General features: G+C 46.4%; 45 protein-coding genes. 30 read left to right on the plus strand and 15 right to left on the minus strand.

From position 1 onward, the window contains the following. Nucleotides 1-42: 42 nt before the first annotated feature. The 6 genes from IC229_RS30510 (at nucleotide 43) to IC229_RS30535 (ending at nucleotide 8594) form a co-directional block, all read left to right on the plus strand. Complete coding sequence (locus IC229_RS30510) at nucleotides 43-447, plus strand: DUF4221 family protein (protein ID WP_190892036.1); 405 nt, start codon at nucleotides 43-45, stop codon at nucleotides 445-447. Between the two features lie 158 nt (nucleotides 448-605). Beyond that, nucleotides 606-803 carry a hypothetical protein gene (locus IC229_RS30515; protein ID WP_190892038.1) on the plus strand — a complete coding sequence of 66 codons (198 nt, stop codon included), beginning with the start codon at nucleotides 606-608 and terminating at the stop codon, nucleotides 801-803. Nucleotides 804-924: 121 nt separating this feature from the next. Next, the gene (locus IC229_RS30520) at nucleotides 925-2082 is read left to right on the plus strand and encodes a hypothetical protein (protein ID WP_190892040.1); all 1158 of its coding nucleotides are present in this window, start codon (nucleotides 925-927) and stop codon (nucleotides 2080-2082) included. Between the two features lie 573 nt (nucleotides 2083-2655). Beyond that, nucleotides 2656-4197 (plus strand): DUF6734 family protein, encoded by a 1542-nt coding sequence (locus tag IC229_RS30525; protein ID WP_190892042.1) that lies wholly within the window; start codon nucleotides 2656-2658, stop codon nucleotides 4195-4197. A 110-nt stretch (nucleotides 4198-4307) separates the two neighbouring features. Further along, complete coding sequence (locus tag IC229_RS30530) at nucleotides 4308-5312, plus strand: efflux RND transporter periplasmic adaptor subunit (RefSeq protein ID WP_190892044.1); 1005 nt, start codon at nucleotides 4308-4310, stop codon at nucleotides 5310-5312. A gap of 84 nt (nucleotides 5313-5396) precedes the next feature. Then, entirely contained in the window at nucleotides 5397-8594 is a 3198-nt protein-coding gene (locus IC229_RS30535; RefSeq protein ID WP_190892045.1) for an efflux RND transporter permease subunit, read from the plus strand. A 42-nt stretch (nucleotides 8595-8636) separates the two neighbouring features. Here IC229_RS30535 and IC229_RS30540 read toward each other — a convergent pair whose 3' ends face one another. The 5 genes from IC229_RS30540 to IC229_RS30560 form a co-directional block, all read right to left on the minus strand. Further along, nucleotides 8637-9239 carry a NifU family protein gene (locus IC229_RS30540; protein ID WP_190892047.1) on the minus strand — a complete coding sequence of 201 codons (603 nt, stop codon included), beginning with the start codon at nucleotides 9237-9239 and terminating at the stop codon, nucleotides 8637-8639. A 130-nt stretch (nucleotides 9240-9369) separates the two neighbouring features. After that, entirely contained in the window at nucleotides 9370-9729 is a 360-nt protein-coding gene (gene rpmA / locus IC229_RS30545) for a 50S ribosomal protein L27 (RefSeq protein WP_190892049.1), read from the minus strand. An 80-nt stretch (nucleotides 9730-9809) separates the two neighbouring features. Continuing rightward, complete coding sequence (gene rplU / locus IC229_RS30550) at nucleotides 9810-10127, minus strand: 50S ribosomal protein L21 (RefSeq protein WP_190892051.1); 318 nt, start codon at nucleotides 10125-10127, stop codon at nucleotides 9810-9812. 136 nt (nucleotides 10128-10263) lie between these two features. Next, nucleotides 10264-11025 (minus strand): HpcH/HpaI aldolase family protein, encoded by a 762-nt coding sequence (locus IC229_RS30555; RefSeq protein ID WP_190892052.1) that lies wholly within the window; start codon nucleotides 11023-11025, stop codon nucleotides 10264-10266. A gap of 117 nt (nucleotides 11026-11142) precedes the next feature. Further along, nucleotides 11143-12045 (minus strand): histone deacetylase family protein, encoded by a 903-nt coding sequence (locus IC229_RS30560; protein WP_190892054.1) that lies wholly within the window; start codon nucleotides 12043-12045, stop codon nucleotides 11143-11145. A gap of 134 nt (nucleotides 12046-12179) precedes the next feature. On the opposite strand from IC229_RS30560, the gene IC229_RS30565 reads away from it, so the two are divergent. The 5 genes from IC229_RS30565 to IC229_RS30585 all read left to right on the plus strand — a co-directional run bounded on the left by IC229_RS30565 (nucleotide 12180) and on the right by IC229_RS30585 (nucleotide 16479). Next, nucleotides 12180-12929, plus strand: coding sequence for an SDR family oxidoreductase (locus IC229_RS30565; protein ID WP_190892055.1), 750 nt, complete (start codon nucleotides 12180-12182; stop codon nucleotides 12927-12929). 128 nt (nucleotides 12930-13057) lie between these two features. Beyond that, nucleotides 13058-13498, plus strand: a complete 441-nt coding sequence (locus tag IC229_RS30570) for a hypothetical protein (RefSeq protein ID WP_190892057.1) — start codon at nucleotides 13058-13060, stop codon at nucleotides 13496-13498. Between the two features lie 192 nt (nucleotides 13499-13690). Next, nucleotides 13691-14005, plus strand: a complete 315-nt coding sequence (locus tag IC229_RS30575; RefSeq protein WP_190892059.1) for a hypothetical protein — start codon at nucleotides 13691-13693, stop codon at nucleotides 14003-14005. Nucleotides 14006-14201: 196 nt separating this feature from the next. Continuing rightward, nucleotides 14202-15464: an L-fucose:H+ symporter permease gene (gene fucP / locus IC229_RS30580; protein ID WP_190892061.1), complete on the plus strand. Its 1263-nt coding sequence runs from the start codon at nucleotides 14202-14204 to the stop codon at nucleotides 15462-15464. A 94-nt stretch (nucleotides 15465-15558) separates the two neighbouring features. After that, the gene (locus tag IC229_RS30585; protein ID WP_190892063.1) at nucleotides 15559-16479 is read left to right on the plus strand and encodes an ROK family protein; all 921 of its coding nucleotides are present in this window, start codon (nucleotides 15559-15561) and stop codon (nucleotides 16477-16479) included. 135 nt (nucleotides 16480-16614) lie between these two features. Here the strand turns inward: IC229_RS30585 and IC229_RS30590 are convergent, their stop codons facing one another. Both IC229_RS30590 and IC229_RS30595 read right to left on the minus strand, forming a co-directional pair. Continuing rightward, nucleotides 16615-17628, minus strand: coding sequence for a zinc-binding alcohol dehydrogenase family protein (locus IC229_RS30590; RefSeq protein ID WP_190892065.1), 1014 nt, complete (start codon nucleotides 17626-17628; stop codon nucleotides 16615-16617). Nucleotides 17629-17691: 63 nt separating this feature from the next. Then, complete coding sequence (locus tag IC229_RS30595; protein WP_190892067.1) at nucleotides 17692-18870, minus strand: cysteine desulfurase family protein; 1179 nt, start codon at nucleotides 18868-18870, stop codon at nucleotides 17692-17694. Between IC229_RS30595 and IC229_RS30600 the strand changes: the two genes are divergently transcribed. Next, entirely contained in the window at nucleotides 18864-19844 is a 981-nt protein-coding gene (locus tag IC229_RS30600; protein WP_317171668.1) for a mechanosensitive ion channel family protein, read from the plus strand. The two genes, IC229_RS30595 and IC229_RS30600, sit on opposite strands and share 7 nt — an antisense overlap. A gap of 74 nt (nucleotides 19845-19918) precedes the next feature. On the opposite strand, the gene IC229_RS30605 is transcribed toward IC229_RS30600, so the two are convergent. Further along, nucleotides 19919-20656: a TlpA family protein disulfide reductase gene (locus IC229_RS30605; RefSeq protein WP_190892069.1), complete on the minus strand. Its 738-nt coding sequence runs from the start codon at nucleotides 20654-20656 to the stop codon at nucleotides 19919-19921. A gap of 194 nt (nucleotides 20657-20850) precedes the next feature. On the opposite strand from IC229_RS30605, the gene IC229_RS30610 reads away from it, so the two are divergent. Next, nucleotides 20851-21213 (plus strand): DUF1304 domain-containing protein, encoded by a 363-nt coding sequence (locus IC229_RS30610; RefSeq protein ID WP_190892071.1) that lies wholly within the window; start codon nucleotides 20851-20853, stop codon nucleotides 21211-21213. Between the two features lie 55 nt (nucleotides 21214-21268). On the opposite strand, the gene sugE is transcribed toward IC229_RS30610, so the two are convergent. The 4 genes from sugE to IC229_RS30630 all read right to left on the minus strand — a co-directional run bounded on the left by sugE (nucleotide 21269) and on the right by IC229_RS30630 (nucleotide 25187). Beyond that, nucleotides 21269-21586 carry a quaternary ammonium compound efflux SMR transporter SugE gene (gene sugE, locus IC229_RS30615; protein WP_190892073.1) on the minus strand — a complete coding sequence of 106 codons (318 nt, stop codon included), beginning with the start codon at nucleotides 21584-21586 and terminating at the stop codon, nucleotides 21269-21271. 344 nt (nucleotides 21587-21930) lie between these two features. Beyond that, complete coding sequence (locus tag IC229_RS30620; RefSeq protein ID WP_190892075.1) at nucleotides 21931-23259, minus strand: ammonium transporter; 1329 nt, start codon at nucleotides 23257-23259, stop codon at nucleotides 21931-21933. Nucleotides 23260-23324: 65 nt separating this feature from the next. After that, nucleotides 23325-24479, minus strand: coding sequence for a porin (locus IC229_RS30625; protein WP_190892077.1), 1155 nt, complete (start codon nucleotides 24477-24479; stop codon nucleotides 23325-23327). Nucleotides 24480-24836: 357 nt separating this feature from the next. Continuing rightward, nucleotides 24837-25187: a 4Fe-4S dicluster domain-containing protein gene (locus IC229_RS30630; protein WP_190892079.1), complete on the minus strand. Its 351-nt coding sequence runs from the start codon at nucleotides 25185-25187 to the stop codon at nucleotides 24837-24839. A 133-nt stretch (nucleotides 25188-25320) separates the two neighbouring features. Between IC229_RS30630 and IC229_RS30635 the strand changes: the two genes are divergently transcribed. Continuing rightward, complete coding sequence (locus IC229_RS30635) at nucleotides 25321-26355, plus strand: acyl-CoA reductase (RefSeq protein WP_190892081.1); 1035 nt, start codon at nucleotides 25321-25323, stop codon at nucleotides 26353-26355. Between the two features lie 31 nt (nucleotides 26356-26386). On the opposite strand, the gene IC229_RS30640 is transcribed toward IC229_RS30635, so the two are convergent. Further along, on the minus strand, nucleotides 26387-27133 hold the full coding sequence (locus tag IC229_RS30640; RefSeq protein WP_190892083.1) for a hypothetical protein: 747 nt from the start codon (nucleotides 27131-27133) through the stop codon (nucleotides 26387-26389). 238 nt (nucleotides 27134-27371) lie between these two features. Here IC229_RS30640 and IC229_RS30645 point away from each other — a divergent pair, with 238 nt between their 5' ends. Next, entirely contained in the window at nucleotides 27372-27932 is a 561-nt protein-coding gene (locus IC229_RS30645) for an RNA polymerase sigma factor (RefSeq protein WP_190892085.1), read from the plus strand. 94 nt (nucleotides 27933-28026) lie between these two features. Here IC229_RS30645 and IC229_RS30650 read toward each other — a convergent pair whose 3' ends face one another. Continuing rightward, nucleotides 28027-29742, minus strand: a complete 1716-nt coding sequence (locus tag IC229_RS30650) for a hypothetical protein (protein WP_190892087.1) — start codon at nucleotides 29740-29742, stop codon at nucleotides 28027-28029. Between the two features lie 286 nt (nucleotides 29743-30028). Between IC229_RS30650 and IC229_RS30655 the strand changes: the two genes are divergently transcribed. From IC229_RS30655 to IC229_RS30700, 10 genes are all read left to right on the plus strand, one after another. Then, a complete protein-coding gene (locus tag IC229_RS30655; protein WP_190892089.1) occupies nucleotides 30029-31594 on the plus strand; it encodes a hybrid sensor histidine kinase/response regulator in 1566 nt (521 codons plus the stop codon). A gap of 89 nt (nucleotides 31595-31683) precedes the next feature. Beyond that, nucleotides 31684-35295 carry a response regulator gene (locus tag IC229_RS30660; RefSeq protein ID WP_190892091.1) on the plus strand — a complete coding sequence of 1204 codons (3612 nt, stop codon included), beginning with the start codon at nucleotides 31684-31686 and terminating at the stop codon, nucleotides 35293-35295. Between the two features lie 179 nt (nucleotides 35296-35474). Further along, nucleotides 35475-35840 (plus strand): response regulator, encoded by a 366-nt coding sequence (locus tag IC229_RS30665; protein ID WP_190892093.1) that lies wholly within the window; start codon nucleotides 35475-35477, stop codon nucleotides 35838-35840. Between the two features lie 8 nt (nucleotides 35841-35848). Then, nucleotides 35849-36658 carry a CheR family methyltransferase gene (locus IC229_RS30670; protein ID WP_190892095.1) on the plus strand — a complete coding sequence of 270 codons (810 nt, stop codon included), beginning with the start codon at nucleotides 35849-35851 and terminating at the stop codon, nucleotides 36656-36658. Continuing rightward, the gene (locus tag IC229_RS30675; protein WP_190892096.1) at nucleotides 36640-37218 is read left to right on the plus strand and encodes a chemotaxis protein CheB; all 579 of its coding nucleotides are present in this window, start codon (nucleotides 36640-36642) and stop codon (nucleotides 37216-37218) included. The genes IC229_RS30670 and IC229_RS30675 overlap by 19 nt, the downstream gene beginning before the upstream one ends. A 155-nt stretch (nucleotides 37219-37373) precedes the next feature. Then, nucleotides 37374-37844, plus strand: coding sequence for a RidA family protein (locus IC229_RS30680; protein WP_190892098.1), 471 nt, complete (start codon nucleotides 37374-37376; stop codon nucleotides 37842-37844). A 3-nt stretch (nucleotides 37845-37847) separates the two neighbouring features. Beyond that, nucleotides 37848-38963, plus strand: a complete 1116-nt coding sequence (locus tag IC229_RS30685; protein WP_190892100.1) for a D-TA family PLP-dependent enzyme — start codon at nucleotides 37848-37850, stop codon at nucleotides 38961-38963. 12 nt (nucleotides 38964-38975) lie between these two features. Next, nucleotides 38976-40634 carry a sulfatase family protein gene (locus IC229_RS30690; protein ID WP_190892102.1) on the plus strand — a complete coding sequence of 553 codons (1659 nt, stop codon included), beginning with the start codon at nucleotides 38976-38978 and terminating at the stop codon, nucleotides 40632-40634. Between the two features lie 532 nt (nucleotides 40635-41166). Further along, entirely contained in the window at nucleotides 41167-41982 is an 816-nt protein-coding gene (locus IC229_RS30695) for a phytanoyl-CoA dioxygenase family protein (protein WP_190892104.1), read from the plus strand. 89 nt (nucleotides 41983-42071) lie between these two features. Continuing rightward, nucleotides 42072-42845 carry an SDR family NAD(P)-dependent oxidoreductase gene (locus tag IC229_RS30700; protein ID WP_190892106.1) on the plus strand — a complete coding sequence of 258 codons (774 nt, stop codon included), beginning with the start codon at nucleotides 42072-42074 and terminating at the stop codon, nucleotides 42843-42845. A gap of 142 nt (nucleotides 42846-42987) precedes the next feature. On the opposite strand, the gene IC229_RS30705 is transcribed toward IC229_RS30700, so the two are convergent. Next, complete coding sequence (locus tag IC229_RS30705; protein WP_190892108.1) at nucleotides 42988-43392, minus strand: VOC family protein; 405 nt, start codon at nucleotides 43390-43392, stop codon at nucleotides 42988-42990. Between the two features lie 249 nt (nucleotides 43393-43641). On the opposite strand from IC229_RS30705, the gene IC229_RS30710 reads away from it, so the two are divergent. The 5 genes from IC229_RS30710 to IC229_RS30725 all read left to right on the plus strand — a co-directional run bounded on the left by IC229_RS30710 (nucleotide 43642) and on the right by IC229_RS30725 (nucleotide 50996). After that, complete coding sequence (locus tag IC229_RS30710; RefSeq protein WP_190892110.1) at nucleotides 43642-45111, plus strand: DEAD/DEAH box helicase; 1470 nt, start codon at nucleotides 43642-43644, stop codon at nucleotides 45109-45111. Between the two features lie 153 nt (nucleotides 45112-45264). Beyond that, nucleotides 45265-47391, plus strand: coding sequence for an outer membrane protein assembly factor BamB family protein (locus tag IC229_RS30715; RefSeq protein WP_190892112.1), 2127 nt, complete (start codon nucleotides 45265-45267; stop codon nucleotides 47389-47391). Nucleotides 47392-48366: 975 nt separating this feature from the next. Further along, a complete protein-coding gene (locus IC229_RS35490; RefSeq protein ID WP_223834284.1) occupies nucleotides 48367-48882 on the plus strand; it encodes a hypothetical protein in 516 nt (171 codons plus the stop codon). Between the two features lie 2 nt (nucleotides 48883-48884). Further along, entirely contained in the window at nucleotides 48885-49655 is a 771-nt protein-coding gene (locus IC229_RS35495; RefSeq protein WP_394355991.1) for a RagB/SusD family nutrient uptake outer membrane protein, read from the plus strand. A gap of 93 nt (nucleotides 49656-49748) precedes the next feature. Continuing rightward, nucleotides 49749-50996 (plus strand): alkaline phosphatase family protein, encoded by a 1248-nt coding sequence (locus IC229_RS30725; RefSeq protein ID WP_190892114.1) that lies wholly within the window; start codon nucleotides 49749-49751, stop codon nucleotides 50994-50996. The last annotated feature ends 70 nt before the right edge of the window (nucleotides 50997-51066 follow it).

Below are 51066 nucleotides of genomic sequence, written 5' to 3' on the forward strand. Positions count from 1 at the left end.
GGGATCGAAGGCTGATTCAAGTTTTCTTCCATAAAAAAGAAGTTGCCTTCTTTACAAATTAACTCACGGATCAATAAAATCTATTCAATGCCTTCTGCTATCAAATATTCCGATGCTGAAGATAGCTATGTATATTATGTTAACAATCTTTATTATGGTGCATTACATTACGACAGTTATCGAAAATATTACTATAGATTAGTAAAAAGACCCGCAAAAGTAGAATACACTAAAAATGACCTCAAAACTGGGGTAGCTGTCGAGCAGCAATGGTCGGTGATAATTGCTGATGAGAATTTCAATAAGATTGGAGAGACTGATTTGCCCAAGGATGTATGGGGAGGATTAGTATTAGTCTCCAAAGAAGGCTTAGTATTGCAAAAATCTATTGACAATGAAGATTTTATGACCTTCTCCATTTTTGAACTTATGCGCAATAATGAATAATACAGAAATTTGCTTAATAGTATTAGATCCGTTTAGCTACTTCTAATAAAATATTCGGGTAAATAGAAAATGGGTTACATTACCCATTGCATTATATCTAAATGCTGTTGAATTTTGTGGCGTTCAATGAATTATTTAACGCTTAACTGAAAGTAAAAATGACAGAGGTAAACCGCAAAAAAATAGCAAAATTCTCTTTATTAACCGCTTCATTAGCAATGGGGATGACATTTAGTCAATCATTTTTTAATGAAGCCCAAGCAAGTGGTGGAGCCAATGATAAATATGGAGCGGTGGGTAGTACTGGAGCTGTTATTTGTTATTGCCAAAAGTCCGGTTCTAACTGTAAATGTTAATCAACAGTTATTAATTAAACAGGGGCCATCCGTTCGTGAGATTTCTTGCGAACGGATGAAATCATACCTAGAGGTATAGTAATGATTATTTCCAATATCTCTTTTTAAAGATCATAAAAAAATGAAAACATACAGTTTATTTCCCCTTGTAGTTATAGTACTATTCATATCATGTAGTTCGAACGATGATAAAAGGCCGAATTTTAATGAAAAATTCAAAATAATAATTTTTGATACTGTAGCAGTTCCCATAAAAGGCAAACTAATTACTGCAGTAGATCACAATAATAAGAACGGGGATATTTTACTTTGTGATCTAGCCAATATTGACACAATTTATCTCGCTAACAAAAAAGGATATGTAAAAAAAAAGGTTTCATTATTAGGCCAAGATGCAAATAGATTAGGTTCGGCTATATTTAATATTGGTTTTCTGGGTTCTGATACTATAGTAGTGAACAGCGAAAGAGGTTTTTTCTATTATAATTTAAGTTGGGAATTACAAAGATCTATTTTGGACAAAACCACACTTTTAAGTTATGGAGCAGGTATTATACCTAGAATACGTCAATTTAAGGAGAAAGGAAAAGTGTTTTTAATTCAGCATTTAAAACCTTCTTTTGAAGGTCCCATTAACTCAGAACATGGATATAATAATTATAAATCTATTACAATATATGACATCAACAATAAGTCGCATAAATTTATCGCCGGCTATGAAAAAGAAAGTATATTCCAGAAAGAAAAAATGTATTTTGGAAGTCCACTAAATTTCTTTGACATTGATAAAAATAGCAGGCTGCAAGTAATACACAATCCAGATTTGAATTTATACGAATATGATATAGAAAAACCTAACAATCCTTACTTGGTAACAAAGTTATATCCAGCTTTTTTTCAACTGAATATAAAATACGGATTAAATGAAAATATAGAATCAAAGTATGACGATCAAATAATCAATAGTCAATTCGTTGATCTAAACTGTTTTGATAGATTTACTTTCTTAACGTATAGGACAGGTATACCTGTAGATATTTATAAAGAAGTAAAATCAAGTTCAGAGTTACCAGAGTTATTTAAAGCGCACATGAAGTATTATGTACTATTATTAAAAGACGGGAAACAAGTATGCGCAGACATACTATTGCCTAAAGGGGTCAGCGGTATAGCTTTTATAAAGTCATCAGATGATATATTACTTAATACTAACCCCATGATTACCGAAACAGAATCAAGTAGCATTTTCTACAGAGCTAAACTAGTCAGAATAAAATGATAAAACTACTTAATGTATTGCTTTTGTGCACTTTATTTATTATCTGTTGTTCTGATGACAGAGGGGCAATTGAAAATGAAGTCCATAAAATAACACAAGAGTATTATAAATAGTCTAGTAATTGTTACTAGCGTGACAGATTGCATAAGCTGCACAATAGATCGTATTACTAATTACATAAAACTAGCAAAGGAAAGCAAGATAATATTGATAACTTATTCACCAACAGAACAGAGCAGTCACAATTATAATTTAGCATTAGTAATAAAAGAATTCAAGATTAATGATAATAAAATCCTTAAGCAGATTGGTCAATATACAAAAACAAAAAGCGGCCCTTACTTTTTAAAATTTCATGACGGTAAATTAGCAACTATTCAAACTAATTTATGACTTTCTAGGCAATAATTTAGCAAATATTAATTACAGAAATTTATAGTAATATTCTCGCCAACCCCTTTTAATAGCTGAATTATTCCCATGTAATATTGGCGTAAATATGCCTGAAAATATTTTCTAAGGCCCGAACACTTTAAAATACCCGTACAAAACATTAGTATGGTCAACTCTTATATGAAAAGTATTCAAAGTACATGGTTTAATGAATTTTCAGAGCACATAGATTATCACTGTGGCTGGTTATCTCCTGGCTTTAATCTTTTTAGTTGGTCATTAAGTAGTTTACAGCTCTCAAAATTGTTCAATAAAACTGAGTTAGTGACTGATGATATAGGTGCTGAACTAGCTAGTAGATTACAATTACCTTATAGCTCCATAAAGACCAATTTAGAAGCTGTAAAGCATGAAAGCTATTTATGGGTATCTAATAAACTGTATACCTACTCTATTCAGAACGAGCCTTTTATTCATTTAGACACAGATGCCTATTTATTCAATCAAGTTGATAGGCGTTTGCTAACGGCTTCATTGACCGCTCAAAATTTTGAATATGACCACGATAATTATATTCAGGCTTATCAGGATATATTGACTCACTTTAAATATGTTCCAGACTGGATTTGCAAAGATGCGTACGGTCGACTAACGGCTATTAATGCTGGTTTTATAGGCGGAAATGATGCTTCCTTTTTTCAGGAGTTCACAACTGTCGTCGCTGACTTCCTTGAGAGAAATCAGGCTGAATTAGGTAAATGCCAATATGACTACCTAAATGTGTTTGTCGAGCAATTGCTCTTCAAAAAATATGCAGATTTCAAAAATATTCCAATTGAATATATTTCGCCTATCGAATTCGGCCCTCCCTGTGATTACAAAATGGCTGAATTTACACAATTACCAGTTCATTGTAATTATGTACACATCACTAATTACAAGCGCAATCCAACGGTTTGCGAACAAATGGCGCAACGGCTTTGGCTGGAATCTCCTAAACTGTATGAAAGGGTATTAACGGTCTGTAGGCAGTTAGAAGCTTCTCACCATGCCATTTCTCAACCGGCTGCTCTACAACCAGTGCCCTCCCCTTTTTATCGAACCGAGCACTTACTGAATTCGCTTCAAGCTTTTTCTCTTTTTAATAAATCAGCCGAAGAATTGGAGATTTTTATTGATGCTCTTCCCGAGGGCCAACTTAAGGTTGTCGTTACGGATGTATTTCAATATGAGTGCCGTCGACAAGATTTTAGCAGAACTTTACCCGAGCCAGCCATATTCAAAAGCCATTGGCAGCACTATTCTCAACAAACGAATACCTTTTTAGGCTTACCCCTTGAGGTATTTAGCCGGAAATCCATTCGACAAAGCGCCTACTGTTTCCGGATTGAGTCAGAATGGAACTGGGCGGAGGCTAACGAATTTGCCGGACAAACTGCCGACCGGAATTTAATCGATAATCTGCAAACTGAGCCAGCCTATTACGAAACGCTGTTATATGTTTATCCACACGCGGGGATCATTCGTGAACATTTGTTAGATGCAATTAATATACTGATTCTGGATGCACTGGAAACTACCCGTAGTATTGACTCAGTCGTAGATGGTATTTGTGACCAAGTGACAGATCATCAGTCTCAGGTGGACCACCAACAGTTAAGAGATACGATTATTAACCGCATCCGTCATTTTCTGTATCATGGTGTTCTAGAGGTAGTATGAGTAAAGTCGTTGCAGCCGTTCTGATTCAAGTACTCATAGTAGCAAGCAGTTTATGGCTCACTGGCTGTCACTCAGTTAGTTCATCTAGTGATCAACCAGACAGCACAGCTTTGACTACAGCTGTTACAACACAATACCCCATCGTTAGCTGCCAACCTGCCCGAAGAATCTCTTTTGCCTTAACAACCACTACCAATGGGCTGATACATGCTTCCGCGCAAAGTAAGCTCAGTTTTCGAGTGGGTGGCACCATCCGTCAAATTCTGGTAAGCAATGGCTCAAACGTATCGGCGGGCCAAGTGCTGGCCCAGCTAGACGACCGCGACCAGCGCCTGGCTCTTCGCGTGGCGCAGGACCAACTGGCCGAAAGCCAGGTTCAACTTCGGGCTCTAATTGCTGAATATGGTGGAACTGAACTGGATACACTAAGTTTGAAGGCAAACTCACGTGCCTACGTACTAACAAAAAGTGGCTACTATAAAGCGCTAACCGCGCTAATGATGGCCCGTCAGCAACTGGAATATACTACGTTACGTGCGTCTTATGCGGGTAAAATTGCAAATCTGAGCGCCAGGACCCATAATTTCATTACGTCCTACGAACCATTTTGCACCTTACTCAGTCAGGCAGCAGTTCTGGTTGAGTTTTCGCTGCTGGAAAGCGAACTGGCTTCCATAAGAATTGGGCAGCCGGTACGTATTACGCCTATTGCTCTACCCGACCACCACTACGTTGGTCAGGTTTCGGAAATAAATCCATTTGTAAATACGCAGGGGCTAGTATTGATTAAGGCACGTATTACCCATACGGATGCTCACCTTTTCGAGGGGATGAACGCCCGCATCACCATCGAACGACGATTGCCGAATCAGATAGTGATTTCCAAAACGGCCGTAGTTGAGCGTTCCGGGCGAAAGGTAGTCTTTACCGTTGAAACAGATAACCTATCGACAAAGCCGGATCAGGCAGCGAAGGCCAAATGGAACTACGTAACAATAGCCTATGAAAACGATACCGACGTAGCCATTAGCGAAGGGCTAAAAGCCGGTGACCGTGTCATTGTATCAGGCAATCTTAACCTTGCCCACGACGCCCCCGTGCAGATTCAGCAATAACGGCTTTACTACGTGTCTCCTTCTATAGCCACACGAGCAAAATCCTGAAAATCATTCTAATCCAGTAAATCCCGGTTCAGACCATTGACCCACTACCTCATTCACCGCCCCATTGCCGTTTGCATCGTCACCCTGGCGTTAGCGGTACTAGGTGTGCTGGCTTTTAATCAGTTACCTGTTTCGTTGCTGCCCGATATTCCCATACCGGAAATTACAGTGCAGGTGAACCATCCAACGGCATCGGCAAGGGAGTTGCAGCGAACCATAGAACAGCCGCTACGTAATCAGCTTTTGCAGGTGGCTCACCTGAACGATATTGAATCGGTTACACAAAACGGCTTAGCTATCCTCACGTTACGTTTCGATTATGGCACAAATATCCGGTTGGCTTATCTCGAAACCAATGAGAAAATCGATGCAATACTGGGTCAGTTACCGCGCGACCTCGAACGCCCTAAAGTCATCAAAGCTGGCGCTGGCGATATTCCGGTTTTTAACCTGAACGTTGTACCCGGCCCAACGTACCGCGAAGATTTTTTAGCCCTGAGCGAATTCTGCGAGAACGTATTGAAACGACGTATCGAACAACTTCCCGACGTAGCACTGGTTGATGTGACTGGTTTAGCACAGCCCGAAGCAGTCGTACAGGTTGATCCAGCTAAATTAGCCAGCTTAGGACTTACCGAACAGAATCTGGTCGACGTGCTAAAGCAGGCCAATCTCCAGCCGGGTAATTTCAATATACGGGAAGGCCCTTATCAGTATAGCATTCGTTTTTCGTCGGTCTTACAAACTCCGCAGGACGTTGAAAAACTTTACTTCAGCATCGGCGGCTCAGCCGGTTCGCCAGCCGGAACAGCCCAAAGCGATCCGCGTGTTACGTATTTTGCCGACAACGTACTGACCGCACAGGAAACGCACGTACAAGCCCCGCGCCGACTGATTGCTTTACGTGAAGTAGCAACTGTTACCCTGCGCGAACGGCCCCTCACAGGTAGCTATGGATTTATTGGCAACAATTTAACAACACGACAATCCAGCGTTCAGCTACCGGCGCCAGGACGTAGCATCTGTCTGGCCATTATTAAACAGAGAAACGCTCAACTACTGCACCTACGTACTGAATTGGCTAAATTACAGAAACAGTTTAAAGCCGATTACCCACAAATCGAATGTACAATCAGTCAAGATCAGACCGAATTGCTGGATTTATCCATAAGCAATCTCGTCAGTAATTTACTGACTGGTGCCCTGCTTACGTTTGTCATGATTTTCTTTTTCATGCGCGACCGTCGTCTGCCGCTATTGATCGGCCTGGTGATTCCTATTTCGATTGCCGTTACGTTTCTGGGTTTTTACCTACTGGGTTTATCCATCAATATTGTTTCACTGGCCGGGCTGGTGTTAGGAATGGGCGAAATTGTCGATAGCGCCATTATTATTCTGGAAAACATTGAGGAAAAACGTGAAGCAGGACTAAGTGTAGAGGTAAGCTGCGTATCCGGCGCTGAAGAAGTAATTCGCCCTTTATTTACGTCTGTTCTAACCAATTCGGCGGTCTTTCTACCACTCTTGTTGCTAAGCGGTCTGGCGGGGGCATTATTTTTCGATCAGGCCGTTTCGGTATCGCTGGCGCTGGGCGTATCATTAGCTTGCTCTTATACACTGGTTCCCGTGCTCTATTACGTACTCTACCGGAATGAAGGAAGTATGAAGGCCATTCAGCCACCGACTCGATTTATGGTCTGGTTAGGCAGAATGTATCATCTTGTATTTTCAGCTGCCTTTCGCTTTAAGTGGGCTTTGATCATTAGCTTATTTATGTTACTGGGAGGAGCTTACCTGATAACGCTACGTATTGAAAAGCAGGGCATGCCCGATGTGACCCGAACCGAACTGGAAATAGTTCTCGACTGGAACGAACCACTTACCGTTGCCGAAAACAAACACAGAACCGAACAATTGATACGTCAGCTACAGCCAGCTCCTATATACACCAGCCTGTTTATTGGCCAACAACAATTTCTTCTTAACAGGCAACTTCAGCAGGCGGAAAATGAGAGTTTAGTAAGTTTGCGAACAACTTCATCGTCAGATTATTCGATGTTATCAACTACGTTAACCGAGCGCCTAAAGAAGCAATTTCCCAAAGCTATTTTCACGATAAGACCCGCCCGTAACGTGTTTGAACAACTCTTCAACACAACCGAACCAGCGTTACGTCTCAAGCTTTATAATGCAGAGAGCCAGCAACCAATCAATTGGGACGTAGTAGACAGAATTACCCGCAACCTGGCACAGTTCGCTCCAAACGAGGTAAGCAACAGTGTTGGACAGCAAAATCAATTGGTTGTTCGGCTACAGATTGATAAACTATTACTGTACGATGTGGATGAAACAACAGTTATTCAGCGCCTGAAGACCATATTCAATAATAATCAGGTTACGACCTTACAAACAGCGCAGCGCTTTATTCCGCTCGTTCTTTCAGCAACAAGCTCACAGGAAACTTCAGCAGGCTGGCGGCAGGCTTTCGTCTACAATCGGCAGAAACAACCTATTCCAATACGTAATCTGATTGACGTTCGGCCACAAACCGATTACAAAGCGTTCTATGCTGATAAAGAAGGCACGTATATCCCAGTTGATTTTGCGGTCAGGAGTTCTGATATCCCCATCCTAGAGCAGCAGGTTTCGCATCAACTTCAAGCCGAAAAAGGGATAGTTGCAGGCTTGTCGGGGCGTTATTTTCGAGATCAAACATACCTCGGTGAATTACTTATAATTGCCGCGATTGCAGTTCTGTTGCTATTCTGTATACTGACTGCCCAATTTGAATCTCTACAACAACCACTTATTGTCTTGTTAATTATTTTTCTGGGACTTTCGGGTGCAGTTTGGGGGCTTTACCTGGCGGGCGAAAGTCTGAATGTATTATCCGCCATCGGCATGGTAGTTCTCGTTGGCTTGCTGGATAATGATTCTATTTTGAAGATTGATACCATGAACCGAAGCCGGGAAACAATGTCGCTCATAGACGCCATTCGTTCGGCTGGTCAACGTCGACTTAAATCACAAATGATGACCTTTCTAACAACAGTATTGGGGCTCTTACCTGTACTGTTCAGTGGTGGATTAGGTTCTGAATTACAACAACCACTGGCGATATCGATTATAGGAGGAATGTGCATTGGCATCCTGGTATCTTGGACGGTCATTCCGATACTCTATTGGTGGTTAGCAAGTCGCAAACGAAGTCGCCAGTCATTAGGTTTACAATGACCGCGACTATCGGCTGACGACTAACAACTATCGACTTATTTACTATACCCCTTCTGCTTCTACGGTTTTCACTTCGGGGACCAGTCGAGTCAGTAGGTTTTCAATACCGGCTTTCAGTGTCAGCGTCGACGAGGGGCAGCCACTGCATGAGCCCTGAAGAAGCACTTTCACAATACCACTAGGTTCATCGAACGAATAAAAACTAATTGCTCCCCCGTCAGATTCCACAGCAGGTTTAATATACTGATCCAATACTGCTTTGATTTTCTGCACAGTTTCAGAGTCCATATCCAGTTTCGTGGTGTTGGCCTCCATCGTCCGCTGCGCAAAAACAGGTTTTTGCGCACCAAAGTAATCTTTGAGGAAAAGTTTTACTTCAAATAATACGTCGTCCCATTCGGTTTCGTCGTCTTTGGTTACTGTTACAAAGTTGCCCGAGATAAACACCCGGCGAACAAAATCAAAGCCGAACAGAGCAACGGCTAAAGGAGACGCTTTCCCGTCGAGCAGTGCATCACCCGGCGTAGCGTAGTCGAACGAAAGTCCGGCTGGTACAAGCTCAAAACTGACCACGAACTTCATCGAGTTCGGGTTGGGACTTCCTTCTGTGAAGATGGATACGGGTCGGCTTACTGTCGGATTCATATCGAAATGTATGCAGTCAAGATTCGCTTTCAGTTACTGGGTAACACGCCAATCATTTTTTTAGTTTTTGTCATAAAAAAACCCGCCAGACTGTATCTAGCGGGTTCATTCATTTCAGTAAACGTAGCGATTAAGCTTCTGCAGCTTCTTCTTTAGCTGCTGCTTTCTTCGGAGCTGCTTTTTCTTTAGCTACTGGAGCAGCTTCAGCAACAGGAGCTACTTCTACAGCCGAAGGGCCAACAGGAATGATATCTACGTAAGACCGGCTGTCACGACCTGGGCGGAACTTAACCATACCGTCAACCAGGGCAAACAGGGTATAATCTTTACCCAACCCAACATTTTTGCCAGGATGGTGTTTGGTGCCGCGCTGGCGGACAATAATGTTACCGGCAATCGCCGATTGGCCGCCGAACAGTTTGACACCTAAGCGTTTGCTTATCGAGTCACGGCCGTTTTTGGAACTACCTACACCTTTCTTGTGTGCCATTTTCTTTTAAAGTCGTTAGTAGTTAGTCGCCAGTCGTCAGTTTGTTGATTCACTATCGACTATCGACTATTGACTGATCACTAAATAGTTATGTCTTCAATCAGGACTTTCGTCAAATACTGACGATGTCCATTTTTCTTTTTGTATCCTTTACGGCGTTTCTTTTTAAAGACGAGTACTTTTTCGCCTTTCAGATGTTCGACGATTTTGGCCGATACCGTTGCGCCTGCAACAGTCGGAGCACCGATGCTAATGCTCCCTTCGTTGTCAACAAGGAGAATTTTCACCTTGTCGGAGGCAAGTGCAGCGTCCACGTCGCCCTCTAACCGGTGGGTATAGATAGAGCGCCCTTTCTGGATCTTGAATTGCTGCCCTGCGATCTCTACGATTGCGTACATTGTGTTTTGTATGAATTTGGAAATGAGGGTGCAAAGGTAGCAAAAAAAGAGGTATGATGTATGATAGATGATGAACAAATTTCAAGATCGTAAACGGGCACACCTAAAGGCCCATCATACATCACATATCACTCTCCTATCCTCTTCCCTTCATAAAATCGGTAGTAGCTGATTTAAGCAGGCCAGAAAATGTATTTAAGCAAAATAATACGCCCCGGTCGATGAGTGCGCGGGCCTGATCGCCCGTGGCAGCGGTCGTGCCGACAACCAGTCCTGCTTTTTTGATTTTTTCTACTACGCCCCCAATGGTACGTTTAACTTCATCATGAGCAGAGCCATCGTAATAACCCATCGACATGGCCAGATCCCGGGGGCCGATGACGAATCCATCAACACCCTCAACAGTAAGCAGTTGATCTAAATTATCAACGGCTTCCTTGTTTTCGATTTGGGGTAGTACCAGGGTTTGCTCATTTGCAAATTCAACGTATTCTCCCTGGCTCATCGTACCCATGAGGTAATCGTTAGCCCGTACGAACCCAAATCCCCGCGTACCAACTGGCGGATATTTAACGGCTTTGACAAAGGCTTCAAGTTCGGCAACCGTACTCACACCGGGCAGCATGATACCCATTACACCTGCGTCAAGAAACTGCAAAATCAGTTTTGGGTCGTTGCTACGTACCCGCACCAGGGGCGTAATACCACTTACCTCGCAGGCACGAACAATGTCCTGAACCTGTGCCGTCGTGACAGGACTGTGCTCCCCGTCAATCATATAAAAATCCAGTCCCGAAAAACCGCAAAGTTCAGCGATGGTCGGATCAGCGCTGTTCGCTAAAACACCCAGTACAGGTTGGCCGTTATTCAGCCGCGTTTTTACAATATTCTGCTTCATAGATAGCTGTAAAACACAGGTAAAGCCGCGTTCTACTACGTTTGTTTATTGTTCACGATTGCAATTAGACGCTTTATTGCGGATACACCAAATAGAAGTGAAGCTACGTCGAATAAATCAGAAAAACAGGCTCGAAGCGACCCGGAACGTATTACAATGCGCTTCGACAATATCAGCCAATCGGGGCGAATAGCCACCACCCATCGAGACAACAATGGGTAAGTTGTTACGTATCGCCTGCTCAAAAACGAACGTATCACGCTGTTTGCAACCTTCGCGACTTACTTCTAATTTCCCCAACCGATCCGACTCCAGAATGTCGACCCCCGAAATGTAGAACAGAAAATCGGGCTGTTCGCGCTGAATCAATTGCGGCAACGTATCAGCTAACGTATTCAGATACGTAGCATCGGTGGTGTTCGTCGGAAATTCAATATCCAGATCAGACTGTTCTTTTTTGAGCGGATAATTATCCTTCCCGTGCATACTGAACGTAAAGACACGCGGCTCCTGCTGAAACATAACGGCGGTTCCATTGCCCTGATGTACGTCCAGATCAATGATCAGTATCTTCTTTGCCTGCTCATTGGCGAGCAAATAATGAGCAGCCACTCCTACGTCATTCAGCATACAAAACCCTTCACCTCGATCAGGATATGCGTGGTGCGTACCACCTGCTACGTTCATCGCTACGCCGTCGCAACGGGCAATTTGCGTACAGTCAATCGTTCCCTGTGTGATAACCCACTCGCGGTGAATCAGCTCAGGAGTCAGCGGAAAGCCAATCCGACGTATCATGGCGGGCGGCACAGTCAGTTCTTTTAATGAACGAACGTAGTGAGGAGTATGAACGCCCAGCACCCAGCGGTCATCAACGGGTGAGGGAGCAAAAAAATTGCCATCGGTGCAGGTGCCTTCGTAAAGTAATTGTTCGTGAATGAGTTCGTATTTGAGCATCGGAAACCGGTGTCCTTCAGGTAATCGAAGCCGGTAAACTGGTGAAAAAGCAATCTGAAGCATGGAGTCGTCGGACAGAATTTATCTGTCCCGTTCGATAAGGATATGCATTTCTTTAACGCATCTGGGTCGTCATGTGTTACCAATCTGGCTCAATCGTTCGTTGTTCAGAAACTTCCAGTACTTATCCAACTCATATGAAAACAGCTATCATTACCGGGGGCGGTCAGGGAATTGGCCGCGTAACTACACAGTATCTATTAACCCACGGCTACCGGGTAGCCATCTGGGAATCGGACACCGACGCTCTTGCTGAACTACGTGAAGCGTTTAAAGCGTCGTCGGCCCAGATTCTTTTCGTCAGTTGTGACGTATCGAGCGATGCCAACGTCCGCAAAGCAGCCGAGCAAACCGTTTCGCATTTCGGCCATATTGATACGTTAATTAACAATGCAGCCATTATGATTGAGCGGCCGCTCGACAAATTAACGCTCGAAGAATGGAATCGGGTGATTGGCACCAACCTGACGGGGGCATTTCTCTGTTCAAAGCACACAGCCGGTTATCTGGCTGCTCAAAAGGGAAGTATCATCAATATGTGCTCGACGCGGTCCGTTCAGTCGGAACCTGATACGTTTGCGTATTCGGCCAGTAAAGGCGGTATTTTGGCCTTAACTCATTCGCTGGCAGTAAGCCTTGGCCCCGACGTGCGCGTCAATGCCATCAGTCCAGGGTGGATCGACGTATCAGCATTAAAGAAAAAGGCCAAAGCAAAGTCTGAAGAATTAAGTCCAGAAGATCATTCACAGCATCCGGCAGGGCGCGTTGGTCAGGCCGACGACATTGCTCGTATGATTCTGTTTCTGATTGCTCCTGAAAATAGTTTCATTACGGGCCAGAATTTTGTTGTCGATGGCGGCATGACCCGAAAGATGATTTACGTTTAGGCCAATAGGTTGGTTAACCAATTCCATTCGGGCCGGTTAATAAGTGCGTGAGTATTTATAACCAATATGATGCCGCCGGAGTTACTTTTGTGGAATCATTTCGAATATACTCATACACTTTATCAGCTATGGAAATCGAACTCACCACCGACATTGAGACAGCGCCCCTGGAAGTCCTTGACCTTCAGGTATCGTCGCGCCCCGACATCAATCAATCGTTACTATCGGTTAAAATGCTGTGCCGCCACGACCGAAATGAGCGACAGTGGCAGATGCCTAAACTGACATGGTATGAGGCAAATCGACTTCAGCGATTTTCGCGGGAGATGGCCGGAAGTAATCATTCTAAGCCATATCGCATGGATTTGATGGATGCGGGCCTCCGATTGACGGGTTCGGTACGTAGGCAGGAAGGTCGCTGGACATCAGACCGTACGATCCAGATTGAGCCACTGCCTAGTTCGAAGAACCAGTTTTCGGCCTTTACGATTCACGCATCTCGCAATGATATACTCGCCTACGCATCCAAGCTATACCATCGGCTTTGGGAGGTATTTACGCGGGGCTAAGCCTAACGAATGAACCGCGCGGGCGGCCCCGAATAGGTAATTAAAAATGAGTAATTGATTGGCAAGTGCGACGCCCAATCAATTACTCATTTTTCATTACCTATTCGGGGCCGCCCGCGCGGTTCATTTTATTTCTAACAATTACCCGTTCTTATTGGTCTAGGTAAAACACAGATAAAAAATCAATACGTTATGGAAAATGTAAATCAGGATGCGATGCTCAATGAGCAGTCGAGGACGTTCAAACCCGATACCGGCGGCCCTATTCAAATTCCCGACCAAAGCGAAATGTTAAATCAGGAATACGACCCAACGGATTTGTCGGGCGACGCGAATACGGTCCCAACTACGCCAATAGATGAGCAGGACGCTCAGTCGGGAAATTCAGGGATGGGAGCCGCTTCGGGAAGCCCTAACATGGAACCAGACACCCGCAACTACGGCAATGGTGATACGTTAGGTAATAACGACGGCACCGAACCCGACCCAGAAATGACCGACGAGTAGAAGATTCTTTAAACTACAACGACGGCCCGGCACAAAGAGCGCTAAGGTATACGCAAAGGTTCGCAGAGAACTCCGCGAACCTTTGCGTATACCTTAGCGCTCTTTGTGCCGGGCCGTCGTTGCGGTTAAAAAACAACTCAAAAGGTAGTTTGGAGCCAGTAAGTGCTTTACTACTTCAAAATTTCGACCTTAACTCATGCAGGCAATTCCCGCAGTCAATCCGGCTACTAAAGCCGCCTTCACCGAAAATAAATACCTCGTTACGTTAGTGTTTGTTACGTCGCTATTCATGCTATGGGGCATCGCTATCACTATGGGCGACGTACTGAACCGCCATTTTCAGAACGTATTGCACGTTTCGAAAGCTGAGTCGGGGCTGGTGCAGTTTTCCATTTTTGGGGCTTATGCCGTCATGGGAATTCCGGCGGGACTGTTCATGAAACGGTTTGGCTATAAAAACGGGGTTCTGCTTGGACTTGGATTGTACGCTGCCGGTGCATTTCTGTTCGTACCAGCCGCCAACGCCGAATCGTTCGGTTTTTTTCGGATTGCGCTGTTCGTTCTTGCCTGTGGACTGGCTACGCTTGAAACGGTAGCGCACCCCTTCGTAGCGGGTTTGGGCGATCAACGTACCAGCGACCAACGTATCAATTTTGCCCAGTCGTTCAATGGGTTAGGTGCGGTTATCGGGCCACTTATTGGCGGTTTTTTCATTCTACGGGCTGGTCAGGAGCACTCCAACGATCTTGAGTCGGTGAAACTGCTTTACCAGGTCATTGGTTCGGTAATTCTAGTCATTGCCATCGCATTTTCATTCGTAAAAGTGCCGCCCGTTCAGGATGCCCATGCTATCGAAGCAGAGGCCGATGCTTATGCAGTTCCTACCGAACCCGCTGATTTAAAGGTACCCAGAACGCTTTTTTCACATACACATTTTATCTGCGCCGTCATTGCACAGCTTTTTAACGTAGCAGCACAGGGCGGTACGTGGGCTTTCTTCATCAATTACGGCGTTGAAAAGATGGGATTCGTGGAGGAAAAAGCGTCATATTATTTTGCCTTCAGTATGGTTATGATGATGGTCGGACGCTTTGTTGGTACGTATCTGATGCGATTCATTGCACCGAACAAAATGCTGGCCGGTTTCGCGCTGGGCAGTATTCTAATGTGTCTGCTGATTGCCCAAAGTTTCGGCTGGCCTTCGTTCATTGCCCTCATCATGCTTAATTTCTTTTTCAGCATCATGTTCCCGACCATTTTCAGTTTAGGATTGAAAGGGTTGGGGCAGCATACGCAACAGGCTTCATCGTTTATTGTGATGGGCGTTGTGGGTGGTGCTTTGTTCCCACCGATCATGGGGCAACTTGCCGATAAGGACGTAGCAACTGCTTACTACCTGCCAATTATCTGCTACGTTGTTATTTTCCTGTTTGGCGCTAAATTTTATAAGGTGAAGTAAACGTATTGTCAACCCGATTAAATTTGTCGTTTTACCAAACAGCCAGCCGATGTACTACGTCGGCTTTCTGACTTCATTTTTAGCGTAACAACAAATGCAAACGTATTGGGGGGTTGATTTAGGAGGGACCAAAACAGAAGCGGTTATTCTGTCGGCCCCTTCGCCCGATGCCGTGATTATCCGCAAGCGAATCGCCACCGAAGCACACCACGGCTATCAGCATATTATTAATCAGATTGTCAAACTGATCGATCAGGTTAAGGCCGAAACCGGTATCCAGCCCGATAAAATTGGCTTCTGCACACCCGGTACCATTGATCCAGAAACGGCAACCATGAAAAACTCCAACATGGTCTGCATCAACGGGCTGCCATTTCGCGAAGACCTCTCCCGTGCACTGAACGTCGACGTAACGACTACCAACGACGCCAATTGTTTCGCCCTTTCGGAAGCGACCATGGGCAGCGTTCAGGAAGTTATTCCTGATTTTCGGATGGTATTCGGCGTTATTCTCGGAACGGGCGTCGGCGGAGGTGTCGTTTTTCGCGGCCTCGACGGACGACCAGTAGTACAGGCTGGTCGTCAGGGAATTGGCGGTGAGTGGGGCCACAACATTCTCGAAGAAAATGGCTATCCCTGCTATTGCGGTAAACGGGGTTGCAACGAACAGGTTATTTCTGGCCCGGCTCTCGAACGATTTTACCATGAGCAAAGTGGCGAAAAACGTACGCTAAAGGCCATTCTCGACCGCTATCAAACTGCCAACGATACGTTCGCAACGGTCACTGTTGAGCGGCTTCTGGAAAATTTTGGTCGAGCTGTTTCTACGATTGTCAATATGCTCGACCCTGATGCAATTGTGCTGGGCGGGGGCGTCGGCAACGTCGATTTGCTGTATACCGAAGGTGTTGAACGGGCAAAAAAATACGTATTTAACGACGGTCGACTTAATACGTTGTTCCTGAAGCCCAAACTCGGCGACAGCGCTGGTGTTTTTGGTGCAGCACTGCTCTAGTAGCGCGGACGGTTTCACAATACTAGCTTTTACGTATCACCCCCAACCCCCTGAAGAGGCTCTGCTTGACTATACTTAACTTAAGGCCCCTTCAGGGGGTTAGGGGTGATACGCACTACGGAATTGAAATCGGTATTAATACAAAATCACCGTTTTGCCGATGGTTTTGCCGCTTTCCTGCAAGCGGTGGGCTTCTTTTAAGTTTTCGACGGTGAAGCCGATTATCGTTTTGTTCAGCGTCGTTTTCAACGTACCATCATCCAGCAACTTTGCCACGGTACTCAGGATGTTATGCTGCTGAATCATGTCGTCGGTCTGGAACATGGAGCGGGTGTACATAAACTCCCAAGAGAACGTAACACTCTTGTTTTTCAGCTTGTTGAGTGCTAGAGGAACCGACGAACCAGTTATGGAAGCAATATGTCCCTGTGGTTTAATGAGTTCGGCTATTGCATCCCAGTAACCGTTGATATCCACAAAGTCCAGAATAAAATCAACCTCTTTGAAGCCAGCCGCCCGCACGTTTTCCACCAGATTCTGATGACTTATGACTACGTCTGCTCCCAGTGATTTGCACCACTCCTGCGTTTCTGGTCGGGAGGCTGTAGCAATGACCTTCAGATGGGCAAGTTTTTTGGCTAGCTGGATAGCAATAGAACCCACGCCACCGGCTCCACCGATCATCAGAATGCTCTTTCCGCTGTCTTTATCGGCACTAATACGTAAGCGGTCGAAGAGAATTTCCCAGGCGGTTAGTACAGTAAGTGGCATAGAAGCCGATTCGGCTTCATTGAGCGTAGTCGGTTTTCTCCCTACGATACGTTCATCAATCAACTGATACTCAGCGTTCGTACCTGATCGGGTCAGGTCGCCGGCGTAGTAAACTTCGTCGCCGGGTTTAAATAGACTTACTTCCTTACCTACGGCTTCGACAACGCCAGCGGCATCCCAACCAATGATTTTTGGTTCAGGTAGTACAGTATCTTTAGCACTGTTCTGCCGGATTTTAAAATCAACTGGGTTTACCGAAATGGCTTTTATTTTTACCAACAGGTCGCGGCCCGTAGGTTGTGGTGTGGGCGTTTCAAACTCAATGAAGCTCTCCGGCTCCGAAATGGGTAATGAGGTTTTAAAACCAATTGCTTTCATATTGAAACGTGGGCGGAAGCCCGCAGTATTATACCAACAATTGCGGGCTTCCGCCCACGTTACTTACCGAACCAGCTCTTTCTGATACAACCCCACCAACGTATCGACGGCGTAATCTATCTCGCTGGCGGTGTTATACTTACCGAACGAAAAACGAACGTATCCGCGATTAGGATCGAGTTCCGGCAGAACAGCCAGTACGTGTGAGCCAACGTTCGAGCCACTCGAACAAGCCGACCCACCCGATGCTGAAATCCGGGCAATATCAAGGCTGAATAAGAGCATATCGCTAATGTCGGAGGGCGGCAGGCTTACATTCAGAACTGTATACAAACTGTTTACTACGTCGGCCGAATCGCCATTGAACTGAACCTCGGGCATTTTTTCCCGCAATCGGTCAATCATTCGCTGTTTTAACGTAGTGATGTGCTGTCGGTGATTTTCCATATCGCGATACGCGATTTCCAACGCTTTCGCCAAACCAACAATTCCGTAGACATTTTCAGTACCTCCACGCATGTTACGTTCCTGTGCACCCCCATATACAAACGGGTGAATCTTAACGCGGTCAGCATTGACGTAGAGAAATCCTACGCCTTTGGGGCCGTGAAATTTATGTCCGGCACCAACAATAAAATCGACGGGCAATTCCTGCAAATTGTGCCGAAAATGGCCCATTGTCTGCACCGTGTCGGAATGAAAAATAGCGTCGTATTGGCGGCAAATCTCCCCTACCTGGTTCAAATCCAGCAAATTACCAATTTCATTGTTACCGTGCATCAGCGAAACGAGCGAGCGGCCACCTGCAACGTTACGTTGCTTTTGCAGGAGCTCTTCAAGGTGAGCCAGATTGATACGTCCTTTAGGATCGATATCAACCAGACTTAACTGAATGGTGCCCAGTTCGGCCAGGTGTTGAAGAGTGTGCAGCACGGCATGGTGCTCCAGGGGCGACGTAATGGCATGCCGGATACCGTACGTCTCAATGCTGCTACGTATCGCCGTGTTGTCGGCTTCGGTACCGCCCGATGTAAAGAAAATCTCGGCGGGCGACGTATTGAGCAACATGGCCACCGTTTTACGCGCTTTTTCGATAGCTGTCCGCACCGTCCGACCGTGGCTGTGAATGGAGGAAGGATTGCCAAACTGCTCGGTCATTAGAGGCAACATCGCATCCAATACTTCGGCATCAAGTTGGGTAGTAGCGGCATTATCGAGGTAAATGGCAGCGGTCGATGTCATCAGCAATTCTGGTTTGTGGGTGCAAAGGTACGGCCAACCTTAGTAATGATGAAACACAATCGAAAGCTCTGTCGTTCTCCTGTTACCACTACGTACTGCACATTATGGATTTTTCGGAGGCCTCCGGGCTCATTTACGCTGAACTTACATCCTGGATTCGCACGGTCATTCGCTACGTGCCCAGACTGGCGCTGGCCATTCTGTTACTGCTTTTCTGCACGTTTCTGGCGCGCTGGATCAGTCGCTGGGTAGTGCGGGGACTCAATCGGATTAGCACTAACCTTTCGCTCGTTAATCTGACAGGAGCAGTTGTGCACGTAGTGATTATGGCCATAGGGCTATTTATGGCACTCGGGATTCTGGGGTTAGAGAAAACGGTAACCTCGCTTCTGGCCGGAGCGGGTGTAATTGCCCTGGCTATTGGATTCGCTTTTCAGGACTTAACAGCCAATTTCATTTCGGGTACTATGATAGCCGTTGCGCGACCGATTCAGGTGGGCGATACCGTAGAGACGAACGGTTTCACAGGTAAAGTAATGGATATCAAACTCCGATCTATTGTCATTGATAATGGCAAGGGGCAAACGGTCGAGTTGCCGAGCAAAGACGTTTTTCAGAAGCCCATCACTAATTTTTCGCGGATTGGTCACCGACGTATCGAATTGAACGGCGGCATTTCGTATCTGGACGATATGACGCACGCACAGCAGGTTGCCATAGCCGCCGTTAAGCAGCTTCCGTTTGTGCTTGATACGCTCCCGGTTGACTTACATTACCGGAATTTTGGCGATAATAATGTGCAGTTTGTTCTCTATTTCTGGATAAATCCATCCGCAACCAATGCACAGGCCGCCCTCAGCGATGCCATGATTGCCGTAAAAAGGGCTTTCGATGAGCAGAAAATTCTAACTGTTTTCGCCGGGCAAACTTTCGATCTAAAGCATAAACTAGATCAGGAAGAGAAAGAAGTATGAAAAGATGTATGCAGTATGATATAGGATGTATTTTAAGTAGTTTTCATACATCCTATATCATACTGCATACCTATCTAATACAGCGCCGTGAGCACCTGTTTCAATCGGTCATAAATACCTGGTCCTTGAAGGTTAGCTGCTACTTTTCCGGTTTTATCGATAACAATAATTGTTGGAACCGATGTTATATGAAACTTATTGTGAAACCCGTAGGCATTCGGCACTGGCACAAACGGCAAGCTCTTAAGTATCGGATTTTTATCGTCTTTTGATTGTTCGCTGTTTAGTACGCCTAATACTACTGGTGCAGTTGCAGATGGGTGCGTGCGCAGAGCCGCAGCAAACTCTGCCGATTGCTTTTCATCCCAGAATTCTTTTTCGAGGCTAATCAAAAAACTCAACACCACTACTTTCCCGGCTAATTCGGTAGAGCGATAGAGTTTACCATCTAGTCCTGTCATAACGAATGGTGACATTATCTGACCGCCTTTGGGCTGTTTTGCTGGATCACGGTCGCGGAAGCGATGCGTTTTTTGTTCTTCGGCGGTCGACGCACGCATCAGATATTCCCGTGGCTGGCCGTATTCGTCGTATTGAGGTACTAAATGATAGGCGAATGGGTCTTTTTTGGTTAACTGACTGTACTGATCTATCGTCAGTCGTTGCCCGGTTGCCTGATCCAGAATCGGTTTTTCTTCATCCGAACGTTGGCTGGTTTGTGTGCTGATTTTCTGCACACTCGTTTGCGCCATACATAACGTATTGATCATCAGCAGGCACGTAGTAAGGATTAGTCGTTGGTTTGAGGTCATCTTGGGAGAAAGTTTTTTGGCTTCTCAATGGACCATACGTAGCAGTTACTACGTAGCATGTATAAAGCCCGTTTTTCTGGCTAAATCAAATATCGGGCCAGACCGGGTAAAGGCTTCAGAAAGAGCAGCGCACTAAGTAGTTAGTAATCTATTTTTTGCATATTCACACCCGAAAAGTTAACTCGAATCCAATCATGAAATTACTAGCCGACGTACTGATAGGTCTTGTTGCTATTGAGCACATTTACATTTTATGGCTGGAGATGTTCGCCTGGACGACACGAGGGCGCAAAACCTTTCGCTCATTCCCACCCGATTTGTTTGAACCTACTAAATCGCTGGCTGCTAATCAGGGGTTGTATAACGGTTTTCTGGCCGCCGGTTTGATCTGGTCACTACTCATTCAGGACGTCCTATGGGCGCAGTACGTTGCTTATTTCTTTCTGGGATGCGTCATAGTCGCTGGTATATTCGGTGCCTTAACGGCGCAGAAATCCATCTTTTACGTACAAGCGCTTCCCGCTATTTTGGCCTTGATTGCTACGTTGCTGTCATAAATCAAATCCGGAAGCAGGACGTAATAGGCCCTGTCTCCCGAACGATTGACAACAGTTAGCGTTCTGACAGCTTCATCAGGATAAGGCCAGCTATAATCAAGAAAGCAGCAAGCAAGCGCATAAAATTGATCGGTTCGCCAAGCAGGAGAGTACCAAGAATAAATGTCCCTATTGCTCCAATACCAGTCCATATCGTATAGGCCGTACCCAGTGGTAGCGTACACATCGCTAAAGCCAGTAGGGCAAAGCTGGCAATCATAGCAATAAGGGTAATTAATGAGGGAACAAGCCGGGTAAAACCATCCGACTGTTTCATGGAGTAAGCCCAGACAACCTCCAGTAGACCAGCGAAAACTAAATAAATCCAAGACATGACATAGACTTTTAAAGTCGGGTCGTCCCGAACCAGTTTCCCATGATGGGGAGGTCGTCCTCCTGGTTGCCAATCCTTTTCAGAAACAGGTAACGCAGCAAAAGTAACACTTACTCCAGAAGAAATAGTTTGGCATTGAGTCTATAATTTCGAATTCTATAAAAGCAGGAAACCGCCCCCAAGTGGGAGCGGCTCCATGAGTACAACAAAACCACAGATAAAACTGTCAGACGTTTGGGCCAGACAGGTGCCTGTGGCTCTGCCGATGTATGTTATAGTATGTATGAAGTAGGATATATGTCGCGACTGGTTACAACCTATATCCTACTTCATACATAAATAAATTACGCTTCGATCAGGTATTCGTCGTGCTGGCTAACGTCCAGACCAACTTTCTCGTCTTCTTCCGTCACACGTAGTGGCAGAATCAGGTCGGTAACTTTCAGTAGCAGGAACGACATACCGAATGCGAAGGCCGATACGCCTACCAGCGCAATCATGTGCTCGATGAACAGACCCGTTTCGCCGAAAGCCAGCCCTTCAACCGTAACGGCCGAGTTAATGCCTTTTGAAGCGAAAATACCCGTCATAACCATACCAACCATACCCCCAACACCGTGGCAAGGGAATACGTCAAGCGTATCGTCGAGTGTCGATTTTGAGCGCAGATGTGCTACGTAGTTCGAAATAATGGAACTGATAGTTCCGATGAAAATTGCCGTCGGGACCGTAACGAAACCAGCCGCTGGTGTGATAGCCACAAGACCTACCACCGCACCGATACAGAAACCAAGTGCTGATACTTTTTTGCCTTTAGCTGCATCAAACAATACCCAGGCCAGACCAGCCGCAGCCGCAGCGGTGTTGGTGGTAGCGAAAGCCGAAGCTGCCAGGGGAGTAGCGCCAACTGCAGAACCAGCGTTGAAACCAAACCAACCAAACCACAACAGACCCGTTCCTAACAGAACAAAAGGAATGTTGGCCGGTGGAAAGTAGCTCGCTTCGATTTGCGATTTCCGACGCTTCAGGTACAAGGCACCCGCCAGAGCAGCCCAACCAGCCGACATGTGAACAACCGTTCCACCTGCAAAATCAAGTACACCCCGCTTGAACAGAATACCTTCTGGATGCCAGGTCATGTGCGCTAAAGGTGCATATACGAACAGGCTAAACAGGATCATGAACAGGACATACGACCGGAAGTTGATACGTTCGGCCATCGAACCTGTTACGAGCGCCGGTGTAATAACGGCGAATTTCAATTGGAAGAAAGCAAAGACAACCAGCGGAATCGAAGCAGCCAGCGACCAGGGCTTGCCGTCGAGTACACCCTTGAACATGAAGTGATCCATTGGGTTACCGATAAATCCACCGATTGACGTACCAAACGCCAGGCTGAAACCAACAACTACCCATAGTACACTAATCACGCCCATGGCCACAAAGCTTTGAAGCATTGTAGAAATCACGTTTTTATTGTTGACCATACCCCCGTAGAAGTACGCCAGACCGGGCGTCATTAACAACACAAGCGCAGTAGCGACAAGCATCCAGGCCGTGTCGCCGGAGTTAATGCCTTCTGTTACAATCTGCGTTGGAACAGAGGGAGACAGAACAGCCACTATGCTGATAATGAGCAACATGGCAAGTGGAATGTAATTGGGTTTTTGCATGATACGTAACTGTTTTTTGTTGTACTAGAATTAAATTAATGGTTAAGAAAACGGGGATACGGTTATTAGAATTTAAAGATGGCCGCCATTCCGAGCGTAGCCTGCGACGGCGTCAGTTTGCCATCATTCTTCTCAAACTTGTCAGCCGAGTAGCTATCGATACGTAGTTCGGGTTTGAGTAGTACGTGTCCATCGGCAGCCGTGATGTTGCCAGTGATCGTAATTGAATTCACGCTGGCACCATTTCCTGCCGCGTCGGTGACACCACGTACGCCACTCTTGTTATCAAACATCTCATAACGAGCACCCAGGCCAAATTTGTCGGTGAATGCGTAGTTCGTATACAGCGCAAAACCGCCCCAGCTTTTCGATGTCGATGGGCCACCAGCGCCCTGATAATCACCCTTTTGAGAACCTGTAGCAGCATTCAGACCCAGGAAAAATTTAGAGGTAATCTGATACGTAGTAGTCAGGTCAAAGAGTTGATACGTAGCACCGTCTTCGTTCACAGCGTCAACACCTTTAGATGCTTCGTTCGACGCGATGGCGTTCAGGTATACGCTCCAGCCCGAAACCGGCGAGAAAAAGAATTGTCCAATCAATCCTTTCTTTTTGTTGTTGTCGAAAGCGTTATCTACGTTATTCACCAGACCGACCATCAACGAAGCCTTATCGCTGAAGGCATATTGCGCTTTCAAACCGACGTGATAGAATGGCCCATTGTTGAAGAGGTTCGACAGCGAATAGTTGTAGTTCACAGGAGCGTCGATTACTTCATAACCAATGTGCGTTCCAAACTGACCCGCCGTAAACGACAATTTGCTGCTGGCTTTGAAAGTGATGTAAGCTTGTTTGATAGCCAGTGCAGTAGACCCTGCTCCAAGAAATCCTACATTATTACCATAGTTCCCCAAATCAGCAAATGGTCCGAAAGCAAGGTCCATCACTGCATCCACTTTATCGGCCGTATAAACAGCTTTCGCCTGAATCAGGCCAATTCCAAACTGACCAGCTTTCTGGTCAAAAGCACGTGCATTGCCTACATTAGAACCGTTTAAACCCAGGTTCGACTGACTTTTCGGATTGTTGAAATTTCCAAAATAGTACGTATCCATGTAACCGGAAAAAGTAAATTTTCCGGAAGAAGCAGAGGTAGAATCCTGCGCCTGAACGGCAAATCCTAAAAACAAAGAACCAATAAGTAAAATGACTTTTTTCATAGTTTTAATTTGGTTGCATAGGAACATTACTGTGGTCTTATTTCGTAGCAAATTTTATTACTTAATTTATTTTATGCAAGAAGTTGCTTTAAATATTTATGCCTTTTTTCGATTTTTGTCCAATATTGTTAGAATTATACTAATGATTCTATTCTAAATGCCGAAAATAGTATGAAAATTCGTTTTTTAAAATATTTTGCTAATCTATTGTTTTACCAAATTTTATTTTTTACTATATTGTTTGTTTCTAAAGTAATAGTCATTTTATCGTACCCCAAAAAGTGCAAAAACAAAAAGGCCCAACCAGCGAACTGATTGGGCCTTTTTGGCGGTATTTTCGATTATGAAATCGTGCGTCTATGCTTCTGCATGGAGCCAGGCTTTTTTAGCTAACAATGTTTCTTCATCTTCCTCGTGTTCTGGGTCGGGAACACAGCAGTCGACGGGGCAAACAGCCGCACATTGAGGTTCTTCATGAAAACCCATGCACTCAGTACACTTATCAGCTACAATATAATAAAACTCGTTCGAAACCGGACCCTGTGGATCTCTGCCGCCTACTACCGTACCGTCACCGAAGTCGACTTCGGTCAGTTCGGTCCCTCCACCCCAGGTCCATTCAACGCCACCTTCGTAGATAGCTGTGTTGGGACATTCGGGTTCGCAGGCACCACAGTTGATGCACTCGTCGGTGATCATGATTGCCATGGGCAGTACTTTTTATAAACAGTAAATTTGTGAATTGCTAAATTGAACAACAAATATAATTATTTAAAGGTTGGCATCAAACTAATATTTCATTCCATTAGTTGATGGTGTATTCCATTTGTTTATTCAATACATGCTTCAATCAGAACGCCTACAAACGTTCGTCGCCTTAGGCGATCACCTACGCTCGGGCGAAGCCCAATCCGAATTGACCGAAATCGCTCACCAGGCTCACCAAAAAAATAACTGGTTTACAGTCGATAACTCGCTGAATGCCTTAGGTGCTATTGCGAACGAATTTCTGACTGCCGATAAACTAACTAGCTGGCTGAGCCCCTACCGACCCGAACCTGAAACGGTACGTAACATTGGTGTAGTTATGGCTGGAAATATTCCGGCGGTTGGATTTCATGATCTCCTCTGCGTGCTCATAAGCGGGCACCGGCTGCTGGCTAAATTAAGTAACCAGGATTTTGTACTTATCCATTATTTAATACAAAAATTAAAGGAGATTAATCCTGCTTTCACGAGTTTTGTCGAAGAAGCGGAACGCCTTAATGCAGCTGATGCATACATCGCCACAGGCAGCAACAACACATCTCGCTATTTTGAGTATTATTTTGGTAAAAAGCCCAATATCATTCGTAAAAACCGCACTTCGGTGGGGCTGCTGATGGGCGAAGAAAGTGAAGAGGAGTTTGCGAAACTAGGCCACGACATATCCGATTATTATGGACTCGGTTGCCGGAACGTATCGACAATTCTCGTTCCCGACGATTACAATTTCACACCACTGCTACGTACGCTGGAACCCACTGCGAAAATGTATCTGGACAACCACAAGTACCAGAATAACTACGACTACAACAAATCCATCTATCTCATCAATGCCGTACCCCACCTTGATAACGGGTATCTGTTGCTGACGGAAAATGATGGGCTGGTTTCACCAATCTCAGTACTATACTACCAGACCTACCAAACGCAAACCGACGTACTGAATTGGTTATCAGAACGTAGCGAACAGATTCAGGTAGTAGCTTCAGCGCAGAACTGGTTTTCGGGCCATACTACGTTACCAGGAGTTGCCTTCGGCCAGACGCAACGACCTGGCCTAAGCGATTACGCCGATGGTGTAGACACAATGGCGTTTTTGTCAAATCTTTGATTAGCTATAACGTAGTACGTCCGAATTTTTGCTAACGTAGCGAAGGTTCGGACGTATCGTTTTCTTCGAGGGTGAAATAATCGCCCAGTGTTTTGCCAGACTTATCTTTATACATCAGGATTTCAGTGCGCGACAGGCCAGCATTTTTACCAGTTGCTACGTAAATGCGTTTGCCGGGCATTTGTACTTTTTCCGACAAGCCACTGTACTCGTCATTAGCTGACACCTCATCAGCCATATACCGGATTCGACCGTCGGGTTCGATTGTAAGAAGATACGTTTTCCCATTTTTGCTGGCTCTGAAAATTCGTACAAAATCGTCAGATTCGCCATACACTAATCCGATTATATGCGGAAAATGGTCGTACTCGCCATTAGCATGTTTTCGGTCGATGGCAGCCCATTCGCGGTGCATGAGCGCTACGTACTGATCAAAATCCTCCCGACTGAACTGATTTGGTGAGAGATACAGCATCGTACTGGGATGTTGCACGGCGTTGTCAGGTTCGTTTCGATACGATACGTGATTTTTGTCGATGTAAACCCGTTTTGCCTCACCAAATAGGTCATCAGCGTAGGGCGGTCCCCAGTCGGTCGTCAGTGCATCAATAACGACTCGCTTACGATTTCCCAGTTTTATGGCATGGTCAATTCGGTTTGTACTGAAGCCTTTGGATTCCATAAACTGTACTTCATAAGGTTCTCCATTAAACGTACCGGTATGAAATGCCTTCCAGTTCTCACATCCGGTCAGTCCCCAAAATGTTAGAAAAAGCATGCTAGTTAATCTAGTACTACGTAGGGATACAGTAATAGCCATAGTTGAATAAGCGACAAATCAACGTTCACTTCTCTGTATTTTCAAAATAAATAATAGTAACCAACTCGGTTTTAACATCATTAAAATCGAAGCTTCGTATAGTTTATTTAATAGTTCTTATAGTATCCATAATGTTACTAATAATTCAATTATGCAAATACATAATTTTATGTTTCAACAATAACATACAATTAACATGCATAAGAGAACCAAGTACTTAACCGATGAACAATTAGTTTACCGATATCAGCGCAATCAGTTGGGCGATAGCTTCGAATTGCTTTACGAACGATACGTTCAGAAAGTATATCAGAAATGTCTGCACTTAACCAAGGATCATGAAGAAGCTCAGGATTTTACGCAGGATATTTTCCTCAAAGTGTTCGATAAATTAAATACCTTCCAACATCGATCCACTTTTTCTTCCTGGCTGTACGCGATCTCTCATAACTATTGCCTAAACAAGCTGAAAGCATCGAGACGCGTCCTGATTGTATCACTTTCTGATCAGGTTCGCGAACCTGAGCCAGCAGAAGAAGGAACTGATTATAGTTTTGAACAAAGAAGTTTGATTCTACTGCAAGTGCCAGAAGCTGACATTGTTGTGCTGAAACTTAAATACGAGCAAAACTTATCCATCAGGGAAATCGGTGAGCGTTTTCACGCATCGGAATCAGCGATAAAAATGCGGCTAAAACGGGCTCGCCGGAAGGTCGTTCAGCTTTATTACGCTGCCCATCCCGAAGGCAATAGTTAAGTTACTAGCTACCAGCCACCCCAATTTTATATGGTTTACAACGTAATAACACAACTATAGAACGCTACAACTTTACAACCCTATAACTCCCCTGCTAATACCGCCAGCTTTTCAAATCTGCTCCGGCAGGGTGATTGGCTTCGATACGTTTCAGGATTTTGTCGATATACATGGTGTTATAGCGCAGTCGGCTGATATAATTGGGCTGCGTTGGGTCGCCGTTCCAGCAGTGCTCGGCGCGATCGCCGTAAGCAACTTCACTGCCAGCCGGCGGATTTTTTACGCTTTTCAGAAAATCCTCCATCAGGTAGACCGCATTGTTGAGGTAATAATTGTCCATATCTCCGCAGTAGATGTGAATCTTGCCTGTCAGTTTCGGCCCAAGCGTTTTCCAATCGCGACGTAGTATGTGCATCAGGTCGAAGTGTTCGCGCCAGTACGCAGCAACGGCTGGGTCGATTTCGCCAGTCAGTTTATTCCAGATACGTTTTGGATACCCATCGGAACCCACGGGCGAATAAACAGCCTCCCAGATATCGAACTGATCGCCCGAACGCGAATGCGTACCCAGAACCAGTTCGCGGTGGTTGGTTTCTTCGGTGGTGCATTTCAATTGTCCTAAATAATTACGTTGTGCAGGGCGGGGCGTGCGTCGAAATGGCCCTTCGCTGTAATAGGCGTTTTTATCTTTATAGAGATTAAAATTTGTGTAAGCGTCGAACGTAATGGGATCGGGGCAGGCCGCGAAACAACCGTTGAATTCGTCCGGATAAAACGTTTGCACGGCTAAGGCTTCCCAGCCTCCTGTTGAGCCACCATACGTGAAACGCGCCCAACCCTGACCAATTCCCCGGAAACGTTTCTCAATTTCAGGCAGCAGTTCATACATAATCGCATCACCATACGGCCCCAGATTTTCGGAGTTAACAGCGTAAGAATCATCGTAATACGGATTAGCGTGCTGAATTTCCACAATCAGCATTCGGGGAAAATCCTTACTCGTCCATTTTTTATAAAAGTCATACGCTTCCTGAGCCTCGATTTTCTTATAACCATAAATATGAAACCGTTCGCTGTAATCAGTCGTGTCCATATTGGCGGGCGGTGGCGTTTCGCTGAAACCACCAAAATCATCCGGAAAATGCCCGTGATAAATGCAGAGTGGATAACGCGCTTCGGGGTGTTCATCGAATCCAGCCGGTATCAATACGTGTGCGCCCAGGTATATCGGGCGTCCCCAGAACTCCGTCAGGCGTTTGCTCTGGATTTTGATATGCTTGATAAACTTTGTGTCTTTTGGCTCAACAATCGGCGAATTCACCTGATCCATCACCAAAGCAATGGACTGCTTACTCCCCGCTTTCAAACTGATTTTCTGTGGCTTACTAAATAAATTCCCAGGAGCCACACGCCAGTTCTGCCCTTCTCCCCTGTCCATAGGCAGTTTCACTACGTGACCATCTTTCCGGTTGAAAGTTTCGTATTTATGCAGCACGGCCTGAACGTAGTAATCGCCCGCAGGCAGTTCTTTTAAACTCTTTTTCGGATAACCAAACACGCTGGCATCAACCACGGCGGCCTGACCCGGTTTCAATCCGTTCACATCTACGCCAAAAATCTGTGCTGTTTCAACCGCATCGCTCACCTGCTGGCGGGGTTCTGGTTTATTGTTTTTAGCCAGAATGAGCAACAGACGCCCATCGAGCGGTTTGGCCGACTGGTTTGCCGGGAACGTAACGGAGAAGGTGGGAGCCTGCGCGAACGTAACACTCGTCAACAGACTCAGGCAAAGAAATAGTTTGTGTTTCATGAATAGAGTTCAGGTTGATTTTCAGCAGGTAAGATAATAAATGGTTTTTTACAACTTATCGCATACTTTCAAAAATGAGCGCATTTGTCATGCTTCCTTCATCAGCATGACAAAAAACGGTACATACCGTATAATTCAGTTATTTGGAAGCACTTCGGGATGCATTCTATATTCACAAACAATTTCCCAGAAGTACATTAAATAGGATATACACTCCGAATACCAACTTCTGATCAAATTTTCGGACATTTGACATCGCCCTCAGCGTTTTAGCCAATACGTATACATGATTTTAATTGTTGATGATAGGCCAGAGAATATTCTTCCGCTAAAAAAGCTCCTCGAACTACATCGTTTCTCAGTCGACACGGCAGAATCAGGCGAAGAAGCACTCCGAAAAGTCCTCAATACTACGTACTCAATCATCATTCTGGATGTTCAGATGCCAGATATGGACGGCTTCGAAGTAGCCAATGCCATTGCTGGTTTCAGTAAAGCCAAATACACATCCATCATTTTCCTGTCGGCGGTCAATACCGAAAAAAAGTTCATTACCAAAGGCTACACCTCGGGGGGTATCGACTACCTCACCAAACCCGTCGACCTCGATATTCTGGTACTGAAGATAAAAACACTCCAAAAACTTTACGAACAGCAGCAGGAACTACGTAACACGCAGGAATCACTCCGGAAAGAAGTGGAGGTTCGCACGCAGGCTCAGGAGGCACTTACCCAACAAATGCAGGCGTTGGAGGGGGTGCTGTCGTCGCTGCCGCAGATGGCGTTCACCGTTACGTCCGATGGCCAGCTCGAATATGTGAACGAACACTGGTACCGTTATTCAAGCGACCCAAAAAAGCTGCCCGAATGCCACCCCGACGACGACATCTGCGATGAGTGGGACGTAGCGTTTAGTCAGGGAATGGAGTTTACACGCGAGCTGCGGTTGAAAGATCTGACGACGGGTGAGTTTCGGTATCATCTGCTACGTATCGTTCCGATCAGGCAACAGGACGTAGTAGTACGCTGGATTGGTACGTTCACCGACATACATCCCCAGAAACAGGCCGCTGAACTCCTGGAACAACAAGTTGAGTTACGCACCAGTGAATTGTTGCTTAAAAACACCGAACTGGAGCAGACAAATCATGAACTTCAGCAGTTCAGCTGGGTAGTATCGCACGATTTGAAAGAACCGCTTCGGAAAATTCAGTTACTCAACGATACCATTAAGGAAAAATTCCTGAAAGAAAACGAAGAAGCAGTTGGGTACCTCGACCGCTCCATTCGGGCGTCGGCGCGGATGGCCACGCTCATCAGCGATTTGCTGACGTATTCCCGGTTATCGAATCCCGAGACGTATCAGCCCACCAATCTGAATACGTTGCTGGACGAATTATTGCTGGATTTTGACGAAACGATCAGCCGAACCGGTGCTAAAATAAGCATCGATACATTTCCAACTATTGAAACGATGCCCGGTCGGATACGGCAGGTTTTTCAGAATCTGATAAGTAACGCACTCAAGTTCGTGAAACCCGACGTAGCACCCATCATTCATATTAAGGCCGAACGTATTGCTACGTTAGCCATTGATGGAGAGCCCGATACCAACGGTTCGTACTGCCGGATTGTGGTGCAGGATAACGGCATCGGTTTCGATGAAAAATTCCTGGATCGCATTTTTGTTATTTTCCAACGGCTCCATACACGTAGCAGTTTCGAAGGTACGGGCATTGGGCTGGCCATCGCCAAAAAGAACATTGAGAAACACCACGGCCTCATTACGGCTCAAAGCCGCGAAGGCGAAGGTGCCCGGTTTAGTATCGTTTTACCCATCAAACAAGTGTAATAAGTAGATGTATGATGTATCATATATGATGTCTTTTGCTCTGATCATCAAGATATACATCATATATATAAAGAAATTCTGGTTTTGCTATGCCTCCATCCTCAACGTCAAATTCAGTTATTAAGCAGCTTCAGATTGTCTTTACAATCTCTACACTGCTGTTGCTGCTTAGTCTGGCGGCTTCTTTTTTCAGCATTCAGAAATTGATCAGTAATTCACGACTGGTCAATCATACGAATCAGGTGTTACTCGAAGCCGAGAACATCATTTCGATCATGAAAGACGCCGAAACCGGACAGCGCGGGTTTCTGGTGACGCTCGATCCCCTTTTTCTTCAACCTTATAATGGTAGCCGTGAGAAAGTAAATATCAGTTATAAAAATCTCGTCGACTTGACGTCCGACAATCCGGCTCAGGAAGAGAATCTTACCCGGATTAAGTCGCTGTACGAAGCCAAATTTGCTCAAATGGAGCGCGTCATTAATTTGACCCGACGTAACCGGGCGTTTCTCCGCGACACGGTATCACGTAATGACGAAATGGTGAAGGGGAAACTGGTTATGGACGATTTAAGGACATTCGTCAACCGGATAAAAACCTCAGAAGAAGAACTGCTTAAGAATCGCGTTGAGCAGCAGGAAATGTATATTACGTACACGCCTTTTCTGTTGATTATTGCCGCCATCATTTCCATGCTGATTACGGGCTTCACGTACATACGTATCAAAAACGATATGGACGAGCGGATTGCCCGTCAGGAAGCCGATGAAGCTAAATACATAGAAACGGCCAAGCGGATTTCGGTGATGGAACATATCACGCAACGTATCGCCAGTGGCGACTATGCAGTACGTAGTGACGATACCCGTGACGATGATCTCGGACGTATCTCCCACGCGCTGAACCAGATGGCGGCTTCGCTCGAACAGACCTTCAATGATTTGAATGCCAAAAACTGGCTACAGGCAGGTTCCGTCGCACTGAGCGATGCCATTAGGGGTGAACGTGACATCAAGAAACTGGCCTCCCAATTGCTTACTACGTTTGCTGATTATCTGAATGCGCCACTCGGAACCCTTTACCTGAACGATAGCGAAGTCGGCTTTAAACTGGCCAGCACCTTCGCTGCGACAAAGGCTCCCGATACGGTCAGCATTGGGCAGGGATTGCTTGGTAAGGCTATCGAACGTAAAAAAACGATGGTTATTCAGGATATTCCAGAGGATTACGCCCGAATTTCGTCGTCTCTGGGCGATACGTTACCGCGAGCCGTTATTCTCGCGCCACTGATGTATGGCAATACGTGCCTGGGCGCACTGGAACTGGGACTGCTACGTGTTCCTGAACCACTTGAACTCAGCTTTGTAGAAGCTAATCTGGAAGCTGCCGCTATTGCTGTCAATGCCGCACAGGATTACCTGAAACTGCAAAATTTCCTGGAAGAAACCCAGGCCCAGTCGGAAGAATTGCAGTCGCAACATAATGAACTGGAAACCCTGAATGCTGAGCTGGAAATGCAGGCGCAGCGACTCCAGACCTCCGAAGAAGAACTGCGTGTGCAGCAGGAAGAGTTGCAGCAAACCAACACGGAACTGGAAGAACGAGGTTTATTGCTGGAAGAGAAAAACGAAGAAATCCAGAAAAAAGCCGACGAACTGGAATTGGCAACTCGCTACAAATCAGAGTTTCTGGCCAACATGAGCCACGAACTCCGAACGCCACTCAATTCCATTCTACTGCTGAGTCGACTCCTGTCTGAAAACACCGAAGAAAACCTATCCGACGATCAGATTGAATACGCCAAGGTGATTCAGTCGTCGGGGAACGGGCTGCTTGGACTGATTGACGAAATCCTGGATTTATCGAAGATTGAAGCCGGGCAGATGAAACTGGATTATCAGCCCGTATCCATCCGCGACATTACCGACGAGCTTCAGGCACTGTTTGCGATTCTGGCAAAAGAAAAAGGGCTGGAGTTTTCGATTTCAGTTGAGTCAGACGTACCATCGTCTATCGAAACCGACAAAATACGGCTTGGGCAAATCCTGAAAAACCTGCTGTCGAATGCCCTGAAATTCACCGCCAAAGGAAGCGTTACGTTATCGATCAAACGTAGTGAGAACCGTATTGGCGAGCCCACGCTCCTGTTTACCGTTGCCGACACCGGCATTGGAATTCTGCCCGAAAAACAGCCGATTATTTTCGAGGCTTTCCAACAGGCCGACGGCTCCACCAAACGAAAATACGGTGGTACGGGACTGGGGCTGTCCATCAGCCGAGAACTGGCTAAACTGCTTGGGGGCGAAATCACATTGGTCAGCCAGGTCAATAAAGGCAGTACGTTCACGGTACAGGTACCGATTTCAGCAGCCTACGTAGCATCGGAACCAGCGCCAACTCCCAAGCCCGTCAGCATTGCCCCCGTTCAGCCGACAACTTCCGTAAAAGAGCCTGATAAATACGTCAGTGTCAATATCCCGGAAGCCGTTCCCGACGACCGGAAAGACATTGTAGCGGGCGATAAAGTCATTCTTATTGTTGAAGATGACACCAATTTCGCCAAATCGCTGCTCGATTACACTCGTAAAAAAGGCTACAAAGGCGTCGTAGCGGTGCGCGGTGATGAGGGTCTGCGATTGGCTGCGGCTCTGAAACCCATCGGCATTCTACTCGATATTCAGTTGCCGGTGATGAGTGGCTGGGAAGTGATGGATGCCCTGAAAGCCGACCCAAAAACTCGGCCCATTCCCGTACACATCATGTCGTCACACAAGATGAAAAACGAAAGTCTGCTAAAAGGAGCCATCGATTTTGTCGACAAACCCGTCGCGTTTGAGCAGATGCAGACCGTTTTCAAACGACTTGAATACGTACTGAATCGCGATCCCAAGAAAGTCCTGATTATTGAAGATAACCCCAAGCACGCTAAAGCGCTGGCCTATTTCCTGGAATCGTTCAACATTACGTCGGAACTAAAAGACAACGTAACAGAAGGCATCGACGCGCTGAAACGTAAAGAAGTCGACTGCGTCATTCTGGATATGGGCATTCCCGACAGCCGAGCTTACGAAACGCTGGAAGCTGTCAAGAAAAATCCGGGACTTGAAAACCTGCCGATTATCATTTTCACGGGCAAGAGTCTGTCGATGGCTGAAGAGTTGAAAATCAAGAAATACGCGGATTCGATTATCATTAAAACAGCTCATTCATACCAGCGTATGCTCGATGAAGTGTCCCTGTTTTTGCATCTGGTTGAAGAAAACAAACAGGCGGACAGTAAAAAAGGCTCATCCCGAAAACTTGGCGCGTTGAATCAGGTGCTTACGAACAAAACAGTACTAGTTGCCGACGACGACGTACGTAACATTTTCTCGCTGTCGAAAGCGCTGGAACAGTACAATATGACCGTTGTGGCCGCCCTGAACGGACAGGAAGCACTGGAGAAATTGGGTGAAAATCCCGGCGTTGATATTGTTCTGCTGGATATGATGATGCCTCAGATGGATGGCTACGAAACCGCCCGCAAAATTCGGGAACATTACCAATGGAAAAACCTGCCCGTAATTGCCGTAACGGCCAAAGCCATGACCGGCGACCGCGAAAAATGCATTCAAGCCGGAGCGTCCGATTATATTACTAAACCCGTCGACATTGATCAGCTTGTGTCGCTGCTACGTGTCTGGCTTTATGAACGGAATTAGAAATTTACAGTTTACGTTCGCGTTTACCACTACCTCCTAAAACAGGAGGTGGCTACTAAGGAGTGTATTTGTGTCCTCATTCTAAACGAGAGTCAACTACTAGCGGTTGACGTTGAGAAAGCCCCTCCTAAAACAGGAGGGGTTGGGTTGGTAAGCGCGAACAAAACAATTTTTCCACCATGTCTAAAAAGCGAATCCTGATTATTGACGATGACCCCCGCAATATTTTTGCGCTGACTGCTACGTTACGGGCCAAAAGTTTCGACTGCGTATCGAAGCAGCGTGCACAGGACGCGCTGGACCTGCTGGCTACTGACGAACGTATCGACGCTGTTCTCATCGACATGATGATGCCTGAAATGGATGGGTATGAAGCCATTCCCCGCATTAAAAACCTGCCCAATCGAGAGGATATACCTATTTTTTCGGTGACGGCGCAGGCTATGGTTGGCGACCGCGAAAAGTGCCTGCGGGCGGGTGCTACGGAATATATTTCCAAACCGATTGATGTAGACAGGCTGTTAGCCCTACTGTCGACAATTTAAGCGACGTTATGATTGAAGAACCCGAAATCGATATCCTCCTGAACGACCTGCTGGAAGAACATGGGTACGATTTTACCCATTACGCCCGCGCGTCGCTGAAACGACGGATCAATCGGCTGATGGCACTGGACAAATTTCCGAGTTTTGCCGAACTAAGGTATCGAGTCAAATCCGACGCTACGTATATCAAGCGGTTCGTGGAGGAGCTGACTGTGAACGTGACGGAAATGTTTCGTGACCCACTGTTTTACAAAACGTTACGTGAAGACGTATTGCCAACACTGGCCGCCAAGCCGTTTATCCGAATCTGGCACGCCGGTTGCTCTACAGGAGAAGAGGTTTTTTCGATGGCCATCTTACTTCAGGAAACAAACCTGTTTCACAAATCGATTCTGTACGCCACCGATCTGAATCCTGACGTACTGGAAAAGGCCCGCAAAGGCATTTTTAGCCTGGCGCCAATGAAACAGTATTCCGAAAATTATATGCTGTCGGGCGGGAAGAATGATTTTTCAAGCTATTACACAGCGCAGTACGGCCATGTTAAATTCAAGGAAGAACTTGTGAAGAAAATGGTTTTTTCGACGCACAATCTGGTATCAGACCGTTCCTTCAACGAATTCGACCTTATTCTTTGTCGGAACGTACTGATTTACTTCGACAAAGCCTTACAGGAACGCGTACTGAACCTGTTCGACGACAGTCTGGGTTCGCTCGCTTATCTGGCCCTCGGCGCAAAAGAAACGCTCAAATTCTCCTCGTTACAGTCCAGATTTAAACAGATATCCCGCGAAAAAATATGGCGAAAAATCGGGTAATCGATTCTTGTCAGATGCTGATGATTGGCGGGTCAACGGGTAGTATCGAAGTTTTGCTGCAACTGCTGCCTGCTCTGAAAACACCATTGCCCTTTGCGCTGGTACTGGTAATTCATCGAAAAAACACAGCCGACTCGACACTCGTCAACCTGCTTGCGCTCAAAACAGACATTCCGCTTCAGGAAGTCGATGATAAAGACGCGATTCTGCCCGGTACGATTTATCTCGCCCCCGCTGATTATCACTTGTTAATCGAACAGGACAAGACGTTTTCGCTGGACGATTCAGAGAAAATCAATTACAGCCGTCCTTCCATCGACGTAACGTTTGAGTCGGCCGCCGATGTTTACGGCCCATCGTTAGTTGGTATTTTGTTATCAGGAGCTAATACCGATGGAACAGCCGGTTTAAACGCCATCAAAAACGCGGGCGGGGTTACGGTAGTCCAGAAACCCGAAACTGCTCAGGTACCCTTCATGCCGCAGCAAGCCATTGAGGGCGCTCCTATTGATTGGGTGCTGGATGTAAAGGAGATGGAAGGGTTTATAAACGATGAGTGATGAACGGTCCGCCGTTGCGGTTTGCTGACGCCAGTAACTATTGAGTGCGTCAGCAAACCGCAACGGCGGACCGTTCATCACTCATCGTTCATCACTATTCACTTATTTTTTCGTAAATCGCAGGCCATAAAGAGCCGCTCATTCAATTATAGTCTATGTCAGTTGTTTCGCCGGAAGTTGCCTTTGCCCAGACGGGCCTATCATTACCACCAGCCCCTAAGCCGCTGGGTGTCTATAAACCGTTTTTCATTGATGGTAAATACCTGTATGTATCGGGCCACGGTCCCGTACAGGACGATAAAAGTCTGATTATCGGACGTATCGGTGCTGATATGGATATTGAAGCCGGGAAGCTAGCTGCCCGGCAGGTTGGCCTGACGATTCTGTCGACCATTAAAACGAATCTGGGAAGTCTGGATCGGGTCAAACGAGTTATTAAAGTGCTTGGCATGGTCAACTGTACGCCCGATTTCGAACGCCATCCTTACGTTATTAATGGATGCAGCGAGTTGTTTGCCACTGTCTGGGGCGAAGAAAATGGAATTGGTGTTCGGTCGGCGGTGGGCATGGGTTCATTGCCCGATAATATTCCGGTTGAAGTGGAAGCCTTATTTGAACTGGCCTGACCTATGGAACAGTCGCCCTGGTATCAGATTGACAACCTGACTCACCTTGATACACCCGCGCTGGCTGTGTATCCTGACCGCGTGAAGGCGAATATCGCTGCTCTGCTCCGAGCGATTGGCGATGTGAGCCGGCTACGTCCGCATGTGAAAACTAACAAATCGCGGGAGGCCAGTCAACTGCTGCTGGAAGCCGGGATTCGAAAGTTCAAATGCGCAACTATTGCCGAAGCCGAAATGCTGGCGATGATTGGTGCGCCCGACGTACTGCTGGCCTACCAGCCCAACGGCACCAAAATGCATCGGCTGCTGGAGCTCATCACTACGTATCCAAACACGCAGTTTTCCTGCCTGGTCGATAACGTAGCAACAGCCCGTCAGTTGTCGGAACTGGCGGTAACGGCCAACGTAGTGATTCCGGTTTTCATCGACCTCAACGTGGGTATGAATCGGACGGGAATCGCACCCGGTGAAGCTGTATTGTCGCTTTACGCCCAGCTCGACCAGCTACCAGGAATACGTCCGATGGGACTCCACGCTTACGACGGGCACATTCGCAATCCCGACCTTGCCTTACGGACAAAAGAATGCGACGCTGCTTTCTGGCCTGTACAACTGCTGAGCGAAACCATTACGTCGCGGGGCTTCGACAAACCCATTCTCGTGATGGGCGGCAGTCCTACGTTCCCTATTCACGCTCGACATGCGGGCGTCGAATGCAGTCCTGGTACGTTTATTTACTGGGACAAAGGCTACAAAAACGGCTTGCCAGAGCAACATTTTGAACCGGCCGCGCTGGTGGTTACGCGGGTCATTTCGCTGCCAACCTCCACACGCATCTGCGTCGATTTGGGGCATAAATCGGTGGCGGCCGAAAATGAGTTAAGCGAACGTGTTACGTTCCTGAATGCGCCCGAACTCAAAGCTGTCGGGCAGAGTGAAGAGCATCTGGTATTGGAAGCAGGCGAAGGGCATCCGTATCAGGTGGGCGACGTACTCTACGGTCTGCCGATCCACATTTGCCCCACCGTTGCCCTTTACGAACGCGCCTATACCATTGAAAATGGCGACGTAACCGGTGAGTGGCAAACCATCGCCCGCGACCGAATTATTTCCGTATAAACGTAGTAGACGATGTATAAACTGATCATTTCGGGACTTCTGCTAGGTGTTCTGGCTACATCGTTTATCAGCCGGAAACTCGTACAGCCGGATCAGCAGCCCATTCAACCAAATATTCTCTGGATTACCTGCGAGGATATGTCGCCCCGATTGTCGTGCTATGGCGAAAAGGATCTGAAAACGCCCAACCTCGATCAGTTGGCGGCTGAAGGGACTCGTTATACGCGCGTATACGCAACAGCGGGTGTATGCGCGCCCGCTCGTTCGTCTATCATTACGGGCATGTACCCGACGTCCATCGGTACCCAGCACATGCGCACCGTTCAGCTAACGCCTGAAGCCAGTCAATATCTGAAGATGAAAGGCTATTCGGCTGTTATTCCTGAAGCGGTACGTTGTTTTCCCGAATACCTCCGAAAAGCGGGCTATTACTGCACCAACAACGATAAGCAGGATTACCAATTTCTGCCGCCCGTGACGGTTTGGGACGAAAGCAGCAAAAAAGCACACTGGCGAAATCGTCAGGCGGGAAAACCATTTTTCTCCGTTTTCAATCTGATGATTACGCACGAATCGCAGCTTTGGTCGCGGGAGAACGAGCCATTGCTGGTTCGTCCCGAAGACGTAACGATTCCGACGTATTATGCTGATACTAAAACCGTTCGGCACGACATCGCCCGGCATTTATCGAATGTAATCCGGATGGATTCCATTGCTGGTACGCTTATCAGGCAGTTAAAAGAAGACGGACTTTACGATAATACCATCATTTTTTTCTTCTCCGACCATGGCGACGGACTGCCCTTCGTCAAGCGGGAATTGTATGACCGGGGATTGCGCGTGCCGATGATCGTGCGCATTCCCGAAAAATTCAGGGTAAATGGCAGTAAACCAAAAGGTGGCACCGACAATCAGCTCATTAGCTTTGTTGATTTGGCTCCTACCATGCTGTCGCTGGCTAATATCGCGCTGCCAGAGTATTTACAAGGACAGGCATTTCTGGGCGAAAAAAGGACTTCAACTCCCCGAAAATACATTTTTGCCGGTCGCGACCGAATGGATTTACCAGTAGACCGCGTCCGGGCCGTTGGTGACGGTCGGTATAAGTACTACCGGAATTTTATGCCCGAAAAACCGTATTATCAGGACATTACGTATCGGCTGAGTATTTCGATGATGAAAGAAATGCTTCAGTTACGTAACGAAGGCAAACTAAACGCGGCCCAAATGCTGTGGTTTCGGCCTACAAAGCCACAGGAAGAGTTATGCGATACGCAAGCTGACCCCAACGAGTTTACGAATCTGGTCGATAAGCCCGCGTACAAAGCCAAATTACACGAATTACGAGGGCAAATGGACGCCTGGCTCAAACGAGTTGGGGATAAAAGTGCCCTGCCAGAACCAGCCATGATCAAACAGATGTGGAATGGCGGAGATGAACCTCCCAAAACAGCCGACCCAGAACTTGTTACGTCGGGGCGAACGGTCAGCATTCGGTGTGCTACGTCCGGAGCATCTATTGGATACGTATTGAAAAGCGGTGGTGACCAATCGAACACTTGGCGTGTTTACGGTGGCGGAAAGCTGGCGCTGCAAACTGGTGATTCGCTACGTGTATTGGCGCAACGTATCGGTTATCGCCCCAGTAAGGAAATAAAAATGAAGTTGTAATTCAGGTGGTTCTTTCGTTGCCAACTTGTCAGAAGACAACACCAAAACTTAATCTCTCCAGGCTTAAATCATTACCCAACCAGAGCGTGTTCATTTGCTCGGTGTAACGGCATAGATGACACACTTTAATGAACACGCTCTGATTGGGTTTCTTACGTTTAATTAAAATCAGACCTGAACAGCGGCAGAGGGCCATCAGAAATAAAATTTGAGCATTTCGGGTTCGGAGGAATTGATTGGGTACCGATCAATATGGCACCCGGATATTATCGGATTGTGACTGAATATCTGTAAAACTACCTATCAAAACGCTGATTAACAGCAAAAACAACCGTTTATCAACTATCACAGACCCAACTACTTAGATGCTTTCTAATTAAAGTCGTATTAATTAAATTGCGGCAAAGTAATCCTAAAATTGTAAATTTCGTAGATTTGGGCTTTCAAATAAACCGTTATGTCTGCGCACATTGGACAAGCGCGGTAAGCGGTTGGCATCAAATACGGAACTCCCGAATTGTAAACCACCGATATGAGCAAATTAACCTTGCCGCCCTTTAAACTGGGCGAAACTATTACACCGGAACAGCGCCAGTTTTTCAATAAGTACGGCGTTATTGTTTTCCGTAATTTTATTGAGCCGGAAACGGTGAAATTATTCATCAGCGAAACAGAACGTATTGAAAAGGAATGGCTGGATGAAGGCCGTGACAAAGTAAACGGTGTTCCGCTGAAATTTGGTCAGGACGAAGCGGGTAATCCTATGATTCAGCGGATGTGTTTCCTGTCTCAGCATAGTAAAGCACTCCACGAGTTTTTGCAGGACCCACGCCTTCAGGCTACTGTTGATCTGCTACAACCCTATGAAGGACGTATCGCTGAAATCGAAAAAGACGGGCTTATTCTAAACCACTACGTTCGTACCCCCAACAGTAAGTTCTCGCAAATGGGCTGGCATACTGATAGCCCTCGCGATATTTTCCTCGGTCAGCGCATCATGCCGATGCTCAACGTGGGTATCCACCTGAATCCTACTCCTTATGAGAATGGTGGGCTGCGTGTAATTCCGGGAACGCACAAGCAGGGGATCTTCAAAATGCTGTTCCGCAAAAAGTACTTCGTTGATAACGACCCAGACAAACATGAAATTGGTTTCGATATCAACGCTGGTGATTTGTCGGTACATGACGGACGTCTTTGGCACCGGGCGCAACAGTCGCCGTTTTTTGGCGAAGCCAGCCGTCGGCGTGTAATGTACGTACCGGTCGTAACGGGCAAATACATGCCTAAACACGAGAACAGCAAAACGCCGTTCTACCACCGGTTTATCTCGAAGGTTAATATTTAAGAAGTAGCTAGTCGTCAGTCGCTAGTCAATAGTAAAAAGCGGACGCATTACTATTGACTAGCGACTGACGACTTTTTTATAACTAGTTTATGGCTTACGCCCTCATTACGGGAGCCAGCAAGGGAATCGGTCTGGCGATTGCGAAGGAGCTTGCCCGGCAGAAATTCGATTTGCTGCTGGTAGCCCGCTCCGAATCACTGCTAAAGGAAACCACTCGTCAATTGGCTAGCGAGTACGCTGTGAAAACGGATTTTCTGGCAATCGACTTGGCCCAGGCAGGTGCGGCACAGCAAGTATTCGACTGGTGCAACAAGAAGAAATACGTCATTCAGATGCTGGTTAATAATGCCGGTTATGGGTTGAGCGGCCCGTTTGAAAAGCACGCCCTCGCTGAACACCTCGACATGATGCAGGTTAACATGACAACTCTGGTTCAGTTGACGTATCTTTTCCTGCCACAACTTCATCAGCAACCCAAAGCTTATATTCTGAATATTGGCAGTTCGGCGGCTTATCAGGCAGTTCCCGGCTTAAGTCTTTATTCAGCATCGAAAGTGTTTGTGCTACAGTTCAGTCGTGGTTTACGGCAGGAATTAAGAAAGTCGTCGGTTTCCGTTACGTGTGTATGCCCCGGTTCCACCGATACCAACTTTGCCGAACGCGCCCAGATTGGTGAAAAAGGACGTAAAGCAGCCGAGAAAGTCAATATGACGCCCGAGGACGTAGCGAAACAGTCCGTCGATGCTACGTTATCCGGTAAAACTGAAGTAGTGACCGGCCTGTTGAACAAAGCCGGAAAGCTGATGGCCTGGCTCTTGCCCAAAGGACTGGTTGAGAAAACAGCTGGCAGTATTTACGACTAACGTATTGCTGACGCTAGGGGCTTTGATAGGCTCAGCCTGATAAGCCAGATTGAGTTTACAAATTTAAGTACACTGTCAGGCTGAGCCTGTCGAAGCCCCTAGCGTCAGCAATGTGCTGTAAAACAGAAATTTATAGTATAGATTAGTCTAACTCACTAAGCGTTGACGTTTCAAACAGCGTGAATTGTATGCCTGCGGGGTCTTGCATACGTTGCACTTTACTCCAGGGTGCTTGCTTGACTTCGGCTAATTTCACGGCTCCTGCTACAGCTAATTCAGCGCCCGCCGTCATAATGGCATCGCCCACTTTGAACGCTAATCGGACTGGACCAGCCACCCGTTTCCCCACTTCGATTTCATCTATTTTTTGGGCATGGCTGCTGTCAATCAGCTCGAGAGAAGCCCGGCCAGCATCTAGGATAATACCGTTTCCAGTGGGCTCATGCCATTCTTTTGATGTTTCTAATCCCAGCGCATCCCGATAAAATTTAATTAATTCATCAAGATTGTCGACTGTCAGAATAATTCTTAATTCTGTTGATTTCATCTTGTTGTGTTCTGTGAATGTGTTACTAATTTGACGTTTGTTCGTCAAACGTAACTCAGTTAACGAACATAAAGTTGCCTATGGAATATCGTTCAGGTACTGCTAATTCTAATCCCCTTTTTGTACTTCGCCAATAAATGGCACTTTATTTGCCCCGGCGTAGTTGTACACGTATAACTTTATAAAGACGTTGGATGCCGGACTTAACTTTTTGTTCTTTTCCTTTGCCTGCCGACGTCCACCCAACACATGCAATTTTCAGATTTAAATTTAATTGAACCCATCCGGAAAGCACTTGCCGAGGAAGGGTATACGACCCCAACCCCCATTCAGCAACAAGCCATACCCATTCTGTTAAACCGTCGCGACCTGCTGGGTTGCGCACAGACCGGTACCGGCAAAACAGCGGCCTTTGCTATCCCTATTCTGCAACTTCTCAACGAAGAACGTAGCAAGAACCCCAAAGCGCCCCGACGCATTAAAACGTTGATACTCACACCAACACGTGAGCTAGCTATTCAGATCGACGAAAGTTTCGCGGCCTATGGGCGCCATTTGAATCTGCGCCATGCCGTCATTTTTGGTGGTGTTTCGCAACATAGTCAGGTGAATGCGCTTAAGGCTGGTCTAGACGTATTGATTGCAACACCTGGTCGGTTACTTGACTTGATGAACCAGGGGTTTGTTTCATTACGTGACGTGCAGTTTTTCGTCCTCGACGAAGCGGATCGTATGCTTGATATGGGCTTTATTCACGATGTGCGTAAAGTAATCACACGTCTGCCAGAACGTCGGCAAACGTTGTTTTTCTCAGCAACCATGCCGCCCGACGTAGCAAAGCTGGCCGATACAATTCTGCATAATCCGGCGAAGGTTGAGGTAACTCCCGTTTCGTCAACCGCCGATACGATTCAGCAGGCCATGTATTTTGTTGGTCGTGATGATAAACGGAAACTACTTGTTCATATTCTGAACGACCGTGCTATCCGTTCGGCGCTGGTTTTTGCGCGAACTAAACATGGTGCAGATAAAGTAGTTAAAGACCTGCAAAAAGCTGGTATTCAAGCCGAAGCCATTCACGGCAACAAGTCGCAAAACGCCCGGCAACGTGCGTTATCGAATTTTAAAACCCGCCAGACGCGTGTTCTGGTTGCGACCGATATTGCGGCACGGGGTATTGACGTCGATGAGCTATCGCACGTTATCAACTACGAGCTTCCGAATATTCCTGAAACATACGTTCACCGAATCGGACGTACTGGTCGAGCTGGTAACGACGGGATTGCTCTCTCTTTCTGCGATGCCGAAGAAACGGCGTATCTAAAAGATATTCACAAACTTATCGGCAAGCAGGTACCCGTTGTAGAAGAACATCCTTTTGTATTGAACGTAAATATGGCGGTTGTAACGCCCCCCCCCGCCCAACGGCAGGGACGTAGTGCTAATCGTCCAAACGAGCAACGACAAAACAACAATCGGTCGCATAATGCAAAACCGAGCGGTAGTTCGACCCGAACAAATGAACGACGACCAAGTGGTAATTCTGTTCAGCGTGAAGATAACCGTAATCAGCAACGTAGCAGCACAGGCAGCCGCCCCGAACAGCGGCAACCCAATGCAGGGAACAGCCAGCCTCGACGTAACAGTCGTGAACAGCAGACCTCTCGGGGCACTAGTAATAGTCGCTACCTAGATTTTAGCTCCGACAAAAATTACTAACGATCAGCCCCGGCCAAAAACCGGGGCTTTTTTGACGTAATATGGACTGCCGATCTCGTTACGTCAAGTCTTTTAATCCGGCCGGCCAGTAGTAAAGGGTAGTTGCTCCGATCTTGGTTCTTTTAGAAAGAACTATTGACTACCTTTTTTTGCATGAAAAGAACACTCCTACTTGTGCCATTTTTTGCTCTATTAGCCCTCGGCTGGTCTCAGTATCGTCAGAATACGTCCGATACCAACCCAAATGATGGTACCAATTGGAGCGAATACCTGGGCGGCCCCGACCGGAATCATTACTCCTCCCTGACACAGATTACGCCCCAAAATGTCAGTCAACTGCAGGTAGCCTGGATGTATTCAACTCCTGATAGCGGTCAGATTCAGACGAATCCAATTATTGTAGACGGTGTATTATATGGGGTTACTCCTACCGTAAAAATATTCGCCCTTGATGCAGCTACGGGTAAAGAAATCTGGCGTGCAGGTGATCCACTGAAAGCCTGGTATAGTACATGCCGGGGCGTTACGTATTGGGAATCGGGCGACGACAAACGCATCCTGTATACCGTTGGCTCAATGCTATATGCCCTCGATGCAAAAACTGGCAAATCAATCCCAAGTTTCGGCGTAAATGGGCATACTGATCTGCATCAGGGCTTGGGTGAATCAGCAAAAGACAAGTTTGTTATTTCTAACACGCCCGGAGCCTTGTTCGAGGATTTGATCATTATGCCGTCGCGAGTATCTGAAGATGTAGGTGGAGCACCAGGCTACATCCGGGCATTCAACGTTCGGACGGGTAAGCTCGCGTGGGTGTTCCGAACCATCCCCTACCCCGGTGAATTTGGGCATGATACATGGCCGAAAAATGCCTATAAAAACCCGGATATTGGGGCAGCCAATAACTGGGCTGGTATTGCAGTCGACCGAAAACGAGGTATTTTATTCGTTCCTACAGGCTCAGCTTCTTATGATTTTTACGGCGGGAATCGCACTGGTCAAAACCTGTTCGCTAACTGTCTGCTGGCTCTCGACGCCCGAACGGGCAAACGACTCTGGCACTTTCAGGCGGTTCACCACGATATTTGGGACCGTGATTTTCCGGCACCTCCCAATCTGGTGACAGTAACCCAGAACGGCAAAAAAATCGACGCGGTTGCGCAGGTTTCCAAAATGGGCTTAGTGTTTGTGTTTGATCGGGTCACGGGTAAGCCTCTTTTTCCGATTAAAGAAGTACCTGTTCCCAAATCCGATATTCCTGGCGAAGTTAGTTGGCCTACACAGCCCATTCCGCAGAAGCCCGCTCCGTTTGCCCGACAAGTTATGACCGATGCCGATATCAATCCGTATTCTACGGATAAAGATTCATTGCTGGCGCTCTTTCAGAAAGTCGGCAAGCGATCTTACGAACCGATCAGCAAACGCGGTTCTATACTGTTCCCGGGCTGCGATGGCGGGGCCGAATGGGGTGGTGCTGCTGCTGATCCAGAGGGTACGCTGTACGTCAATGCCAACGACATTCCGTGGCTGTTCACGATGATTGATGCACCAAAAGCCGACGCTTTAGCCCACCTAAGCCCCGGCCAGCGCGTTTATACACAAAACTGCCTTTCCTGCCACGGCCCAGAACGTAAAGGCAATGCACGTAGCGGCTACCCGTCGCTAGTCGACATTGGTCAAAAACGGGATCGCACCTATGTAACGCAGATTATCAGCAGCGGCAAAGGCATGATGCCCGGTTTTACAGCCCTATCGGCCGAAGACAAACAGGCGTTAGTATCTTTTCTCTTCAACGATGAGAAGCAGGAAGTGGCTAGTAGTTCACCTTATCCCTCTAAAGCCAAAGAAGCCTATTTACCATACAAGGTAAAGGGCTACATTAAGTTTCAAGACAGTAAGGGGTTTCCGGCTATCAAGCCGCCCTGGGGAACGCTTAGTGCAATTGACTTGAACACAGGCGAGTACAAATGGAAAATCCCACTTGGCGAAGAAGCTGATCTAAAAGCTAAAGGTATCGATAATACGGGCACCGAAAATTACGGTGGTCCAGTCGTTACGGCTGGTGGCGTCCTGTTCATTGCTGCCACGAAAGACGAGAAATTTCGGGCTTTCGATAAAAAAACAGGCAAACTGCTTTGGGAAGCCAACTTGCCAGCCGCCGGTTTTGCTACGCCATCGACGTATCAGATTGGTGGTAAACAATACGTAGTGATCGCCTGTGGCGGTGCCAAGTTGGGGGCTAAACGAGGCAATCAATACGTAGCGTTTGCTTTGCCTTAGTCAATAATCTACTTATTTCAAAAGTAGCTGGTATTTCAATATGAGTGGATACCGGCTGCTTTTACGTTGATTTATATTGGTATACGGCATTATATTTCCAAAATTACAATATTTAAGTATATTATATTTACTATATTATATACATAAGTAGCAAGTAATTTTCAAAATTATCACAAGAATTATATCTTGACGAGTATCGTATAAATAATATTTACAACTATATAAGTATTTGTAAAACAAAAAAAAGCATCTTAAAAAATAAACTATATTTCATGATAAGAGTTGTTGTTAGTGTAACTCATTAAGGTGTCATTCTCAACAACATTTATGACTCTGGTTCAGAAAATTCATTAAGCGCTATACGTAGATCCGGAATCGATCAATGACGGCTATGGCTGGGCTTACCCGTTCCAGCGAAAAATGGCATTTGGGCTGAATATCGACCTTTAATTTCATCTCCTCAGACAATCATGAAAAAGACAATACCGTAATCCTGCTAAGCAGTTTACTCGTCGGGACTGTTGCCTGCAAGGACGATTTTCTGGATCGCTACCCACAGACGGCCATATCGCCTGAATTATTCTTCAATACAGAAGAAGATCTGTCACTGTATATCAATGGCCTGGTATCGATACCGGGGACGGATTCGTACCTGAACGAACAAAATACAGATAATGCCGCCACCACGGGCGCCGTAGAAGTGAAAACGATTATGACGGGTACCCCACCGCTCAGAACATTACGTCGGGTTGGAGTTGGGAACGGCTACGTAACATTAATTATTTCCTGAGCAATTACCGGAAGGCAGTTGTTCCGGTTACGGTCAGCAATCACTACGTTGGTTTAGCCCGCTACTATCGAGCTAGTTTTTATTTCGACAAGGTTAATCGTTATTCCGACGTACCGTGGTATTCGGGAACGCTAAGTCCCGACGATAAGGACCTGTTCAAAGCGCGCGATTCCCGTTCAATGGTTATGGACAGCGTAATGGCCGACCTTGCTTTTGCAGCCGCCAACGTGCGAGAGGAGGTTCCGACCGGTCCCCCCGGCAAGTGGGCGGTAAAGCTGTTCCAGGCTCGCGTGGCCTTGCATGAAGGTACGTTTCGTAAATACCACAACGAACTTAATTTGAAAGCGACTGCCGATACGTTTCTGGAAACGGCAGCTATTGTATCCAATGAGATCATCTCTTCAGGGAAATTTTCGGTTTATAATACTGGCAAGCCTGCTGAAGATTACGCTACGTTGTTTGCCAGCCAAAACCTTCTGACCAACTCTGAAGTGATTCTGGCAAACATATATGGCGTTGACAAAAAACGTAACGGAGGTCAGAATTTCTTTGTTTTCGGCGATTATGAACAAGCCCCTTCCCGCGATTTGGTGCAAACGTATCTGATGAAAGATGGTAGCTTTTTTCTGGCCAAACGGGTTATCAACAATTCGGATTTGTCCAGGAATTTCAGAACCGTAATCCCCGCCTTTACCAAATAGTAGTGTATCCAGCCTGGATTCGTCAGCCCGATACTCAACCATATATTCAACGGCTGAACAAGAATTTCACGGGTTACCACCAGTTAAAAGGGTTCATTAATACCACAGTAGCCTCGGTTAAGGGCAGGGTCGATTTCCCGGTTTATCGCTACGCTGAAGGGCTGCTGATTTACGCCGAAGCCCAGGCCGAACTAAGCAAACTAACTCAGGTCGATCTGGACAGGTCGATCAATCTGCTACGTAAGCGTGCTGGTCTGCCCAATCTCGATCTAGTCAAAGCGAATGCAGTTATTGACCCGTTTCTAGCCGAAAAATATCCTAATCTCAGTGGAAATAACCGAGGTGTACTGCTGGAAATCCGGCGCGAACGGCGAGTCGAAATGGCCTTTGAAAATTCCCGATACGACGATCTAATGCGCTGGCAGGCTGGTAATTTATTGGCTCGTATTCCTGAAGGTATGTATTTTCCCAAACTCGGAAATTATGACCTGACAGGCGATGGCGTTGATGATATCGTCCTGATTGATAAAGCTACGTCTATCCCGGCGGAACAGAATAAGGAAAAAAATTCGCTGGGCATTACGCTGATTTATTACCGGGCCGGCAGCACCAGCGACGACGTAACAGTTTATCTACGTAATGGAGCAAACGGCGGCACTATGGCTACGGAAACCGCTTCCCGTAAATTTGAAGAACCCAAGTTCTACTACCGGCCTGTACCACAGCAGCAGGTGTTGTTCAATCCACAGTTGAAACAGATTTTTGGTTGGTAAATTTCTTGATAAATTAACGCAACTTACCTACAAATACGGTCACAGGTTGTGTTTGCAGGTAAGTTCCAACTTCTATCGTTACAGATTCTTCTAATGATAAATCGCCTGTTTAGGTACTTTATTTTCCTTTGGTTTGTGGTCTTGTTCAGTGCCTCTACGAGTTTGGCGCAGATCAACAAGAACAAGGTATTATTCGTAATCGTTGATGGCATTCCGGCCGACGTCATTGAAAAAGTTGAAACCCCTCATCTGGATGCCATTGCGAGAGAAGGCGGCTACGTTCGGGCTTATGTGGGCGGTCAGAAAGGGACGTATTCACAAACGCCAACCATTTCGGCAGTGGGCTATAACAGTTTACTGACTGGTACGTGGGTGAACAAACACAACGTCTGGGACAACAGCATCAAAGCCCCCAATTACCACTACTGGACCATATTTCGCTTTCTTGAAGATCAATATCCGCAGAAGAAAACGGCTGTTTTCTCGACCTGGCTGGATAATCGTACGAAGCTGATTGGCGAGGGTCTTCACGAAACTCAGCCGTTACGTATCGACCATTCGTTCGATGGTCTGGAGATAGATACAGCTCAGTTCCCGCACGATAACGATTCGCAGTACATTCATAAAATCGACGAGAAGGTAACTGACGCAGCTGCTACGTATCTGACCAAGCAAGGACCGGATTTGACCTGGGTTTATCTGGAATATACCGATGACATGGGGCATCGGTACGGCGATAGTGACCGTTTCTACGACGCAGTTAAAATCATGGATAACCAGATGGGCCGACTCTGGAAAGCGGTGCAGCACCGGCAGAAAACTTTCGGCGAAGACTGGCAAATATTCATCACAACCGACCACGGTCGGACAGCCAATACCGGTAAAGACCACGGTGGTCAATCAGATCGGGAACGTAACACCTGGATTGTCACTAATGCCAAAGGGCTCAATACGTATTTCCGGAAATCAACGCCCGCCATTGTCGACATCATGCCCACGATGGCGCAGCATCTAAATCTAAAAATCCCCAAAAATCAGGCGTTCGAAATTGACGGCATTCCGCTGACAGGCAAGTTATCGCTGAGGCAACCAGTCGTCCAGAAAGAAGACAAACGTATTACGTTAACCTGGACTCCCATTGACCCAGAAGGAACGGTTAAGATCTGGCTTTCAACAACCAATACGTTCGAAGAAGGCAAACCCGATACGTATCAGCAGATGGTCGAAGTGCCTGTCAAAGTCGGCAAAACCGTTATCGACGTATCGAAACTGCCTACTGGTTTTTATAAAATTGTGCTGGAAGGCCGATATAATACGTTAAACCGCTGGATTGTGGAGTAGATTTCCTATCAAGCTGACCGGGTCGCGGGAGGGGGGAGGAGGGGGGGTGGCGGGGTATGGCGAGGTGGTG

This window comes from Spirosoma profusum, from assembly GCF_014699005.1.
GTDB classification, from domain to species: Bacteria; Bacteroidota; Bacteroidia; order Cytophagales; family Spirosomataceae; genus Spirosoma; species Spirosoma profusum.

Bases quoted from the DNA above. Each gene is read 5' to 3' on its own strand.
- IC229_RS30685 (WP_190892100.1), top strand. From the start codon at position 37,848: ATGGAACAGTCGCCCTGGTATCAGATTGACAACCTGACTCACCTTGAT.
- IC229_RS35490 (WP_223834284.1), top strand. From the start codon at position 48,367: ATGGACAGCGTAATGGCCGACCTTGCTTTTGCAGCCGCCAACGTGCGA.
- IC229_RS30575 (WP_190892059.1), top strand. From the start codon at position 13,691: ATGGAAAATGTAAATCAGGATGCGATGCTCAATGAGCAGTCGAGGACG.
- IC229_RS30675 (WP_190892096.1), top strand. From the start codon at position 36,640: ATGGCGAAAAATCGGGTAATCGATTCTTGTCAGATGCTGATGATTGGC.
- IC229_RS30520 (WP_190892040.1), top strand. From the start codon at position 925: ATGAAAACATACAGTTTATTTCCCCTTGTAGTTATAGTACTATTCATA.
- IC229_RS30635 (WP_190892081.1), top strand. From the start codon at position 25,321: ATGCTTCAATCAGAACGCCTACAAACGTTCGTCGCCTTAGGCGATCAC.
- IC229_RS30680 (WP_190892098.1), top strand. From the start codon at position 37,374: ATGTCAGTTGTTTCGCCGGAAGTTGCCTTTGCCCAGACGGGCCTATCA.
- IC229_RS30570 (WP_190892057.1), top strand. From the start codon at position 13,058: ATGGAAATCGAACTCACCACCGACATTGAGACAGCGCCCCTGGAAGTC.
- IC229_RS30620 (WP_190892075.1), bottom strand. From the start codon at position 23,259: ATGCAAAAACCCAATTACATTCCACTTGCCATGTTGCTCATTATCAGC.
- rpmA (WP_190892049.1), bottom strand. From the start codon at position 9,729: ATGGCACACAAGAAAGGTGTAGGTAGTTCCAAAAACGGCCGTGACTCG.
- IC229_RS30540 (WP_190892047.1), bottom strand. From the start codon at position 9,239: ATGAATCCGACAGTAAGCCGACCCGTATCCATCTTCACAGAAGGAAGT.
- IC229_RS30705 (WP_190892108.1), bottom strand. From the start codon at position 43,392: ATGAAATCAACAGAATTAAGAATTATTCTGACAGTCGACAATCTTGAT.
- IC229_RS30665 (WP_190892093.1), top strand. From the start codon at position 35,475: ATGTCTAAAAAGCGAATCCTGATTATTGACGATGACCCCCGCAATATT.
- IC229_RS30525 (WP_190892042.1), top strand. From the start codon at position 2,656: ATGAAAAGTATTCAAAGTACATGGTTTAATGAATTTTCAGAGCACATA.
- IC229_RS30725 (WP_190892114.1), top strand. From the start codon at position 49,749: ATGATAAATCGCCTGTTTAGGTACTTTATTTTCCTTTGGTTTGTGGTC.
- IC229_RS30715 (WP_190892112.1), top strand. From the start codon at position 45,265: ATGAAAAGAACACTCCTACTTGTGCCATTTTTTGCTCTATTAGCCCTC.
- IC229_RS30695 (WP_190892104.1), top strand. From the start codon at position 41,167: ATGAGCAAATTAACCTTGCCGCCCTTTAAACTGGGCGAAACTATTACA.
- IC229_RS30670 (WP_190892095.1), top strand. From the start codon at position 35,849: ATGATTGAAGAACCCGAAATCGATATCCTCCTGAACGACCTGCTGGAA.
- IC229_RS30610 (WP_190892071.1), top strand. From the start codon at position 20,851: ATGAAATTACTAGCCGACGTACTGATAGGTCTTGTTGCTATTGAGCAC.
- IC229_RS30600 (WP_317171668.1), top strand. From the start codon at position 18,864: ATGTCATCAGCAATTCTGGTTTGTGGGTGCAAAGGTACGGCCAACCTT.
- IC229_RS30565 (WP_190892055.1), top strand. From the start codon at position 12,180: ATGAAAACAGCTATCATTACCGGGGGCGGTCAGGGAATTGGCCGCGTA.
- sugE (WP_190892073.1), bottom strand. From the start codon at position 21,586: ATGTCTTGGATTTATTTAGTTTTCGCTGGTCTACTGGAGGTTGTCTGG.
- rplU (WP_190892051.1), bottom strand. From the start codon at position 10,127: ATGTACGCAATCGTAGAGATCGCAGGGCAGCAATTCAAGATCCAGAAA.
- IC229_RS30605 (WP_190892069.1), bottom strand. From the start codon at position 20,656: ATGACCTCAAACCAACGACTAATCCTTACTACGTGCCTGCTGATGATC.
- IC229_RS30555 (WP_190892052.1), bottom strand. From the start codon at position 11,025: ATGAAGCAGAATATTGTAAAAACGCGGCTGAATAACGGCCAACCTGTA.
- fucP (WP_190892061.1), top strand. From the start codon at position 14,202: ATGCAGGCAATTCCCGCAGTCAATCCGGCTACTAAAGCCGCCTTCACC.
- IC229_RS30560 (WP_190892054.1), bottom strand. From the start codon at position 12,045: ATGCTTCAGATTGCTTTTTCACCAGTTTACCGGCTTCGATTACCTGAA.
- IC229_RS30660 (WP_190892091.1), top strand. From the start codon at position 31,684: ATGCCTCCATCCTCAACGTCAAATTCAGTTATTAAGCAGCTTCAGATT.
- IC229_RS30650 (WP_190892087.1), bottom strand. From the start codon at position 29,742: ATGAAACACAAACTATTTCTTTGCCTGAGTCTGTTGACGAGTGTTACG.
- IC229_RS30640 (WP_190892083.1), bottom strand. From the start codon at position 27,133: ATGCTTTTTCTAACATTTTGGGGACTGACCGGATGTGAGAACTGGAAG.
- IC229_RS30625 (WP_190892077.1), bottom strand. From the start codon at position 24,479: ATGAAAAAAGTCATTTTACTTATTGGTTCTTTGTTTTTAGGATTTGCC.
- IC229_RS30710 (WP_190892110.1), top strand. From the start codon at position 43,642: ATGCAATTTTCAGATTTAAATTTAATTGAACCCATCCGGAAAGCACTT.
- IC229_RS30590 (WP_190892065.1), bottom strand. From the start codon at position 17,628: ATGAAAGCAATTGGTTTTAAAACCTCATTACCCATTTCGGAGCCGGAG.
- IC229_RS30645 (WP_190892085.1), top strand. From the start codon at position 27,372: ATGCATAAGAGAACCAAGTACTTAACCGATGAACAATTAGTTTACCGA.
- IC229_RS30655 (WP_190892089.1), top strand. From the start codon at position 30,029: ATGATTTTAATTGTTGATGATAGGCCAGAGAATATTCTTCCGCTAAAA.
- IC229_RS30515 (WP_190892038.1), top strand. From the start codon at position 606: ATGACAGAGGTAAACCGCAAAAAAATAGCAAAATTCTCTTTATTAACC.
- IC229_RS30690 (WP_190892102.1), top strand. From the start codon at position 38,976: ATGTATAAACTGATCATTTCGGGACTTCTGCTAGGTGTTCTGGCTACA.
- IC229_RS30585 (WP_190892063.1), top strand. From the start codon at position 15,559: ATGCAAACGTATTGGGGGGTTGATTTAGGAGGGACCAAAACAGAAGCG.
- IC229_RS30595 (WP_190892067.1), bottom strand. From the start codon at position 18,870: ATGACATCGACCGCTGCCATTTACCTCGATAATGCCGCTACTACCCAA.
- IC229_RS30700 (WP_190892106.1), top strand. From the start codon at position 42,072: ATGGCTTACGCCCTCATTACGGGAGCCAGCAAGGGAATCGGTCTGGCG.
- IC229_RS30630 (WP_190892079.1), bottom strand. From the start codon at position 25,187: ATGGCAATCATGATCACCGACGAGTGCATCAACTGTGGTGCCTGCGAA.